General features: G+C 67.3%; 41 protein-coding genes and 1 pseudogene. 21 read left to right on the top strand and 21 right to left on the bottom strand.

The features are described 5' to 3' along the window. From D7V80_RS18880 to D7V80_RS18870, 5 genes are all read left to right on the top strand, one after another. A partial coding sequence (locus D7V80_RS18880) for a helix-turn-helix domain-containing protein (RefSeq protein ID WP_233585493.1) occupies nt 1-513 on the top strand: 513 nt, incomplete at its 5' end. Next, nucleotides 510-1,154, top strand: a complete 645-nt coding sequence (locus tag D7V80_RS18875; RefSeq protein ID WP_158616663.1) for an ImmA/IrrE family metallo-endopeptidase — start codon at nt 510-512, stop codon at nt 1,152-1,154. The genes D7V80_RS18880 and D7V80_RS18875, both read left to right, overlap by 4 nt. Nucleotides 1,155-1,487: 333 nt before the next feature. Beyond that, nucleotides 1,488-1,640, top strand: a complete 153-nt coding sequence (locus D7V80_RS42285) for a hypothetical protein (RefSeq protein ID WP_199738750.1) — start codon at nt 1,488-1,490, stop codon at nt 1,638-1,640. Between the two features lie 178 nt (nt 1,641-1,818). Beyond that, complete coding sequence (locus D7V80_RS41835; protein ID WP_158616662.1) at nt 1,819-2,628, top strand: hypothetical protein; 810 nt, start codon at nt 1,819-1,821, stop codon at nt 2,626-2,628. 11 nt (nt 2,629-2,639) lie between these two features. Then, a complete protein-coding gene (locus D7V80_RS18870; RefSeq protein WP_158616661.1) occupies nt 2,640-3,533 on the top strand; it encodes a serine/threonine-protein kinase in 894 nt (297 codons plus the stop codon). A 57-nt stretch (nt 3,534-3,590) separates the two neighbouring features. Here the strand turns inward: D7V80_RS18870 and D7V80_RS18865 are convergent, their stop codons facing one another. The 3 genes from D7V80_RS18865 to D7V80_RS18855 form a co-directional block, all read right to left on the bottom strand. Then, nucleotides 3,591-5,291: a protein kinase gene (locus D7V80_RS18865; protein ID WP_120589474.1), complete on the bottom strand. Its 1,701-nt coding sequence runs from the start codon at nt 5,289-5,291 to the stop codon at nt 3,591-3,593. A gap of 18 nt (nt 5,292-5,309) precedes the next feature. Beyond that, a complete protein-coding gene (locus D7V80_RS18860) occupies nt 5,310-6,173 on the bottom strand; it encodes a DUF2381 family protein (protein WP_255417648.1) in 864 nt (287 codons plus the stop codon). 99 nt (nt 6,174-6,272) lie between these two features. Then, nucleotides 6,273-6,497 carry a helix-turn-helix domain-containing protein gene (locus tag D7V80_RS18855; RefSeq protein ID WP_158616660.1) on the bottom strand — a complete coding sequence of 75 codons (225 nt, stop codon included), beginning with the start codon at nt 6,495-6,497 and terminating at the stop codon, nt 6,273-6,275. Nucleotides 6,498-6,690: 193 nt separating this feature from the next. Here D7V80_RS18855 and D7V80_RS42280 point away from each other — a divergent pair, with 193 nt between their 5' ends. Next, nucleotides 6,691-7,230 (top strand): hypothetical protein, encoded by a 540-nt coding sequence (locus D7V80_RS42280; RefSeq protein ID WP_199738749.1) that lies wholly within the window; start codon nt 6,691-6,693, stop codon nt 7,228-7,230. 478 nt (nt 7,231-7,708) lie between these two features. Here D7V80_RS42280 and D7V80_RS18845 read toward each other — a convergent pair whose 3' ends face one another. After that, nucleotides 7,709-8,758 carry a ParA family protein gene (locus D7V80_RS18845; RefSeq protein ID WP_120589471.1) on the bottom strand — a complete coding sequence of 350 codons (1,050 nt, stop codon included), beginning with the start codon at nt 8,756-8,758 and terminating at the stop codon, nt 7,709-7,711. Between the two features lie 843 nt (nt 8,759-9,601). Between D7V80_RS18845 and D7V80_RS18840 the strand changes: the two genes are divergently transcribed. The 3 genes from D7V80_RS18840 to dnaA all read left to right on the top strand — a co-directional run bounded on the left by D7V80_RS18840 (nt 9,602) and on the right by dnaA (nt 13,064). Further along, nucleotides 9,602-10,378 (top strand): DUF5953 family protein, encoded by a 777-nt coding sequence (locus D7V80_RS18840; RefSeq protein ID WP_120589470.1) that lies wholly within the window; start codon nt 9,602-9,604, stop codon nt 10,376-10,378. Nucleotides 10,379-10,474: 96 nt separating this feature from the next. Continuing rightward, a complete protein-coding gene (locus tag D7V80_RS18835) occupies nt 10,475-11,131 on the top strand; it encodes a hypothetical protein (RefSeq protein ID WP_120589469.1) in 657 nt (218 codons plus the stop codon). 574 nt (nt 11,132-11,705) lie between these two features. Further along, nucleotides 11,706-13,064 carry a chromosomal replication initiator protein DnaA gene (gene dnaA / locus D7V80_RS18830; RefSeq protein WP_120589468.1) on the top strand — a complete coding sequence of 453 codons (1,359 nt, stop codon included), beginning with the start codon at nt 11,706-11,708 and terminating at the stop codon, nt 13,062-13,064. Between the two features lie 6 nt (nt 13,065-13,070). Here the strand turns inward: dnaA and D7V80_RS18825 are convergent, their stop codons facing one another. After that, on the bottom strand, nt 13,071-13,511 hold the full coding sequence (locus tag D7V80_RS18825; protein WP_014392860.1) for a CBS domain-containing protein: 441 nt from the start codon (nt 13,509-13,511) through the stop codon (nt 13,071-13,073). Nucleotides 13,512-13,624: 113 nt separating this feature from the next. Here D7V80_RS18825 and D7V80_RS18820 point away from each other — a divergent pair, with 113 nt between their 5' ends. Beyond that, nucleotides 13,625-14,413 (top strand): hypothetical protein, encoded by a 789-nt coding sequence (locus D7V80_RS18820; RefSeq protein WP_147447139.1) that lies wholly within the window; start codon nt 13,625-13,627, stop codon nt 14,411-14,413. A gap of 268 nt (nt 14,414-14,681) precedes the next feature. Then, nucleotides 14,682-15,446 (top strand): hypothetical protein, encoded by a 765-nt coding sequence (locus D7V80_RS18815; RefSeq protein ID WP_147447138.1) that lies wholly within the window; start codon nt 14,682-14,684, stop codon nt 15,444-15,446. Nucleotides 15,447-15,455: 9 nt separating this feature from the next. On the opposite strand, the gene D7V80_RS18810 is transcribed toward D7V80_RS18815, so the two are convergent. Beyond that, entirely contained in the window at nt 15,456-16,280 is an 825-nt protein-coding gene (locus tag D7V80_RS18810) for a hypothetical protein (protein WP_120589465.1), read from the bottom strand. A gap of 132 nt (nt 16,281-16,412) precedes the next feature. Between D7V80_RS18810 and D7V80_RS18805 the strand changes: the two genes are divergently transcribed. Both D7V80_RS18805 and D7V80_RS18800 read left to right on the top strand, forming a co-directional pair. Continuing rightward, a complete protein-coding gene (locus D7V80_RS18805; RefSeq protein WP_120589464.1) occupies nt 16,413-17,819 on the top strand; it encodes a pitrilysin family protein in 1,407 nt (468 codons plus the stop codon). Between the two features lie 2 nt (nt 17,820-17,821). Further along, nucleotides 17,822-19,330, top strand: a complete 1,509-nt coding sequence (locus D7V80_RS18800) for a pitrilysin family protein (RefSeq protein ID WP_120589463.1) — start codon at nt 17,822-17,824, stop codon at nt 19,328-19,330. A 66-nt stretch (nt 19,331-19,396) separates the two neighbouring features. Here the strand turns inward: D7V80_RS18800 and D7V80_RS18795 are convergent, their stop codons facing one another. Then, a complete protein-coding gene (locus D7V80_RS18795) occupies nt 19,397-19,678 on the bottom strand; it encodes a hypothetical protein (RefSeq protein WP_120589462.1) in 282 nt (93 codons plus the stop codon). Between the two features lie 456 nt (nt 19,679-20,134). Here D7V80_RS18795 and thrA point away from each other — a divergent pair, with 456 nt between their 5' ends. Then, entirely contained in the window at nt 20,135-22,591 is a 2,457-nt protein-coding gene (thrA, locus tag D7V80_RS18790) for a bifunctional aspartate kinase/homoserine dehydrogenase I (protein ID WP_120589461.1), read from the top strand. Nucleotides 22,592-22,632: 41 nt separating this feature from the next. Here thrA and D7V80_RS18785 read toward each other — a convergent pair whose 3' ends face one another. Continuing rightward, nucleotides 22,633-23,115 (bottom strand): hypothetical protein, encoded by a 483-nt coding sequence (locus D7V80_RS18785; RefSeq protein WP_120589460.1) that lies wholly within the window; start codon nt 23,113-23,115, stop codon nt 22,633-22,635. Nucleotides 23,116-23,171: 56 nt separating this feature from the next. On the opposite strand from D7V80_RS18785, the gene D7V80_RS18780 reads away from it, so the two are divergent. From D7V80_RS18780 to D7V80_RS18760, 5 genes are all read left to right on the top strand, one after another. Then, the gene (locus tag D7V80_RS18780) at nt 23,172-23,822 is read left to right on the top strand and encodes a TIGR02269 family lipoprotein (RefSeq protein ID WP_120589459.1); all 651 of its coding nucleotides are present in this window, start codon (nt 23,172-23,174) and stop codon (nt 23,820-23,822) included. A gap of 29 nt (nt 23,823-23,851) precedes the next feature. Then, complete coding sequence (locus D7V80_RS18775) at nt 23,852-24,580, top strand: double-CXXCG motif protein (protein ID WP_120589458.1); 729 nt, start codon at nt 23,852-23,854, stop codon at nt 24,578-24,580. Nucleotides 24,581-24,816: 236 nt separating this feature from the next. Then, nucleotides 24,817-25,110, top strand: coding sequence for a hypothetical protein (locus tag D7V80_RS18770; RefSeq protein ID WP_120589457.1), 294 nt, complete (start codon nt 24,817-24,819; stop codon nt 25,108-25,110). A gap of 11 nt (nt 25,111-25,121) precedes the next feature. After that, nucleotides 25,122-25,766, top strand: a complete 645-nt coding sequence (locus tag D7V80_RS18765; protein ID WP_120589456.1) for a TIGR02269 family lipoprotein — start codon at nt 25,122-25,124, stop codon at nt 25,764-25,766. 6 nt (nt 25,767-25,772) lie between these two features. Then, nucleotides 25,773-26,498: a double-CXXCG motif protein gene (locus D7V80_RS18760; protein WP_120589455.1), complete on the top strand. Its 726-nt coding sequence runs from the start codon at nt 25,773-25,775 to the stop codon at nt 26,496-26,498. A gap of 5 nt (nt 26,499-26,503) precedes the next feature. On the opposite strand, the gene D7V80_RS18755 is transcribed toward D7V80_RS18760, so the two are convergent. The 5 genes from D7V80_RS18755 to D7V80_RS18735 all read right to left on the bottom strand — a co-directional run bounded on the left by D7V80_RS18755 (nt 26,504) and on the right by D7V80_RS18735 (nt 31,220). Further along, a complete protein-coding gene (locus tag D7V80_RS18755; protein WP_120589454.1) occupies nt 26,504-28,297 on the bottom strand; it encodes an alkaline phosphatase D family protein in 1,794 nt (597 codons plus the stop codon). 45 nt (nt 28,298-28,342) lie between these two features. Next, nucleotides 28,343-28,759 carry a VOC family protein gene (locus tag D7V80_RS18750; protein ID WP_121762563.1) on the bottom strand — a complete coding sequence of 139 codons (417 nt, stop codon included), beginning with the start codon at nt 28,757-28,759 and terminating at the stop codon, nt 28,343-28,345. Nucleotides 28,760-28,824: 65 nt separating this feature from the next. Then, entirely contained in the window at nt 28,825-29,682 is an 858-nt protein-coding gene (locus D7V80_RS18745) for a helix-turn-helix domain-containing protein (RefSeq protein WP_120589452.1), read from the bottom strand. Between the two features lie 11 nt (nt 29,683-29,693). Beyond that, a complete protein-coding gene (locus D7V80_RS18740) occupies nt 29,694-30,713 on the bottom strand; it encodes an alpha/beta fold hydrolase (RefSeq protein ID WP_120589451.1) in 1,020 nt (339 codons plus the stop codon). Nucleotides 30,714-30,782: 69 nt separating this feature from the next. Next, nucleotides 30,783-31,220, bottom strand: a complete 438-nt coding sequence (locus D7V80_RS18735) for an SRPBCC domain-containing protein (RefSeq protein WP_120589450.1) — start codon at nt 31,218-31,220, stop codon at nt 30,783-30,785. Between the two features lie 56 nt (nt 31,221-31,276). On the opposite strand from D7V80_RS18735, the gene D7V80_RS18730 reads away from it, so the two are divergent. After that, a complete protein-coding gene (locus D7V80_RS18730; protein WP_120589449.1) occupies nt 31,277-31,609 on the top strand; it encodes a helix-turn-helix transcriptional regulator in 333 nt (110 codons plus the stop codon). Nucleotides 31,610-31,616: 7 nt separating this feature from the next. Here the strand turns inward: D7V80_RS18730 and D7V80_RS18725 are convergent, their stop codons facing one another. The 8 genes from D7V80_RS18725 to D7V80_RS18690 all read right to left on the bottom strand — a co-directional run bounded on the left by D7V80_RS18725 (nt 31,617) and on the right by D7V80_RS18690 (nt 40,058). Next, the gene (locus D7V80_RS18725) at nt 31,617-32,897 is read right to left on the bottom strand and encodes an MFS transporter (RefSeq protein ID WP_120589448.1); all 1,281 of its coding nucleotides are present in this window, start codon (nt 32,895-32,897) and stop codon (nt 31,617-31,619) included. A 213-nt stretch (nt 32,898-33,110) separates the two neighbouring features. Beyond that, a complete protein-coding gene (locus D7V80_RS18720; RefSeq protein ID WP_120589447.1) occupies nt 33,111-34,796 on the bottom strand; it encodes a CapA family protein in 1,686 nt (561 codons plus the stop codon). Between the two features lie 111 nt (nt 34,797-34,907). Continuing rightward, nucleotides 34,908-35,414, bottom strand: a complete 507-nt coding sequence (locus D7V80_RS18715; RefSeq protein ID WP_120589446.1) for a DoxX family protein — start codon at nt 35,412-35,414, stop codon at nt 34,908-34,910. 114 nt (nt 35,415-35,528) lie between these two features. Beyond that, the gene (locus tag D7V80_RS18710; protein ID WP_199738748.1) at nt 35,529-36,311 is read right to left on the bottom strand and encodes a tRNA1(Val) (adenine(37)-N6)-methyltransferase; all 783 of its coding nucleotides are present in this window, start codon (nt 36,309-36,311) and stop codon (nt 35,529-35,531) included. Between the two features lie 2 nt (nt 36,312-36,313). Further along, entirely contained in the window at nt 36,314-37,267 is a 954-nt protein-coding gene (gene gshB, locus D7V80_RS18705) for a glutathione synthase (protein ID WP_120589444.1), read from the bottom strand. An 82-nt stretch (nt 37,268-37,349) separates the two neighbouring features. Beyond that, on the bottom strand, nt 37,350-39,017 hold the full coding sequence (locus tag D7V80_RS18700; protein ID WP_120589443.1) for a serine/threonine-protein kinase: 1,668 nt from the start codon (nt 39,015-39,017) through the stop codon (nt 37,350-37,352). A gap of 451 nt (nt 39,018-39,468) precedes the next feature. Continuing rightward, complete coding sequence (locus D7V80_RS18695) at nt 39,469-39,795, bottom strand: hypothetical protein (protein ID WP_014392885.1); 327 nt, start codon at nt 39,793-39,795, stop codon at nt 39,469-39,471. Nucleotides 39,796-39,803: 8 nt separating this feature from the next. Beyond that, entirely contained in the window at nt 39,804-40,058 is a 255-nt protein-coding gene (locus D7V80_RS18690) for a hypothetical protein (protein WP_233585491.1), read from the bottom strand. 223 nt (nt 40,059-40,281) lie between these two features. Here D7V80_RS18690 and D7V80_RS18685 point away from each other — a divergent pair. Beyond that, nucleotides 40,282-40,641, top strand: a pseudogene (locus D7V80_RS18685) (tenascin-X); the annotation flags it as partial.

Below are 40,641 nucleotides of genomic sequence, written 5' to 3'. Positions count from 1 at the left end.
GAGGAGGGGAAGGAAGGGGAGAAGGGGTATTGCAATGCACCCCTCGCTCTTGCTACAACAAAGGCCCCAATAATTCCTGGGAGGGGTTTTCGTCTGCTTGACAGCTCAGCCGCCCGGCTGATACTAGAGTGGACAGATAGGAGCCGCCTTATGGGCGAAACGTTCGGAGAGATGATGCGAACCCAGAGACTGAAGACGGGCAAGACCATGGGAGACCTCGCCCGCTATCTCGGCGTTTCCGTCACCTACGTCTCCGATGTGGAGCGGGGAACGAGAGCCCCGCTTACGCCGGAGAAGATTCTCAAGGTCGCGAATTATCTCGACGTGGATTCCAAGCCGCTGCTGGCTTCCGCCGCCCTTTCTCGAGGGGCCTTCGAGCTGAACGTCAACGTTGCGACGAGCGCGAAGGCCATGGAAGTGGGCGCACTGCTGATGAGGGGCTGGTCCGACTTGTCCGACGATGAATTGGGAGACATCCAGAAGATCATCCGTCGGAAGGAGAAGTCGAAGTGAAATTCAACAAGGGCGGCGGCGGGCACTGCGCGGATCGGGGCCAGTCGTACGGATCCATCGAGACGGCTGCGGAAGGCGTACGGGCGAAGATCTCCCCCAAACTGCCGCTGACTCAGGCACTTGCTGGGTGCCAGGTCTTCGAGCGGTTGGGTCTCTTCAAAGTCGTGGTGGACAAGAAGACGGTGGGACTTGATCCTGCAGTCTCCAAAGTTCCCGAGGGCGTCGAGGCGCTGTCGCTCTACTGGCGCGAGAAGAACGTCATCGTGGTGGCTCTTTCCGAGCAGACCTACGGGCGCCTCGAAGAGGACGACTACCGGGCGCGGTTCTCTGTGTACCACGAGGTGGGGCACGCAGTGCTTCACCCTGGAGAACTGCTTCGTCGCGCACTGATGTCGCACAACGCTGCTGCGTTCTACCGCGGGGAACCGCGCGAACACCCCTTGTTCATGGACACGGAGTGGCAGGCCAACAGCTTCGCTGGCGCGATGCTCATGCCAGCGAAGGGTCTTGCCGAGTTGGAGAGGCAGAAGGGGCGCCTCACCACCATCATGGTTCAGCGCGCGTTTCGAGTCTCGAGCGAGGCCGCACTCATCCGCCTCAAGATCTACAACTCAAGAAAAGACGAGCTGCTGGGTACTTGACAGGCGTGCAGGACTTATGGTAGGTTCGGCAGTTATCTAGGAGGAGCCCTACCAGGGCAGTCGTTGCCGTTGCTGTAAAGAGGAAAAGGCTGAGCCTCCAATGGTGGTGCAACACCATGGAGACTCAATGGAGTTAACCCGCGAGCTACTCACCGAAGTTCCTTGGACAGGAAGTAGTAAGTGCGAGTTGTCAGTTCTTTTATTTAGGTACACCCGGGGATCTCGCGTGTCAATAGACGCGTCGCTATCTCCGGTACCTAAGTAAAACTTCCTGCACCTTCAGGGACTTACGCATAAGTCGGTGAGTGGCCCGCTTGCAGAGGAGGAGTGCGAATGCACCCGACCCGCAAGCATGAGCCCGCGCCGCCGGGCTATCGGTACGTCTTCCGCCGCTGGAAGACGGACGAGAAGACCGGCCGGCGCGTCTATCCAAAGAAGGCCAAGGTCTTCCGGATGCTCGTGCCCATCAGCGACGCCAGGAAGTAGGCGTCGCGCACCGGCGCACTGACGCCACCCTACACTGCCCCACTCTTTGGTGGTGGCGCAGTCCTGCGTATTGCCCCCGCCGTGAATGTCTCCGGCGGGGGAGTCCTTCATTTCCACACCTTTACACGCGAGGCAGGCCTGCCATCGGCACCCGTCTGCCCGCTGGAGCACTCTCACAATGAAGTTCAACAACTCGAACATCCCCCCGGGCAAGAAGCTCATCTTCCGCTGGTCGCGCACCGACCCGAGCACGGGGCAGGTCATCTACGCGCGGCGTCGGCCCTTCCCGATTCTGGTGGACGACACGTCCTCCAATCCTCGCTTCCGCAAGCCGGTGGCGCCGTGGTCGATGACGGCCGGTAAGCCGCTGAAGCCGCAGCAGCCCCTGAAGCCGCTGACGCCCACCGGGCCGCTGAAACCGCAGCAGCCTTTGAAGCCGAAGCGCCTGAGCGTGCAGCCCACGTCGTTGTCCGTGATGAAGCCGGTGCAGGCCCAGCCGGCGACGCTCGCACCGGCGAACGTCCGGTACGAGCTGCGCCAGGACATCCAGGATGCTGCAGGCGCTCTCTCGGGCATGGTCCGGGCTGGTTCTCATCTGCCTGCCGACCAGGCCACGGCAATGAGCTTCGCCGAACTCCTCGGAGGTGCCTTGGGGGGCCTCGGAGGAGCTCGCGCCTCCAACATGCTCCTGAAGACCGACTCGCAGAGCCAGGCCCTCATCACCCACAGCTTCAGCGAGATGCACTTGCCGAAGTCGGACGAGATGGTCGGGCAGTGCCGTGAGCTGGCGAACGAACTCGGCCGGAAGGCGGAGCAGCACTCCGGTCCCGGAGGCGATCCGTGGGCTCAGGCCGCGCTTCTCCTCGGCCAGTTCTGCATGAACGCGGCAGCGGGCGCCATCAACGGGGCATCGGCTGGGTACCAGTCCAACCAGGTGCTGGCGAAGCCTACGGACGAACGCGTCGAACGCTTCATCAAGAGCTTCTAGGAGCCGGCGCCATGTCAACCAACTTTCCCAAGACCAACTTCGTCGCTCCGCGCCCGCAGCTCTCTTTTCTCCTCCCCGGCCAGTTCCGCTTCAACCCGGGTAGGAAGCTCGGGCAGGGTGGACTCGGCTATGTCGACGAGATCACCATCGTCGCAAGCAGCGCGAGTGACCTCCCCGTTGGAACCAAGCTTGCCCGCAAGCGTCTCAACGAGAATTTCAAAACCCGGCCGGAGGCCCGCGAACGCTTCGAGCGCGAGATTCGTGCTCTTGCGACGATGTCCCACCCCAACATCGTCACCGTCGAGGGGCAGAACGCGCCCGGTGGCGAACGCTGCTACATGATGCCGCTTTACCCCAATAACCTGCGAAACCATCTCGCGGCGCATCCGACGGGGTTCTCGTGGACGTCGGTGGCACTCTTCATCGCGAAAATCGCTGATGCCATGACGTACGCCCACGAGATGAGGTTCATCCATCGAGACCTCAAGCCCGAGAACATCCTCCTGACGCAAGAGAATGAGCCTGTCATTGCTGACTGGGGACTGGGGTACTTTATCCACAAGGAGTCGAAGGTCCTCCAGCATCTGACCCAGGGCTGCATGGGCACCGAGTACTACTGCTCCATGGAGCAGTGGAACACGGGGAAGTGCTCCCAGACCGGCGACATCTACTCGCTCGGCATGATGTTGGCCGAACTCATCAAGGGATACCAAGTCCCCATGGTAGTGCCGGGCCTCACCGGCACCGGCATCGCCGAGGACGTCGTGCTCGGCAGCACGCATGGCGCACGGATGCTCAACAACCTCATCAGGAAGATGACCCACATCTCCCCGGAGTCGCGGCCTCAGTCGATGGCGGACGTCGCACTGCAACTGCGAATGGCCGTTGCATTCGCCAACGCCTAGAAGGAACCCGAGCCCGAACCAACGTATTGGTTCGGGCTCGGCAGCAGCACATGCCGCTCATGGCCAGCGCCAAACTGGACCCGCCGGAAGCTCGCGCGGCAGGACTGCTGCTCCCGGCTTTGAACCAGGCTGCTTCGGAACACGCCCGTCCGGGCCACCAAGCACAATGCACACGGGATAGGCACTCCCATCAGGAAGGCGTGCCTCTGTGTAGCGAGCGATGACAGCCTCTTTGTCTCCCTCGTAAATCCCAGGCCCCGTCCAAAGCCGGCCGTACAACAGCGTGCCCTCCGGGAGTGCCGGATCCGCCCAGGAGTAGCCGACGATGCGTCCAACAACAGGGCCATCTCGATAGGTGCCGAGCTGGCTCTGATCTCCCGGCTGGTTGATGTCAATGACGGCCTTGAGTTCCTTACGAAGCTTGAGCCGCTGGAACATGGCCTGCGTGGCGGCGTCTGGACAACGAACGTCGGTCTCGGGCTGCGTGGGCACGCTCGGGCAGGCGAGTCCTGCGGTGGCGCACGCTAGCGCGGCAACGTGCCGGGCCAGGGGGAAACGACGAAGGGTCGAAAGGGTAGTGGTGGGCACGAGCGAACTTCCTTTCTCAGATGGGGGCGCGAGCATGCTGAGCGCCAGCCCCAGGGCCAGAAAAACCGCCAGTACGCCGCATACCACCCGCGCCACGACACGCCGCCTGTGGGACCGAACTGGTGCCGCCGCTACGGCGGGATTGTTGCCGTCCGGCTCGGACTCTTCCTCGTCCAGCGGTCCCTTCTCCGAATGCACCTCTTCACCTTCTGAGGTGTCCTCCTCGGTGGGCAACGGCTGCTCCAGGGAAACCTGCCACTCCGGCTTCCTCTTCTCCTTCGCTGCGTCCCACAGGGCCTGCAGGAGGGCTTCAGCGTCGGCGTACCTATCCTCGGGGCGCTTCGCGAGCAGTCGCATGGCGATGTCGCTCAGCGCTCGCGGCACACTCGGATTGAGGACGTGGGGGGCCGAAGGAACCTTCGTCGCGATGGCGAGGACGAGCTGGTCATAGGGCAACTTCGGGTCGAAGGCGTAGCCATCAGTGAGTGCCTCGAAAAGCAGCGTCCCCAAGGCGTAGAGGTCGCCCGCGGGGCCAGGTTCGAAGGCGGCTCCCTCTTCCCAAGAGTCCTCAGCCAGGAAGGCCAAGGACTCGGGAGGGAGGAGGTGCGGCGATGTTGGGGGCACGCCCACCGTCAGGGTGGCCATGCCCGGCTGCCGAGCCACGCCAAAATCGATGAGGACCGGCTGCCCATCCTCCTTGCGGATGAGGATGTTGGTCCCCTTCAAGTCCCGGTGCCACAACTGGCGCCGGTGCAGCCTGTCGACAAGCCGCACCACTTCGGTGAAGACCTCCAGCAACCGCGCGGCAGTGGGCTTCACCCGCCAGCACCACTCGGTGAAGGTCTCCCCCTCTACGTAGTCCGTCACGAAGTAGAGGTAGCCGGACGGTCCCAGCCAGTGATCCAGGGCATGAACCTTCAGCCCGGTGTCGTAGGCCATGTGGATGGCCGCCTCGCGCGAAACGCGGCCATCCGCATCTTCCTCATCCTGCTCCTGCTTGCCCGCCGGCCGTAATGCCACCTTCAGCGTGAAGGGCTGACCAGGGTGCTCCTCGCGCTCAACCTTGAAGAGGCGACCACCGCCACCACCGCCAAGAAGCTCGAGAATCCTCCAGGGGCCAACCTGATTACCGGGCGCAAGGTGGTCAGGATGAAGGGGGGATATCGTCATGGTTCGGTCCTTCCTCAGCTACCGGGCCGTTTGCAGCCACACGCCGCTGATGCGCAGCGACCGGCCACTCGTCGGATCCACCAATTCAAGGCGCAGTTCCTCCGCGGGCTGTTCTGCGGGCGCGCCGGTTTCCACGAGCACAAGACCCGCCTCACCCGGAGCGAGTAGGGGCTTCTCCATGCGTACGGACTTCACCTGGACAGGCTGGCCACGCGCGGTGAAGAGGCGAACAGCACCAGCGCTCCAGGCTCGTTGGCCTACGAGGTTGAGCACGCGGACAGCGACGACTGCCCACGTGTTCGTCCGATAGGTCACTCCACTCTCCAGTTTGAGCCCTCTGGCATCACCCGGAGGAGCGGCCGTGTCGAACCACCTCACGCTGATGGACGGATCCAGGAGTCCGGAGAGAATGAGCCCCGAAGGTCCACCTTCGCCGCACCTGCCTTGAAGCGCGGAGAGCTGCGCCTGTACCTGCGTCAATTCCTGCTGGAGCGCTTCAGCATTGCGTGCGCGGCGCAGAACCTCGACGGCCGCATCTACCTGCTCTCCGGCAGGGACGAGCACGAAGATGGCCTCCTGTGGAGCTGCCCCATCCGCGAAGCGGACGGTGAGGAGAAGCCGCTCGTCATCGGCCAAGTCCACCTTGGGCTTGAAGGTGACGGTGCGCTCCTCCACTACGAAGCGCTCGAAGTGGGTGTCTCGCCCTTGCACCACGACGCTCTTGGGCAGGAGCTGCGAGTCGAACGTGAGGGTGGTGAGAGTCCCCTTCGCCACCTGGACGGAGGCATCCACCGGACTCGCCAGTAGCGAGAGGGCGCGCTGCCGAAGCTGTCGAGGGGAAGGGGAGGGCTGAGCGGCGGCAGTTCCCGCCATCAACAGCACCAGCAGAAAGAGCCGGCATGAAAAGTAGGGCACGTCCGGAAGGACCTCCAAGAAAGCAGCCCAACCAGGCTGCTCCCCAGCTATCGCCCCGGCCGCCGCCTACCGTCCCTTCGCCACCCTGAACAACTCGACCGGATCCACCTCAAAGCCTTCGGCGATCCGCGCGATGGTGGTGAGGGTGAGGTTGACCTCTTCTCCCTCAACGCGCTGATAGACGCGCACCGTCATCCCGCAGCGGTGCGCGGCTTCCTCCTGGGTCCATTCCCTCTGCTGACGCAGACGACGTACGGCAGCCGCCAGCCGTTGCTGGAGGTCTCGGTACACGGGGGACTCGTACTGCGCCGCCCGCTCGGGGCGGCGTCTTCTTTCGGCCTGGCGCCGCACCATCTTGCGGCGGGACCGTAGGAGGGCCTACAACCACCCTACCACGTCACTAAAGACGTGTCTTGTATGTCGTGTCGCCGAGCACGGCTCGAAGGCCGTGGAACGAGGCGGCCTTTCGTTCCAGGAGAGTGTGATGGCGCTGGTGAAGTGCAGAGAGTGCGGCAACGACGTGGCGACTGCCGCGGCGACATGCCCCAAGTGCGGCGCGCCCGTCCGCCGGCAGTTCCTCACCACGCGGCACATCCTCCTCGCCTTCTGCGCCTTGGGCATGTGCTACGTCGGCTCCTGCGTCGTCCTCAACCTGAAGGACACGCCGAGGAAGCGGCCTCAATCCGCTGCGGTAGCAGGGGAACCCAAGCAGGTGGACATTGCCCCCTTGCTTCGGGAGTACGGCGCGAATGAACTCCGGGCGGATGCCAACTACCGGGGCCGCTTCATTCAGACGAGTGGCTACGTCGAGAACCTTGGCCGGGACGCGTTCGACTCCATCTACCTCGTCCTATCGTCCGCCCGTGGTTCAGAGCCGACCAACCTTCAGTGCCAAGTCGGCGATGGACAGTTGGAGCGGGTGGCCAAAATCGCCAAGGGCGCGCACATCACTGTTCGTGGCCGGGTAGATGGGCTAATTTTGCGCAGCGTCATGGTCAGCCACTGTGAATTCATCGACACGTAGCTTAGGTCCTATTTCGGCAGGAGCGAGTGGAACCAGGTGATGATGCCCAGCGCGAAGTGCTGCATCGACACGTAGGTGTCCGCCGCTTCTCCCAGCGCACCAGCAATCACTGAAGGCGGTTGAGCCAGGAGTGCGTCCGCTCGACAAACCATCGAAAAGAAAACTTTCGATGGCGAGGACGCAAGGGCTGCAGCTTCGGGCCTCGCCTGGACTCTCGCAGGGTGAAGCCATACGCCTAGGCCGTTCGCGCACAGGCCGGTAGGCGTATCCCAAGTCGATACACAGGTGCTGTCTACCTTCATCCCCAGGCACGCGCTGGGGGCACCCGCCAGCCGTTGTCCTTCTTCACTACCCTATGACCGCAATCTCCTACCCCTTCAACCCGGTAGGTGATTCGCTTTCATCCCTGCCCAAATAGGCTCATGGAAGATGGTGATACAGGATCCGCGCCCGCTGTTCCTTTGCGAATTGTGATAGCTTAGAGCAGCGAGACCAGCTTCCGGAGAGCGACCCTATAGCGATCAAGGGGCTCATCATTGACCTGGGTAGTAACCCCATGGACCGTGTGCGCCCCAAGAGTGATCTTCGATAGCGGAATGCCTTCGTGGGAGGCAACGACGGAGACGGAGTGCGCGTCGGGGATTTCTAAGAATAGAGCGGCTGGGTTGGCGAGGGAGAAGCTGCCAGGGATCTGGTTCCGCAGGTTACCCACGCGGTTCTGAATCTCCCCGTACATGGCACCAAACGCCTTTGAAGCCTTCTTGTCATACTGCGTGCTTCGGTTTAGCGGGATGAGATGGAGAGAGGGGATCGTAATTCCGTATCGCCTAGCCTGCGCGGCAAAGCTTGCCCCCTGGTACTGGGCAGGCACTCCAATGCCATAGAGAAGCTGGCCAATGTTGTCGATGGCTCGTGCAGAGGAGCCATCAGCGGTACAGGGAACAATGATTCGGTCCGCAGCAAGAAGGGCGATCTCCGTGTACGCGGAGAAGCTCGGGTTGCAGTCGATGAAAAAGACTGCGCTGGGCATCTGCGTGGAGATCGCACTTACCATGTCTAGGAGCCAGCGGTGAACGTTGGCCCAAGCGCTAGCGGGCAACGTCTGGCCAGCGATCTGGTTCATTGCCTGCGTCTGAACTTCGAGCGACGGATCCCCCGCCACCAGTCTCATGTTCCGCGGCAATCTCGTGTTGATCTGCGCGACGTCGACCAAGAAGGACGATTCTGTGCCGGTCCTCGTGTGGGGCTGAATCACCCGCTGGTCGAAGTAGCCGCCCACCGTCTGGCGCGGAGAATTCGCCAGGAGCCGTGAGAGCTGGGCGGACCCAGTTCCGTTGCCGCCCAGCAGAATTTCGCTGACGTTCGCCTGCGGGCACATGTCGATGACCACGACGATCTTGTCGGGGTGCTGTTCGGCATACTCGGCGGCCACAACGAAGGTGACGAAAGTTTTCCCGACGCCGCCTTTGTTATTCCACACGGCGTACCGGGGTAGTGATGCGCCGGTCCTGGGAGCGTTGTTGGTCATGGCGCGCTCTGTATCACACGGCACCGATTGAAACTACTTGTAGGCCTAAAGCGCACAACATTACTGCACCACAGTGCACCGGATTGAGTGTCACCCACCGAAGAGGGTGACGCTCACCACGCCAGGGCCGCCCTCTGCGCCATGTCCATGAGGCCGCGCAGAGCAGGGGGCGCGCTGCGGCTATGCCGCCCCAACTAGGACTCACCGTGCATTTTCAAAACAGGGGTCAGCCCTACAGTGCCCTGATGCCCAACGAGACCAAGAAGCCGTGTGAGCCCCCCCGCATCATCCGGGAAAATGCAGGGATGGCTGGGTGGACCGGAGACTACGTGTGCATGCAGTGCAAGGGGGTCTTCACTGCAAGCGAGAGGAGCGAAATCGAGGCTTCCCGCAGGGCGCCCGAAGCGCCCTGCTCGACCTAATGTAGGACACGCGCTGAACCAGGTGCCAGAACGGGGTGCTTCTGCTGCCTGCGGAGGTCCTGATTCATGCCGCTGGGCCCCCCTTGTAGCCACCCCTCCCACTTTCACCTCACGGCAGGAGACAAGTGCTCAACCTGCCGTAACTCTTGGGGGAAAGTGCCCGTTCGACCCCTCGGAAAAGTGGGTAAGGTCGAAAGGATCACCAGCGCCGACCGTGCAGCCCTGCGCCGGGTGGACCGGGCGATCATGTAGGAAAAGGGGGGACGGGGCAAGGAAGAGGGCCTGGATGAAGGACCCTGGGCCCGGCGCCGGGCCGGCCCGTTCCAGGTCCTTCGCTGTTGACCCACGAGTGGCTGGCCGGTTGAACGGACGTGGCCATGCGCCTCCCTGCCTGCATCCTGCTTTTGCTCCTCTCCTCGGCATGCGCTCCTACAACACTCCTGAAGGCCCGCACGACGCCTTCATTCTGAATGTCCATGCTCCGGCTCTGACGATGGACGACGGCCGTACGCTCGCTGTCGTTGAAGGCATGGAACGGGCGATGCCCGGCATGCGTCTGGCGTGGGAGATCTCCAAGGAAGGAAAGCCCGTCGCGCTATCCCAGCGAGACGCGTGGCTCGCGGCCTCAGCGGCACGAGGAGAGTTTCCGCTCATCTGCAACGGAGACGAGGACTACCCCGTGACGGTTTCCGGACTGCGCAGATCCGCCAGTTCGAGTCCGGGCAGACAACCTCAACTCCAGGTCCATGCAAAGCTGCCTCAGGACTCAGCCAGCATCGCGGTGGCAGCGGATGTGCTGGAGCACGTCGCGGAGGGTATCCGCGCCTATTGGGGGCTCCTGGCGCCGTCATCCGTGATGCAGGTCATCGCGGATCAAACAGGCCCGAAGCGACATGGACCTGAGAAGCCACCTCTGGGACTGCCCGCCCTCAAGCTCCCAGAAGCGATTTCCGCTCCAGAGATTCCACGCCACCTGGGTTGGCTGAACTACTGGTCGGCCGAGGCCGCGAAGATCCTCAGGTTCCCAGACCCTTCACGTGATGCCGAGTGGCTGTCACGCGCCCGGCGCACAGCCACTGGCGGGTGGGTGGTTCGGCTCACAGATGCTCCGCTCGACCCGGAAAACCGCTTGCACCTGACAGCACTCCTGCGGGCCTATGAGCGTTTTCCGGAGATCGGCGGACGCTCGGTGCCTTGACCGCCGCCCGGCGAGAGCTGATGCACAAGCAGGCGGCTTGATTACAACCCATCTAGTGTCTCAACAATACGGTGCGGTACAGAGGCGTAAGGACACATGTGGAATGACGTGGAGCTGAGAGACCTGCCGGCGTGCGCGGCTCGACTGCTGGAGGAGGTGCGCCAGGCGGACGGGTTCGCACTCGTCCGCGAGCAGGTGGCCGAGGCCGAGGCGATTGACGAAGCGCTCATCGCCGAGATGACGGTAGGGCTGGTGAAGAGCTTCGGGATGTACCGCCAGCCTCGCTACCTGCATCCGGAGGCCTATGCCTGGGAGGAGCGGGACGGCGTGCGCACGGCGCGCATCCGGCCGCTGTCCGCCCTGCTCCTCTACTGGGCGGGCGGGGACGTGAGCCCCTACGTGCCGCAGATGGTGTGGGGACAGGGGCTCGTCGACTACCACTACGAGGAGACGGCGACGGAGAACGTGTTGGAGTTCGGCGCGACGAACTTCGACACCTCTGGCGGCTTCGAGCTGGGCTCGCTCGGGGAGACGCTGGTGGAGCTGGCCGAGGACGACGCGCTTCGCGAGCTGGCGGTGTTCGAGCCGCTCAAGAAGCTGCTGCTGGTGCGCACCCTCCAATGCGCGCACGCGGCCGTGCTCCAGGCCGTGAAGTCAGACGCCTTCCGCGAGCTGCCTCGCGCGGAGTCGTTCCGATTCTTCGCCACGCCGGGACACGACGAGCCGACCTGCCTGCTGAGACACGAGCACTGAGCCGCGGCCTACGGAGAGCGCATGGATGCGCTCAACCTCCGCGTGGAAGTCGAACTGGAAGCCGCCCGGCACACGGAGGACCTGGGCCTCCAGGTGGGTCCCCTTCGTGAAGGGAATGCCCCGGAGCCTCAACGCTTCCTCCAGTTCCGGCCTCGTCGTCGCCGGGTCCAGGAACCAGCCCGAGAACTCGTAAGACGCGGGCTCCCCCGGTGGCTCGTACCGGCGGAGCACGAACGTCCAACCCTCCCCCGTCGTCGCGAACACGGTCCTGCGCTCGGTGATGGCCATGCGCTCATGTCCCCAGGTCGCGGTGGGACCCGGACGTCCACCCGATGACACGCTGACATGCCACGGTGGATCCGTTCAGGTGGCTCCATGGACCACCTTCGCAACCCACCGGAATGGCTCGCGCCGGTGGCGGAAAAACGGATCCACCGGGAGTGATCATCCCCACCCGCCAGGGGGTCCCGCTGATCCGTGCTACAGGCCGGTTCCTTGATCAGCCGGAGAGCGGGTGTTAGCACCGCCGAACGCCCGCGGGTTCCCTCCTTCCGCGCCGTTTCTGAGCCTCCAAGTGAACGCCCTCGCCCAAGCCCCTTCGCCTTCGCTTCCCAGTGCCGGCGTCATCTGGACCCGCACGCTGGAAGCCATCCGTCAGGAGGGGCTGCACTACGCCCTCACCTGGCTGGAGCGGATGCGCCCCATGGAGGTGCGCGAGAACGCCCTGGTCCTGGGCGTGCCGGACCGCTTCTTCCGTGACTGGGTGGATGACCACTACCGTTCCATGCTGGAGACGCACATCGCCCGGCTGGAGCCGTCCCTGGGCCGCGTCGCCTATGAGGTCGTCGTCGGCCCTCCGCCGTCGTCCGCGGACCTGCCGCCCACGCCTACCGTCAAGGTGAACTCGATGCGGCCCGCGCGGCTCAACCCGCGCTTCACCTTCGACACCTACGTCGTCGCGGACAGCAACCAGCTCCCCGCCGCCGCCGCGCAGGCCGTGGCCCACCGTCCGGGCCACAACTACAACCCGCTCTACATCTACGGCGGCACCGGCCTGGGCAAGACGCACCTGCTCCAGGCGGTGGGCAATCACATCTGGGAGAAGGACCCCACCCAGCGCATCGTCTACCTCTCCAGCGAGCAGTTCACGAACGAGTACGTGGAGAGCGTGCGCGAGCACCGCATGACGGACTTCCGCCGGAAGTTCCGTGAAGAGTGCGACGTGCTGCTCATCGACGACATCCAGTTCCTGGGCAAGCGCGAGGAGACGCAGAAGGAGTTCTTCTACACCTTCGAGACGCTCTTCGGCCTCAACAAGGCCATCGTGCTCACCAGCGACATGGTGCCCGCGGAAGTGCCCGGCATGGAGGACCGCCTGCGCAGCCGCTTCGCCATGGGCCTGATGGCGGACATCCGCGAGCCCACCTACGAGACGCGCGTCGCCATCCTCCAGAAGAAGGCGGAGCAGGAGGGCCTCAACCTGCCGGACCCCGTGGCGCACTTCATCGCGAAGCACGTGCAGAAGAACGTGCGCGAGCTGGAAGGCGCGCTCGTGAAGCTGTCCGCGATGCACAGCCTCACGAAGCAGCCGGTGACGGAGGAGTTCGCGTCCCAGGTGCTGCGCGACATCCTTCCCGCGCAGCGCACCGTGGACGTGGAGGCCATCCAGCGCGAGGTCGCCCGCTTCTACAAGGTGACGGTCGAAGCGCTGAAGGAGGACCGGCGCCACAAGGCGCTCGCGCACGCGCGCCAGGTGGCCATGTACCTGAGCCGCAAGCTGACGAAGAGCTCCTTCCCGGAGATCGCCTCGCGCTTCAACAAGGACCACTCCACCGTCATCTCCGCCGTGCGCAAGGTCGAAGGCCTGCGGGAGACGGACGCGGCCGTGCACCGCGACCTGTCGGAGCTGGAGACGAAGCTCGGCGGCATGTAGCCCGCATCAGGGCTGTGCCGGTTGTGACGGGGCGGAGACCTCCTCCAGCGTCCTGCCGCTCTCCTGGTCGCTGAGCTCCGCCGAGACGTCTCCCAGCGAGAGGATGCCCACCAGCCGCTTGGCCCGGTTCAACACCAGGATGCGGCGGATCTGCGAAGCCCTCATCTTCTGGGCCGCCTGGGTCAGGTCGTCGTCGTCGTAGACGAACTCCACGCCCCGGGTCATCGCCTGGGCCACCTGGGTGCGCTCGGCGTCCAGTCCCTGCGCCACCGCGCGGATGACGATGTCCCGGTCCGTGACGATGCCCACCAGCTGGTCGCCGTCACACACGGGGATGGGGCCCACGTTCAGCAGGCGCATCTTCTCCGCGGCCATCCTCAGGGAATCAGACGGACGGACGACCTCCACGTCGGATGTCATTACGTCGCTCACTCGTTGCGTTGCCATGGCGTCTCTCCTATGGGGTTCCTCCTCAGCGTGGGCACCGGCCTGTCCGCTGGCATGCGCCGCCATCGCGGGTGTCTGTCCATTTCCCCGGGCGCCGGGCATGCTTCGGCTTCGTGGCCCCTTCGCTCAAGTCTTACGCTTCCAGCCTTGCCGCCGTGCTGTGCCTGTCCGCGTGCGGCGAGGAGCCGAACGGCTACTCGTTGCGGTTCAGCCTCCACTCGAACCGCGTGCGCGCGGCGCGCGAACCCATGCCGCCTCCCGAGTACGCCTTCGAGTCCTCGGACGGCCTCACCTTCCATGTGGACAGTGTGCTCGTCAGGCTGTCCGACCTCCGTCTGGAATTGCCACCGGGCATCCGGTGCGCCAACCAGCAAGGCCTGCTGTCTCCACGGATGACCTGCGAGGACGCGACGGAGAATCAGCCGGGCCGGCTGGCCATGGCGGGCCCGTTCGAATGGGACTTGCGGCAGGGGTTGCCCGTCAAGGCAGGAGGACTGCGCATCCCCCGGGGCGTCTATTCCCGTATCGAGGCCAGGCTGGAACCCGGGACGCCCACCCAGCCCACCTTCAGGTCCCGCTCGAGCTTCAGCTGGCGGAACATGGCCTCCGTGCTGGAAGCGGACTTCCAGTCCGACGCGGTCCTCCGCTTCGAGCCCCAGGGAGGAGAAGGCTCGCTCGACTTCGCCTCGGCGGAGGATGGCTCCGTCCTCCTGGGCTGGCTGCTCGTGGACCGCTGGCTCGATGAGGTGCCCGTGGCGGGCTGTCTGGAGTCCGGAGACCTGACCCTTCCGGGCCACAGCCTGTCGCTGGAGACGGGCCAGGGGGCCTGCGCGGGCGCCGTGGAGCGGATGCGAGGCAACGTCGAAGCCAGCGCGGTGATGGGGCTGTCCCCGCGGTCCTGAAGTGTTTGTCCCCAGGACGTCCGGGGAGGGGATGGCTGTTCTCCTTTCCCCTCCTGAGGCATGCTGGGGGCCTCGCGGGTCCTTCGGGGCTCGCGCATCGGGACGCCCGGCCGGAGGCGCTCCCCCTCACGCAGCGCTTCCGACATGCCCTCCATCCCCTGGTTGCGTACCTCCGGCCTTGCTGTCGCCGTGCTGTGTCTGTCTGCCTGCGACAGCGACCCGGACACCACCAAGCTGCACCTCGCTTCCTACCGGTGAACCCATGCCCATGACCTCACGTTGGCTGTGTCTGTCTTTGATGTCCCTGGGGCTGTCCGGCTGTGACACCGGCACCCAGACCCGGCTCATCTTCTCGCTGAACGCGAACCTGCTGGGCGCGTCTTCCCTGGCGGTTCCGGCCTCCAGCGTCCGGGCCATGACGTCCCCGCCCACGCCTCCCGACATCACGTCCGGCGACGGCATGCGCTTCCATCTGGAGGACGCCAGCGTCCGGGTGTCCGACATCCGTCTGGAATTGGCCGGGGGGCTCGGCTGCGACGACGTGCGCGACCAGCTCCCGAAGGGCACCGGGTGCGTGCAGCCCGAAGGTTCCCCGGCCACGGTCACGCTCGCGGGTCCGTTCGGCATCAACCTGCCGTCCGGAAAGATCTCCGAAGAGTTCGTGCTGGAGATCCCTCCCGGCACCTACCGGCGGATCGACTTCGTGTTGGGGGAGAACGGCTTCACGGCCCAGACCCTCCACGCCGGGGATGCATCCTGGGGCATGGACCTGGACCTGCCGGAAGGCACGGCCATGTCCGTCGAGGCCGCCTCGGACCTCAGGCTGGAGGAGGGCGGTTCCCTGCGCGTGATGTTCGACCAGGAGCGCTGGCTGAAGGGGCCGCCGCTGTCCGCCTGCTACCAGAACGGGGACTGGCCCCGGCCGGGCCCCAAGCGGAGCCTGGACGAGGTGGGCGGCGAGTGCCAGGGCGCCGGGGACCAGGTGCGCGACGCCATCCGCACCCAGCTCAAGCTGCAGACCCGTTCCTTCTGACCACCGCGGTCAGAAGTGGATCCGGTCGGTCAGCAACAGCATCAGGACGCCCCCCCACAGCAGCGGACTGACCAGCCCCAGGACCAGGCCCAGCAGGGCCTGGTCCCGGCGGCCGATGGGCGGCGTGGCCTTCAGGTCCACGCGGTTCAGCGCCACCACGCCGCAAATCACGGCCACGGGCGCGAGCAGGGGCAGGAACAGCGCGCTGAAGCCGAACCGCGCGGCCTGACGCGCCATCGGGTTGTTGAAGCGCTCGTTCCAGAGCAGCTTCAGCGCCCCGGACGGCACCGGCAGCCGGAAGAAGAGCTGGTTGCGCACGTCGCGGTGGATGCGCAGCGCGAAGATCAGTCCAAGGCTGACGCACAGGGCGTAGAGAAAGCGCCCATCCCGGTGCAGGAAATCCGCCGCCACGGCCATCACCAGCGGCGTGACCAGCATGGCGTGCCGCGCCCAGCGCTGGCCCAGGAAGAAGGCCACGCCCACCGGAATGGGCAACATCAGCAGGAACGTGAAGAGCGACTCCTTCGTCGCGCGCACTCCCCACTCCGCCAGGGCGGCGGCGGTGGCCACGCAGAGCAGCAGCGTCATGCCCGCCACCACCCACGCCCATCCATCGCGCTTGCCCCAATAGCGCTGGCGCAGGGCCTCCAGGTAGTTCACTTCCGGGCGCACCGAGCAGGCCTGGCAGTACAGCCGCACCCCCAGCCCCGGCACGGACGTGGCGCAGTCCGCGCAGATGAAGCTTCCGCAGCGGAAACAGGTGCCGCCCGCAGCAGGCAGGTCCGGATGGACGGCGCAGCGGCCCTGCTGGGAGAGGGGCACCTCCAGGCTCATGGCCGCAGTGTCGCACGGCGAGCAACACCCGGCACCCCCGGGCCCACCCCGTCTCCTTCCGGCTTACAGGCTCCAGGGCGCGTGCTAAGCGCGCGAAAGAACGTCCTGAACCGTGGAGGAACCTTGTCCCGATTGAAGGCCCTCGCCGCAGCGGCCCTGTTCGTGGGGCTTCCGGCGCTCGCGCAGACCCCCGAGGCGAAGCCGCTGGAGCCCGGCCGCGAAAACCTGGCCATCCCGTATGAGAAGTACACGCTGCCCAACGGCATGGAGGTCATCCTCTCCGTGGACCGCAAGCTGCCCGTGGTGGCCGTCAACGTCTGGTACCACGTGGGCGCCTACGACGAGACGCCGGGCCGCACCGGGTTCGCGCACCTCTTCGAGCACATGATGTTCCAGGGCTCCAAGCACGTGCCGGACGACGTGCACATCGGCCTCTTGGAGCAGGCGGGCGCCACGGACCTGAACGGCACCACCAGCTTCGACCGCACCAACTACTACGAGACCGTGCCCAGCAACCTGCTGGAGACGGCGCTGTGGTTGGAGAGCGACCGCATGGGCTTCCTGCTGGACTCGCTCACGGAGAAGAGCCTCCAGACGCAGAAGGAGGTCGTGAAGAACGAGCGCCGCCAGGGCGTGGAGACGGCGCCCTACGGCGAGGCGCAGGAGAAGGCGTGGCAGGCGCTGTTTCCCGCGCCGCACCCGTACTCCGGCAACGTGATTGGGTCCATGAAGGACCTGGACGCGGCCACGGTGGATGACGTGAAGGCGTTCTTCCGCAAGTGGTACGCGCCCGCCAACGCGACGCTCGCCATCGTGGGCGACTTCGACCCCGCGAAGGCCAAGGCGCTGGTGGAGAAGTACTTCGCCACGCTGCCCTCGGGGCCCAAGCCCCAGCGTCCGGACGTGAAGCCCGTGAAGGTCACGCGCGAGACGGTCATCCGCCACGACGAGAAGGTGGCCACGCTGCCCCTGCTCACCATGTCCTGGCTCACCGCCCCGTACCTGAAGCCCGGAGACGCGACGGCGGACGTACTGGCCACCGCGCTGGGCACGGGCCGCGCGAGCCGCCTGTTCCGCCGGCTGGTGCTGGACAAGCAACTGGCGCAGACCGTGGAGGCCGTGCAGCAGAGCCAGGGTGCGCAGTCCGTCTTCTCCATCGAGGCGGTGGCCCGGCCCGGCGTCACCACGGACCAGTTGAAGAAGGAGATCGACGCGGTGCTGGACGAGGTCCGCAAGGACGGCGTCACGCAGGAGGAGATCGTCCGCGCGCGCACCCGCTATGACACGCGCCAGCTGGCGGGTCTGCAGGCGGTGGGCGGCAGCGGCAGCAAGTCCGACACGCTCCAGAGCTACAACCAGTTCGTGGGCGAGCCCAGCTACGTCGCGCAGGACCTGGCGCGCTACCAGGAGGTCACCCCCGAAGCGGTGAAGCAGTTCGCCAACGACGTGCTGCGCCCCGACGCGCGCGTCGTGCTCCACGCGGTGCCGTCCGCCGGCAAGGCCGCGCCGTCTTCCGCTCCGGGCAAGGAGGCCCGCTAGTCATGCACCGCCGAATCCTCACTGCCCTCCTCACGCTGTCCGTCGCCGGCTGCGCCACCACCAGGCCCGCGGAGACGCCGGCTGAAACGGCGCCGGCCGCGCAGCCGCAAACCCAGACACCCGCTCCGGACGCGGAGGCGTTCCGCGAGCAGCAGCCCAAGCCCGGCAAGCCGCCGGAGCTGGTGCTGCCCACCTTCGAGCAGGCGAAGCTGGACAACGGCCTCACCGTCATCGTCAGCACGCGCAAGGAATTGCCGCTGGTGTTCGTGGGCATCGCCTTCGCCGCGGGCGTGTCGCAGGAGCCCGCCGCGAAGCTGGGCATCGCGGACCTGTCCTACCGGATGCTGCTGGAGGGCGCGGGCAAGCGCGACACGGTGGCGCTGGACAACGCGTTCGCGGACCTGGGCGTGTCGCCCGCGCTGTCGGTGGACCCGGACGGCGCCTTCGTGGGCGCGCGCGTGCTCACGACCAACGTGGACGCGGCGATGAGCCTGCTGTCGGACGTCGTCCTGCGGCCCACCTTCGACGCGAAGGCCTTCGAGCGCCGCAAGAAGCAGCAGCTGGGTGAGCTGGTGCGCCGCATGGGCGACCCGAACTTCCTGGCGCAGCAGGCCTACTACCAGGCCGTGTTCGGCGCGGACCACCCGTATGGCCATACGTCCGGCGGTACGCCGAAGACGGTGGAGTCGCTCACGCTGGCGGACGCGAAGAACTTCTACACGAAGAACACGGGCCCTCGCGCCGCCGCGCTCATCATGACTGGCGACGTGACGCTCCAGCAGGCGGTGGAGTGGGGGAAGAAGTACTTCGGCGGGTGGAAGGGCGGGGCCGTGGCGCCCAAGCCGCCGCCCGCGCCGCCCGCGCCGCCGCGTCAGCAGGTGCGCGTGGTGCCCAAGCCGGGCCTGGAGCAGACGGTGGTGCTGGTGGGCCGTCCCGGCCTCGCCGCTGGCCACCCGGACGAGTACCCGCTGGAGCTGGCGACCACGGTGTTCGGCGGCTTCTTCGGCAGCCGGCTCAACATGAACATCCGCGAGGACAAGGGCTACAGCTACGGCGCCAACGCGCACCTGGGCACGCGCCTGGGCGTGGGACCGCTCACCGCGTACGCGGCCGTGCGGCAGGACGTGACGGGCCCGGCGCTCAACGAGTTCATCAAGGAGCTGGCCGGCATCAAGTCCAACCCCATCACGGAGAAGGAGCTGGCCGCCGCGCGCGAAGGCCTCATCCGCGCGTTCCCGGGCGCCTTCGAGACGGTGGAGGGCCTGGGCGGCAGCGCCGCGCAGCTCTACTTCCACCGCCGGCCGATGGATGAGTTCAAGCGCACCGTGGAGGGACTGGAGAACGCCAGCGCCGCGGAGGTGCAGCGCGTGGCCGAGTCCTACCTGGACCCCGCCAACATGCAGGTGGTGCTCGTGGGCGACCCGCTGGTCATCCAGGAGCAGGTGACGCCGCTCAACCTGGGCAAGCTCACGCTGGTGGAGACGCCGGCGTCGGAGCCTGCTTCCAAGTAACGGAGCGCTTCACTTCGAGGTGTTGAAGCCGGGGTCCCGACGTGGGTGTCGGGGCCCCGGTCTTTTTCATTCCCGGGTGGGCTCGTTCTCTTCCTGGCGGGCTTCGGCCTTGAGGCGCCCGCGCTCCTCGCGCTCCTCGTCATCGACGTCGTCGAGGACGCTCTGGGGGTTGTTGCGGGGCCCGCCGACGGGGCCGTCGCTGTCGAGGGCGAACTTCTGCTCCTCGGTGGAGTGCTTGGCGTCGTCCGCGTACAGGGGCTTGGTGTCGTCCGCCTCCAGCCCCCGCTCCACGCGGTCCTTGGCGAAGCCGGGCTTGTGGGCGGTGTCGCTCTTCTTGCGGGTGGCCATGGGTTGCTCCGGAAGGTGGTGGGACAGCTCACACACGCTCAATGTCGGCAGCCCTGGCCGCGAGCACCACGGTGGGGACCGTGGAGCGGGGGGCTGGTTGCCTGCCCCCTGACCTCGGCGCGCGGAAGCGGCTAGGATGGGGACTCCATGGTCAGACGCAGCGGGAACAACCAGCGGCACGAGGGGACGACGTCCTCCGTGGGCGCGCGCGTTTGGACCGTGCTGACCGAGACTTGCACTCGCACCGGCCTGACTCCTCGCGGAGCGCGGACCGCCTGACTTCCGAAGCGGACCTCCTGAAGGTCCCTCTTCCGAACCCGGCCCCGCGCTCCTCCCGAGCGCGGGGCTTTTGCGTTGCCCCACCTGCCAGTCGCCAACCCCGAGGACCCGTATGACGCCGCTTCCGATGTGCCGCCCCAGCCACCGAGTCCCGACGTTCCGAGAGGAGGCCGTGTCATGCGCGTGATGAAATTCGGTGGCACCAGTGTCGGAGATGCGGAGCGGATGCGCGGCGTGGTGGCGCTGGTGGAGGAGGCGCGCAAGGCCGAGCGGGTGATGGTGGTGGCGTCCGCGGTGTCGGGCATCACGAACCTGTTGGTGGAGGCGGCGAAGGTGGCGCAGGAGGGCGAGTCCGTGCAGGAGGCCTGCGCCCGGTTCGATGACACGCACTCCGCCATCGCGAAGGCGCTGAGCGTGGACCTGAAGCCCGCGCAGACGCGTCCGCTGGCGGAGGGGTTGGTGTCGCTGGGCGTCGAGCTGCGCGGGCTGTTGCAGGGCGTGGGGTTGCTGCGGGAGTGCTCGCCGTCGGTGCTGGCGCACCTGTCGGGGCTGGGGGAGCGGGCGTCGTGCTTGCTGCTCGCGGCGATGCTGGAGGCTCGGGGGCTTTCGCCCGTGAGCCTGGACCCGAGGCAGGTGCTGGTGTGCTCGGGAGACCCGCTGCAGGCGACGCCCCGGGTGGAGGAGATCCGCGCGCGGTTCGCGACGCTGCGTGAGGGCGGGCCGGGGCTGATGTTGATGCCGGGCTTCTTCGGTGGGGATGCGCGCGGCAAGACGATGTCGCTGGGGCGGGGAGGGTCGGACTACTCGGCGGCGCTGGCGGCGTCGGCGCTGGATGCGCGGATGTTGGAGATCTGGACGGACGTGGACGGCATCTTCAGCGCGGACCCGAGGCTGGTGCCGGAGGCGTTCACGCTGGAGGAGGTGAGCTTCGAGGAGGCGATGGAGCTGGCCTACTTCGGCGCGAAGGTGCTGCATCCGAAGACGATTGCCCCTGCGCGAGAGCTGGGCATCCCGGTGCGGGTGTGCAACAGCTTCCGTCCGGAGCATCCGGGCACGCGGGTGACGGCCACGGCGCCGGCTTCACGGCACCCGGTGCGGGGGTTGTCTTTCCTGCCGGACATCGCGCTCATCAACATCGCGGGCGCGGGGTTGAAGGGCGTGCCGGGCACGGCCGCGCGCGTCTTCGAGGCGATGGCGCTGGCGTCCATCTCCGTGGTGTTGATTACGCAGGGCTCCAGCGAGTCCTCCATCAGCTTCTGCGTGGGGGAGACGGAGGCCACGCGGGCGGTGCTGGCGCTGGAGGACGAGTTCGAGGTGGAGCGCGAGGCGGGGAAGGTGGACCCCATCGAGCACCAGCCGGGGCTCGCGGTGTTGAGCATCGTGGGAGACGGGATGCGGCACCGGGTGGGCGTGGCGGGGACGTTCTTCAGCGCGCTGGCGGACGTGGATTGCAGCATCGCGGCCATCGCGCAGGGGTCGAGCGAGCGGAGCATCTCCGCGGTGATTTCGAGGGAGGACGGGCCGCGTGCCATGGCACACGTGCACCGCAAGGCCTTTGGCACCACGGAGGTGGTGGAGCTGCTGGTGGCGGGCGTGGGCACGGTGGGCGGGGAGCTGCTGCGGCAGATTCATCAGCAGGCGCCAAAGCTGCGGGCACACGGGTTGGATTTGCGCGTGTGTGCCATTGCGAATAGCAGACACAGCCTGGTGGCGCCGGAGGGCGTGGCGCTGGACGGATGGAAGGCGCGGCTGGATGCGAGCGAGTCGGGTTTCACGCTGGATACGTTCCAAGCGTGGGCGAAGGCGAGGCGGCCGGGCCGGCCCATCTTCGTGGACTGCACGAGCAGCGAGGACGTGGCGCTGGGGTATCCGGCGCTGATGGCGTCCGGGCTGCACGTGGTGACGGCGAACAAGAAGGCCAATGCGGGGCGGCAGGAGCACTGGAAGGCGCTGCGGGAGACGGCGGTGCGGCACCAGCGGAAGTTCCTCTACGAGACGAACGTAGGCGCGGGGCTGCCGGTCATCGACACGTTGAAGAACATGCTGCGCACGGGAGACACGGTGCACCGGGTGGAGGGCATCCTGTCGGGCTCGCTGTCGTTCATCCTGGGGTTGACGGAGGCCGGGGTGCCGCTGTCGAAGGCCGTGGGAACGGCGATGGAGAAGGGCTTCACGGAGCCGGATCCGCGCGACGACCTGGAGGGCACGGACGTGGCGCGCAAGGTGCTCATCCTCGCGCGCGAGTTGGGGCGGTCGCTGGAGCTGGAGGAGGTGGCGCTGGCGTCGCTGTTGCCGGAGGAGTTCGACGCGAAGGGCCCGCTGCCGGAGTTCCTGGCGCGGCTGCCGCAGGCGGATGAGATCTTCCAGAGGCGGGTGGACGCGCACCGGAAGGAAGGAAAGGTGCTGCGCTACGTGGGCAGCGTGGGACCGGAGGGGATGAGCGTGGGTCTGGTGCCGGTACCGCTGGAGCATCCGCTGGCGGCGGTGAAAGGCGGCGAGAACGCGCTGAGCTTCCTGTCGGAGCGGTACAGCCCCACGCCGCTGGTGATTCGAGGCTACGGCGCGGGCGCCGCGGTGACGGCGGCGGGAGTGCTCGCGGATGTGTTGCGATTGGTGGAGGGGCCTTTGCCCTGAGCTTGGATGGCGGCGTGCGTGTCCAGCACGCCGCTTTTGTTTCACTCCCGGATGTCTTCGGCGGCTCGTGTGACCAGGACTTCTTGGAGCATCCCAGGAAGTCGAACGAGGCCGTGGTGCGTGAAGACACGGTGATTCTCGTTGGGCGTATAGCCTTCGGGAGTGATTCGTCCGGATTCGACGGTGAAGTAGCCGATGATGTCCTCGGGAGGCACACGCTCCTCACCGGGAGGCAGCCGTTGATCCGAGATGTAAAGCCACCCCTTGCCGATGCGTTGTGCCTCGGCCTGGGCGCCTGGATCGGCTGGCGCGCACTCGCGGACGACCTGGTGGAGCAGTGCCACGAAGGCTGGGTTCACCTCGAAGCCATCGGGCCCTCCGTGAGGGTCATGCAGCGTCCCCGCGACTGCGTGGAGGGGGAGTCCTCCCGCCAGGAATCGCTCTGGCGGCAGCACGGAGATGACCCTCGAAGTCACCCGCTGCTCCTTGCTCTTCTTCCCGAACAGCGTCTTCCAGAAACCCATTGGCTGATGCTACCACCGTGGCGGGGACGCCCTGGTTCATGAGTAGGCTTTCCTTCATGAGGAAAAGCCTGACGTCCTGTGTGCTGTTGCTTTGGATAGCGGCGTGCGCGTCCAGCACGCCGCTCCAGCAGCGGTGGGATGAAGCTGAAGCGGAGTGCGGCGACGCGAGCAGCGACGCCTGTGTGACCCTGGTCTGTGGGGACACGGAGTGCGGCTTCTTCCGGTGCGAGGATGTGCCTGGGGAGGTGGTGCTCGCACGCGGACTGCCACCCCGTCCGCCACCCGTGGCCGTGGCTCCCGCGCCGGGAAGCGGGCCCCGGCGCAACTGGGGCGCCAGCATGGGCCTGCCGGGCGACCCGGAACCCGTGATGGTGTTCCCCTGGTATGGGAACCCCAAGCCCGTGCCTCCTCTGCGGCGATTGCCGGCGGGGAAATTCGAGAAGCACCACATCTTCCCGCAGGCTCGGGACCTTGCTGCGTGGTTCAAGCTCAAGGGGATCAACATCCATCAGTACACGATCCCCATTCCCGTGCATGTCCACCGGCGTATCCACAGCAATGGTCCCAAGGGAGGCTTGTGGAACAAGGCCTGGCGCGAGTTCAGGAATACGAATGGGGGCGCTCCCGCAGAGGAGATCTTCAAGCATGCTGGGGAGCTGATCTACCGATTCCAACTCCTGGGTGGTCCCATCCAGCAGTACAACTGAGCCTTCACCCATCTGAGGCCTGACGGTCCATGCCCTCCTTCTTCTGGCTCCGTGACGACGAAGCAGCCACATCCCGTTACAGCGGAGACTTCGATGCCACGCACAAATGGTTCCTGCCCGGCATCAAGGATTGTCCTGGATGCGGCGTGACCTCGGCTGGATGGGGACGTCAGTACCCCGCCGTGGACCTTTCACTCATCCCCGAGCATCGGGAATTCGAGGAGCCTCGAGCCGAGCCGTTCCACGAGTTCGTCCGTCTCCGGGAACTGGTGCGCCCACTGGTGCCACCGGATGCATCGCTTCCTCCTGGAACAAGCTTCGGTCCACTCACAGGCACTGCGTCCGGTCAGTTCGGGCCGTTCACCTGGCAGGGGACCTCGCTGATGCTCATCCGCCGCGACGCACTCGACGGTCTCCAGGCATCGGGCATCCGTGGACTGCTGGGCTGCAAGACGGAGCTGCGGTTCCGGCAGAAGACGCCTCCGGACATCCTCGAGCTCCAGATCGAACCGCGCGGCCTCCTGCACCGCGACTGCCTTCCTCCGGACCTGGCGCCGCCCTGTCCCACCTGCGGACATCAGTACTTTCGTCGTCCGGACGACCCCATCCTCGACGGTGCTTCGTTGCCCACCGACAGGGACCTGTTCCGCTTGGACAACTTCAGCACCATGATCATCGGCACGGACCGCTTCAAGGACGCGGTGGAGCAGGGCGGATGGACCGGCATCTCCTTCCGCGAACTGCCCGTGCGTTCCTGAAATCCTACGCTGTCCTTCGTGAAGACAGCCTCTGGGGAAAGCGCTCCTCGACGCCGGGAAGGAACAGCGACTGACCGGCACGTGCGGCTTCCACGGCCCGACGGAAGTGGAGGTCGCCGTAGCGGTCGAGCACCGAGGGGTCGAAGTACTCCGTACTGGCCGAAGAGACAGTCCTCCATGAGGACAGAGCCCTCGACGAAGCTCCGGGCTCCGTTGCCGAATGACAGCGTTCGGGCGTGGAGATCTCCGCGGACGATGACGAGCCCGGGAACGTAGTCGTCGGTCCAGAGATGAAGATGGTCCGCTGTCTTGAGCGAGCCGTTGATCTGGATGACATAGGGACCGTCACCCGTGTCGATGCCTCCAGGGACCTCCACGCCTGTGTCGATGCTCCGGATGATGCAGGGATTGAGTCCCTTGAAGGCGCGGAGTTCCGCGTCCCACCGGGGATCGCGAAAGGCTTCGAGGGTCGTTGCGTTGCCCAGGTCTTCAAGTCTGACGTTGGTCACAGGGACGCTGGACATGAGTAGGTTTTTCCGCCATGCGAAAGATGCTGATGTTCCTGGCGCTGTGGATGGCAGCGTGCGCGTCCAGCACGCCGCTCCAGCAGCGCTGGGATGAAGCCGAGGCGGAGTGCGGTGACGCCAGCGCGGACGCCTGTGTGACCCTGGTCTGTGGGGACACGGCGTGCGGCTTCTTCCGGTGCGAGGACGTGCCCGGGGAGGTGGTGCTCACACGCGGACTACCACCCCGTCCGCCACCCGTGGCCGTGGCTCCCGCGCCGGGAAGCGGACCCCGGCGCAACTGGGGCGCCAGCATGGGCCTGCCGGGCGACCCGGAACCCGTGATGGTGTTCCCCTGGCACGGGACACCCAAGCCCGTGCCTCCTCAGCGGCGGCTGCCGGCGGGCAAATTCGAGAAGCACCACATCTTCCCGCAGGCCCCGGACCTCGCCGCGTGGTTCAAGGAGCGAGGCGTCGACATCCACCAGTACACGATCCCCATCCCCGTGCATGTCCACCGACGTATCCACAGCGATGCTCCCAAGGGGGGCTTGTGGAACAAGGCCTGGCGTGAGTTCAAACAGAAGAACGACGGCGCCCAGCCTGCGGAGATCTTCAAACACGCTGGGGAACTCATCTACCGTTTCCAACTTCTTGGCGGTCCCATCGAGAAGTACAACTGACCGCTCATGACCCGATTTTTCGACCTTCGCCACGACGAGACCGTCAACTTTCGCCGCAATGGTCTCGTCGAGGCCGCTCATAAATGGGGGCTGCCAGGCCTGAAGAACTGCCCGGGGTGTGGAGCCACCTGGGGCACCTCCGCTCAGGCCTATCCAGGCGTCGACTTGTCCGAAATGCCAGAGCTGGCGGAGTTCGAAGAGCCCCGAGCAGAGCCCTTCTCCGAGTTCGTTCGTCTCCGGGAGTTGGTGCGTCCCCTGACTCCTCCCAACGCAAGGCTTCCACCTGCCACCCACTTCGGCCCGCTGGTGGGCCGCGCCTCCGGTCAGTTCGAAGGCTTCGCCGGACTTGAGAGCAGCCTGATCGTCTTGCGACGTGACACGCTCGAAGCCCTCCAGTCGGCAGGCGTGCGTGGGCTTCAAGGCTGTCGGACCGAGCTGCATTTCCGGCAGAAGGAACCTCCGGACGTCCTCGAACTTCAGCTGGAGCCCAGAGGCCTGCTGCATCCGGATTGTTTCCCGCCGGATCTGGCGCCGCCGTGTGCCACCTGCGGGCGCCTGGGCCTCCGTCTTCCGGACGATCCCATCCTGGATGGTGCTTCGTTGCCCACGGACACGGACCTGTTCCGAGTCGGCAACTACAGCACCGTCCTCATCGGCACGGACCGCTTCAAGGACGCGGTGGAGCAGGGCGGATGGACCGGCATCTCCTTCCGTGAGCTCCCGGTCCGCTGAGCCCCTCAGCCCACGGCGGGGAAGGGCGGGGGCTCCACCACCACCTCCATGGGCAGGTTCTCCTTCTCCGCGATCCACTTCACCCACAGCTTCGGACGCGCGGTCGTGTCGCGGTGCTTGGGCCGCTCCAGCCGGATGGACAGCCAGTTGCGGTCCCGCAGGTACAGCTCCTTGCCCACCGGCAACAGCTCCGTCTGCAGGAACCCTGGCAGGTCCTCTCGGGAATCCTCCGACAACGCCAGCATCCCCTTGAACGCGAGCCACCCCGGCGGCGGATGCACGATGGGCGAGGACGTCGCCTGTTCGATGAACACCTCACCCACCGTGCCCAACGCGGGCACCAGGTGGTCCGGATTGCGTGAACGCACGCGCGCCCTCGCTCCGACGTGCACGTCCCCGGACAACACCGTCACCGCGCAGTAGGACTTCCTCGCCAGCGAGAACAGGTTCATCAACAACCGCGTGCGCTCGCCCCGGTGCACCGAGGACTCCCACTGGTCCAACAGGTCGTCGCGCAGCTCGACGCCCCCTCCGCTCATCCGCTCCATTGCCGGACCGAACCGCAGGTGCACCAGCGGCACCGACGACACCACCAGCACGTGCCTCGCCTTCTTGCCGTTCTCCGGTCGCTGGCGGTGCTCTTCTCGCCACGCGTCGAAGGCGTCCCACTGTGAGCGGCTCATCACCGTGAACTCGGTTTGCGGATGCGCGTCCCCGGTGTCCAACACCCGGCTGGTCCGGCCGCTCCGCAAATCCAGCAACACCACGTCCAGGTCGCAGTCCGCCGTGGAGAAACAGAACGTCTGGAAATAGTGCTGCGCGGGCTTCACCACGCCCCGGTCGTCCGGCTCGCGTGCCTTCGCCGGCTGCTCCAGCCAACCCCGCTGGAAGGCTTCGAACGCCCGCGCCGCCGCGCTGTAGAGGGCCCGGTACCAGGGCGCCTGCTGGAGGTCCTCGTGCGAGCCCCACCCGTCGAAGATGTCGTGGTCGTCCCACATGAACAGCCCCGGCACCCGCCGCAGCATCGGCGCGATGCCCTGGCTCCCGCCCCACCGCTCCCGGTAGAGCCAGACGTATTCCGCGAACAGCTTCTCCGAGAGCCCGTCTGGCACCGGCAGCTTCAACCGCTCCGACCGGGGCAGCTTCATGAACGCGTTCAACACATCCAGCGTGTTGTGCAGCGAGTCCGCGTAGAGCTGATCCCCACCCCCGAGCAGCAGCTGGAAGCCCGGCGTCTTCGCTGGATCCGCCGGGTCCCTCTGATGCTGTTGCAGCATCCGATCCCACAGCGCGAAGGGCTGCGCCAGGTTGCTCCAATCACTCGCACGGCTGGCGCCGTTGCAGGAGAAGAACGCGATGTTCGGCGACACGCCCTTCGCGGGGACGACCACGTCGGACACCACCAGCGGCTCCGGCGGGATGACCTTCGAGGACCACGGCCGGTTGTCTCGCGGCGTCGGACGCTCGAAGGTCACCGGCACGCCGGGCGTGTCTGGCGATTCGAAGTGATAGGACAGCCGCTGCGCCACGTCCGTGCGCGGCAGGACCACCTCCCAACGCCACACCACGCCCCGGGTGTCCTTGGGCAGGGCGGTGAGGTCCGCGGCGGGCTTCGCCTCGTCGAAGACAGCGACCCGCTTGCCCTTCGCGTCCCGGAAGCACAGCCTCAACGCCGGAGGCTTCTTCGCCGACGTGCTGTCCAGGAACACGTTGACGAAGAAGCTCCACACGTCGTGGGACTTCGGGTCCGGCGTGGCTTGCGCCCGGGCGTACAGGATGGGTCCCAGCAAGAGCTTCATGGGGAAAGCCTTGCATGGACACCCACTCGCGTCGACGAAGGCGCCTCACCCCTTCGGCGGAGGCACCGCGAGCGGCTGGTACGTGCCGAAGCTCCAGACGTTCCCCTCGGGGTCCAGCGCGCTGAAGTCCCGCGAGCCGTAGTCCGTGTCGTGCAGCTCCATCGCGATGCTCGCGCCCGCGGCCTTCGCTCGCGCGTACAGCGCATCCGGGTCCGTCACCACCACGTAGATGCCCTGGTTCTTCAGGGGCACGTCCTTCGACGCGGCCATCTTCAGCCGGCCGCCCTCCGCGCCGCCGAACATCACGAGCCCATGGCCCAGCGTCAGCTCCGCGTGGGCGATGGCGCCGTCAGGCTTGCGGTAGACGACCCGCTCCTCGCAACCGAAGGCCTGCTTCAGGAAGCGCAGGGCGGATTCGGGGTCGGCGTAGTGGAGGAAGGGATAGAGGCTGGGCAGGGACATGGTGTGATTTCCTTTCACCATGCATCCTGCCCATCCGCCCGCGGACCTTCTTGGACGGATTTTACCTACGCGCCGGATTCGAACCCGCCCGCGTCCGGAAGCGCACGGCGCAGGAGGGCGGACGGCGGCCCTCCGGTGAACTGGCGGAAGTCCCGGTTCAAGTGCGCCTGATCGAAGTAGCCCAGCTCCAGTGCCAGCTCCGCCCAGCGCACCGGACCTCCGGACTTGATGCGCTCCACTGCCCGGTCGAAGCGCAACAGGCGCGCGAGCCTTCGCGGAGGCAGCCCCACCTGCTCATGGAACTGGTGGATGAGGTGCTTGTGGCTGTGGCCCAGCTCGCTCGCCAGCGTGGCGATGTCCACCTGGCCTCCCGTCCGCTGGATGCGCTCCACCGCCCACTTCACGCCCGCATCCACTGGCGGCCCCCGCTCCGCGCGCTTCAGCAGGAACGCGTCCGCGATGGCGAAGCGCGCCGCCCAGTCCCGCGCCTCCGCCAGGGACTCCACCAGCCGCCGCGCCTCGCCGCCCCAGAGGTCCTCCAGGCCCGTCACCCGATGGGCCAGCTCGTGCATGGGCAGGCCGAAGAGGCGCCGGGCCCCCAGCGGCGTGAGGTTCACCTGGAGCCCGTGGGACTCGCCGTTGTGCTCGGTGGTGCTCCAGCGCTCATCCAGGCCCGCGACGAAGCCGGAGCGATGCCGCGTCACCCCGCCCGCGTCATCCAGGTGCTTCAGCAGCGGACCGAACTCCAGGATGAGCACCACCTGCACGCCGGGCAGCTCCTGCCGGCGCATGGGCTGGGGCATGGCCTCGCGAAAGCCGCAGTAGTCCCGGATGAGCGGCGCCAACCCCGGGGGCGGCGTGGCCAGCGCCATCTCCCAGCCGCCCCGCTCGGACGCGTGGCGCACCACGCGGATGCGATGCATGCGGCGGGAGACTACTTCGAAACCTTCCGCAGGAAGTCCAGCAGGGCCGAGTGCCACTTCTCCGGCGACTCGAAGTGGGGGATGTGGCCCACGTTCGGGAGCTCCACCAGCGTGGCGCCCGGGATGGCCGCGGCGGTCTTCTTCCCCAGCGCCGGGTACTGCCCCAGCTTCGGCAGGAGCGCGGGCGGCACGCTGCCCTTGCCCACCACCGTGCGGTCCTCCTGACCAATCACCACCAGCGTGGGCACCTTCACGAACGGGAACTCGTGCACCACCGGCTGCTCGTAGATCATCGTCTGCGTGGCCGCGGACACCCAGGCCAGGCGCGGGTACTCACCGCTGAGCGTCTGGCGGTAGAGGACCTGGACGTATTCGTCGTACTCGGGCTTCCACTTCACGTAGTAGCCGCGCTGGTACTTGCGCAGGCCTTCCTCCGTGGCCTTGAGGTTCTCCTGGTAGAGGTCCTCGGTGGACTTCCAGGGGACGGACTCGCGGTAGTCCTCCAGGCCAATGGGGTTCTCCAGCACCAGCTGCGTCGTCACCTCCGGGTACATCAGCGCGAAGCGCGTCGCGAGCATGCCGCCCATGCTGTGGCCCACCACCGCGGCCTGCTTCACGCCCACCGTGTCCAGCACCTGCTTCGTCAGCGACGCCAGCGTGTGGAAGCTGTACGCGATGGCCGGCTTGGACGACTTGCCGAAGCCAATCTGATCCGGCACCACCACGCGGTAGCCCGCGCCAGTGAGGACGCGAATGGTGTCCTTCCAGTACGCGCCGAAGAAGTTCTTGCCGTGCAGCAGCACCACCGTGCGTCCGTTGGCGTTGCCCGTGGGCTTCACGTCCATGTACGCCATGCGCAGGTCCTGGCCCTCCAGCTTGACGGGCAGGAACTGCACGGGGGCGGGGTAGGGGTAGCCCTCCATGCCCAGACCCAGCGCCTCCGGGGCGCGCTTGGGCTCCTGCGCGTTCGCGGCGGGCGCGGAGAGCAGCAGGGCGGACAGGAGCAGGGCGGGGACGCGGACGGACGGCATGGGGCTCCTTCGGCGACGGGACGCGAGGGAACGGCAGTCTGTCCGGGACATTCCCCCGCGGCGCGGATTTCAGAACGCCCCGCCCTCCCGAAGGTTGATTCCGTACTCCAGGTAGCCCTTGAGGCAGAGCATCATGTGCATCCAGCCGCCCGCATTGCCGTAGGACGCCGTGATGCCCTTCTCATCCGGCCTCCAGCCGGACTCGCTGATCTTCACCATCGTGTTGCTTGCGTCCAACGGCACGAAGTTCATCTCCACGCGCGTGTTGTAGCCGTCGTCCGTGGGCCACTCGAAGACGATGCGCTCGTTGGGAGTCACTTCGCGCGCGATGACGTCGAACTCGCCCGGCGCCTCCGCGAAGCTCCACTTCACCGTGGTGCCCGCCGCCAGCGGACCGCTGCTCGTCTTCACGAAGTAGCCGCTCAGCTTCGCGGGGTTCACCACCGCCTCGAACACCTGCGCCACCGGCTTGCGGATCTTCAACTGCACCTGGAACTTCGGCTCCATGGGGCACCCCTGTCCGTGAACTGGTCCTGCCCGCAAATAGGTTATATAAATATAACATGTCAAGGAGTGACGATCGGGACGACCTCATCTTCAAGGCGCTGGCGGACTCGCGCCGGCGGGCCATCCTGGACCTGTTGAAGGACGCGCCCCGGACGACCGGGGAGCTGTGCGAGCACTTCGAGAAGACCCTGGACCGCTGCACCGTGATGCAGCACCTCAAGGTCCTGGAGAAGGCGGAGCTGGTGCTGTCCCACAAGGAGGGGCGCACGCGGTGGAACCACCTCAACGCGGCGCCCATTCAGGACATCCACGCGCGGTGGATCAGCTCCTACGCGACCCACGCGGTGAAGCTGCTGACGAAGCTGAAGCGGGACCTGGAGGAGGACTGACGGTGCGTCAGTGCGCGCTGTCGGAGAACGGCCGCACTTCGGCCTGGGCCGGGGCCAGAGGCTCGTTCTCGAAGCGCGCGGGCTTGAGCAGGCGCGTGGTGAGCACCAGCGCGAGGAAGATGGCGCTGCACCCGATGGTCACGAAGCGCAGGTGCATGCGGTCCGCCAGCGCGCCCTGGAACCAGACGCCCAGCGAATAACCCGCGCCCAGCACCATGCTGTAGAGGCTGCCCATGCGAGCCTGGAGCTCCCGCGGCACGCGGTTCTGGCAGGCCGCGCTCAGGCTGCTCATCAGGATGAGGTAGTTGGCGCCGAGGAAGAAGATGCACACCGCCGCCACCTGGAGCGTGGGCGCCAGCCAGTACACGCCCGACAGCAACGCGATGGTCGTCGCCGAGTAGCCGCGCAGCTTGCGCTGCCCGAAGAGCTCCGCGAGCGTGCCCACGCACAAGGCCGCCGTCACCGCGCCCGCGCCCTGGCATGTCACCAAGAGCGACGTAGCCGCCGCGCCCTGGCCCAGCTCACGGATGGCGAACACCGGCACCAGGCCGATGAAGGGCGCCACCAGCGCGGCCACGAAGAAGGTGGCCGCCAGCACCAGCGAGATGTCCTCGTCGTCGCGCGCCACGGTGATGCCGCGGCGGATGCCGTCCCAGAGCGGCTCTCGCTTCACGGACGGGTCCCGCGCGGGCGGCACCACGCGCCACAGCGCCACCAGCACCGCGAAGAAGGACAGCGTGTTCGCGAGCAGCGCCCACGCGGGCCCGCCCGCCTGCAACACCAACGCGGCCAGCGTGGGCCCCATGATGCGGCCCAGGTTGAACTGCGCGGAGTTGAGGCTGGTGGACAGGTGCAGGTCTTCCGGCGGCACCAGCTCCGCCAAGAGCGCGGAGAAGGCCGGATAGGTGAGCGTGCTCACGCACCCGTTGAGGAACGAGATGACGCCGATGACGGACACCGACAGCTGCCCGCGGAACGCCAGCACCGTCAGCACGGCCGCGAGCGCCGCCTGGAGCAGCGCGCCCACCGCCGCGTAAGCGCGCCGGTCGAAGCGGTCCGCCAGCGCGCCGCCCACCGGCGCCAGCACCACCGCGGGCAGGAAGGACAGCGCGACGATGGCGCCCGTCCACTCCGCGCGGCCCGTGGTCTGCGTGACGTACACGCCCATCGCCACCGTCTCCATCCAGGTGCCGATGTTGGAGATGAGCGCGCCCACCCACACCGCGAAATAGCCGGGGTATTCGAAGGGGCGCAGCGAAGTCAGTCGTGGGAGTCGATGGGCAGGCACGTCGATGACTGTCTTAGCGCACGCCGCCCACGCACGCCTTGCACGGCGCGGCACGCTTGGAGGCGCAATGAAGCGCACGGCAGCCCAGGCAGCAGCCCGGCTTCAACAAAGCGCGCATTCCCTGACGGTGATGCGCGATGCGTGACACACAAAACACCCACGGAGGTGCTGCGCCCGTGGGTGCGGGTGCGGCGTTGTCGTGAAGGCTCGGCGCTACGGCGCGGTGCTGGAGGCCGTGACGGGCGACTTGCGCGGAGAGAGGCGGCCGTCGTCCGCGATGCGGGCGCCCGTGTCGGGGAAGTCCTCGGTGGTGAGCTTGCGCACCAGCGAGACGACGTTGGCGGCCGGGTCCGGCTGGGCGATGCCTTCACCGACCTGCTTCGTGGGGAGGATGCGGCCGTTGGAGAAGCCGCCACGGCTGTCCAGCTCCACCTCGAGAATCATGCCCAGGCCCTGCGGACCCTTGAGGTTGAAGCGGCCGTAGGTGGCGAAGTTGCCCATGGAGTAGGCGATGAGGCGGCCCTGGTAGAACTCCATGGCGCGCGCGACGTGCGGGCCGTGACCGAGCACCAGGTGCGCGCCCGCGTCCACCACGGCGTGGGTGAAGACACGCAGGTCGCCGCGGTCCTCGCCGAAGAACATCTCCCTGCCGGCCGGCACATGCAGGGCCTTGCCGCCCTCCGCGCCGCCGTGGAAGGAGACGATGACGATGTCGTGCGTGGCGGCGGTCTGCTTCACCAGCGCGGTGGCGGTGGGCAGGTTGTTGAGGTGGTTGCAGCCCGCGGACGTGTGGAAGGCCACCAGGCCGATCTTCAGGCCGTTGCGCTCCACGGTGGCCACGCTGCCCGGCGGACCGCTCCAGGCGATGCCCAGCGCGTCCAGGGTGGACTCGGTGGCGCGGCGGCACTCCTCGCCGAAGTCGCCGGAGTGGTTGTTCGCGGTGGAGACCACGTCCACGCCGGCTTCCTTCAGGTATTCGCCGAAGGACGTGGGGGAGCGGAACGCGTAGCAGTTCGCGGGCGAGCGGCACTTGGTGGTCTTGCCGGTGTCGCAGAGCGGCCCTTCCAGGTTCACGAAGGTGAGGTCCGCGTCCTCCAGCAGGGGGCGCACGGCCGCGATGACGCTGCCGCCGCCCTCGGGGGGCATGTAACCCTCTGGCACGGTGGTGCCGAGCATCAGGTCACCGGCGGCGCGGATGCGCAGCTTCGCGCCCGGCGGCGGGGGAGGGCGGGGCGTGCTGTCCACGGGCTGCGCGAGCTTCGCCTGGAGCGCGGCCTGGTTGCGGGCCTGCGTGAGCGCGCCCTCCAGGTCCGGCTGGTTGGGATTGAGCGCGCGCACCTGCGTCCACTGCGTGAGGGAGTCCGCCCAGCGGCCTTCGACGGAGTACGCCCAGCCGAGCTCCCAGCGGCAGTCGGCGCGGGACGGCGCGGCCTGCACGCACGCGGACAGCTCCGCGATGGCGGTGCGCGAGTCCTTGGACTGGAGGGCGGCCACGCCCCGGGCGTAGTGCTCGTCCGGGTTGCCCACGGTGGCGAGGCCGGACGCGCCGGCCTTGCCGTGCATCACGAGGGCCGCGGCGCGCAGGGCACCGACGCTGGCCTCCACGGCGATGCGGCCCGCTTCGGAGAGGGATTCTGTCTGGCTTTGCGCGGCGCCCGTGGCCGGCACCGTGTCCGTCGCGGGCGTGGCAGGGGAGGGGTCCTGGGCGACGGCCGTCACGGACGCGAGGCCCGCGGCTTCCAACCTCCCGGTGCTTGCGTCCCGGATGACGGAGCGCACGGAGGCCATGCCCGCCGCGGTGAGGCGCGCGGTGCTGGAGGACTCGGCTGTGGAGAAGTTGGGGACAGACGCGGCGGGCGCGGCGAGCGCCAGCATCAGCAGGACGGACGGGGGGGCCATGGCCCGCGCATCTTACGGGATGAAGCGGGGGCAGGGGCGCCACCCACGGGCCCGGTTCGGTAGCAGACGGGCAGGCGACACCCCCACACCCCCTGAAGGCCCTGGTTCCGGTTACCCGAGCGCGTCGAGCAGCATCGAGCCCCGGCGCTGACGCGGCAGCAACCGGAAGTGCCTCAGCTCCCTGCGCTTCACCCGCTGCTCCAGCGCGCCGTGCAGGGACAGCCGTCCGGGCCCTCGCATCAGCGTCCCGAGCGCGATGGCGATGAGCGCCAGGTTGAACTCGTAGCCGCCCTTGGTCATGTCGAAGCCGTTCTTCCTGTGCACCTTCGCGATGGCCATCGCCTGCGTGACGATGACGGACACCGCCGTGAAGCGCGTCGCGATGCCCAGGATGGAGCTCACCCCGGCCACCAGCTCCGTGATGCCCGTGGCCAGCAGCCACGGCTTGCCGGGCTTGATGCCCAGCTGCTCGAACATGCCCACTTGCTGCTCCATGCCTTCCTTCTTCAGCTTCGCCAGGCCGTGATGGATCATCGTCGCGCCCAGCGACAGGCGCGGAGGCAGCAACGCGGCCGACTTCAGCAGCGACGGTTGTTCGTTGAGCATCGTCACGTTCATGGGGCTCTCCTCGTCGGACGCGGACGTCCGGTGGGTGAAGTGCCCTTTACGTTGTGACCCATCCGCTCATCCGGCCCCGACGCTCGCAGGGCCCGACGCTCAGCGGCCGGGCACTCAACCCCCGTTCCGCTCCGCCAGCGGCACGTCCATCAGCGCCGCCACCTCCGCGCTGTAGCCGCCGGGTCCCTCGCCATGGACGATGAGCGGCGCACGCACCGACAGGCCCCGGTCCTGATCCCGCAGCGCCTGCACCAGGAAGCGCGTGGCGGGCGCATCCACCCGCGCATGCACGGCTCTCAGCACCCGGGGGAACAACCGCGCGCCCGCGAGCACCCCCAGCACCTCCACCAGCCGCGCCGCTGGATACACCAGGCTCACGCCCCCACCGGGCCGCAGGGCATGCCGCGCCGCCGCGACCACGGACGGCGCATCGCACGCCACCTCCGACTTGGACACGGCCCGCTCCGCGTCCGGGCTCACCACGCCCGCTTCGGCCCGGCGGAACGGCGGGTTGGACACCACCTGTCCATAGACCCCTGGCGTGAACAACGACCGTGCCTGCCGCAGGTCCCCGAGCACCGGCCGCACCCGGCCCTCGCACCCGTTGAGCGCCACCGCGCGCGTCAGCCGACCGTGCACCGCGGGCTGGAGCTCCAGCGCATCCACCGGGCCCGCGACGCCGAACTGCTTCACCAGCAGCAGCGACACCACGCCGCTGCCCGCGCCCAGCTCCAGCACGGGCCCGGGCAGGTCTTGCCCTTCCGTGGCCGCGAAGTGCGCCAGCAGCACCGCGTCCAACGTGAAGCGGTAGCCCGTGCGGCGCTGGAACACGCGCACGTCCGCGGTGCCAATGGAGTCCAGCGTCTCGCCGTCCTCCAGCCTGACGGGCTGCTCCACGGTCAGCGCGCGCCGTGCATCCGCTCGGCGACGTCCAGCACGCGCGCCTCGCAGGAGACGCCGTCCAGGTGGCTGGCCTCCACCAGACCCGTGGGGCTGGTGACGTTCACCTCCGTGAGGTAGTCGCCCAGCACGTCGATGCCCACCAGCGTCAGCCCCTTCTCCTGGAGCGACGGCTTGAGGCGCTTGCAGATGAGCAGGTCACGCTCGGTGATCTCCGCCTTCATCGGCGTGCCGCCCGCGGCCATGTTGCCCCGGTGGTCCGCGTCCGACGGCACGCGCAGCACCGCGCCCACCGGGTCTCCGTCCACCAGGATGATGCGCTTGTCGCCCAGGCGGCTCTCCGGCACGTACGCCTGCGCGAGGATGGGTTCCTTCCCGCCCTGCGTGAGCAGCTCCACCATGGAGCGCGCGTTGCGGTCCCCCGGCGCGAGGAACAGGATGCCCTTGCCGCCGAACCCGTCGATGGGCTTCAGGATGGTGCCCTGCGGGTTCTTCGCCGCGAACTCCAGCACCACGGACAGCTCACGCGTGACGCGCGTCTCCGGCATCAGGTCCGGGAAGTTCAGCGTGAAGAGCTTCTCGTTCGCGTCGCGGATGCCGGACGGGTTGTTGATGAAGATGGGAGAACGGTCCGGACACAGCTCCACCAGCTGCGTGGCGTGCAGATAGTCCGCGTCCACCGGCGGGTCCTTGCGCAGGAAGACCACATCCAGCTTCGACAGCGGCCGCACGTCCTCGCTCAGCACGTCGAAGTGGTGGCCCACCTCACGCCGCACCTTCACCCGGCGCATGCGCGCCTCCGAGCACCGGCCGTTGAAGCGCAACCACCCCTGTTCGAAGTAGTAGACGTCGTGCCCCCGCCGCTGTGCCTCCAGCATCAGCGAGAACGTCGTGTCGTGGTCCACCCGCACGCTCTCGAGCGGGTCCATCAGGAAGCCAAGGGAGAGGGCCATGTGAGGGCGGAAGATAGCGGACGCCCTCCGCCCGTGCCGCTCCTTCGAGCGTGTCTTCGTCCAAGCCGGAACGGACGGGGCTCTAGCGGCCCGGCAGCTCCTTCAGCTTGAGGTTGAGGCGCACGGGCTTGCCCGCCTCCACCGGCACGGCGAGCACGCGGCGCTTCTTGTCCTCGCCCACCAGAACCAGCTCCGCCTGTCCCACCGGCAGGGAGTGCTTCACCAGCGGCGCGCGGCCCAGGGACTTGTTCTTGAAGAAGATCTCCGCGGGCTCATCCAGGAAGAGCGTCACCTCGCCCTTGCTCTTGCGGCCGCGGCTGCCCCGGTTGGCGGTGGCATCGTCCCGGTCGTTGTCCCGGTCCTTCGCAACTGCCCGGTCGCGGTCCTTGGTGTCCTTGGTGTCCTTGGTGTCCTTGTCACCGCGGTCCCTGGTGTCCTTGTCCTTGTCTGGTTCCGCGACGTCCAGGTCCTCGCCGGGCACGGGGGCGTTGGGCGGCCGGATGGGGACCATGGCGCCCAGGCCCATGGGCGGGGGAGGGGGCGCCTTCTCCTCGGCCTCCAGCAGCTGGGTGAGCCGGAACGCGCCGTAGGCCAGGCCCAGGAACAGCGACAAGGACAGGAGCGCCCACACCCCTCCCAGCTTCGAGCGCTTCACCGGAGGCGCGGTCTCGTCGCTGCCGGGCGCCTCCGCGCGCAGCTTCGCGATCTCCGCCTTCTTGCGCGCCTCCACGACACTGAGCGCGGTGGCCTTGCGCTCGGGCAGGTAGGGGCCGTCATCCTTCTGGAGCGCCCGCTTCGCCGACGCCAGCACCTGGCTGCTCGTCGTGACGTCCGCGCTCTCCAGCAGGGACCGCGTGGCCGCCATGCGCTCCGCGAACAGGCTCTTCATGAGCGCGGCGCGCTGGTCCGCGTCCATCAGCTTGCCGCCGGCCGCCTTCTCGATGGCGCGCGCCATGTCCCGCCCGGACGGGTAGCGGCGGTCCACGTTGCGCTCCAGCGCGCGCATCACCACGCGGGAGATGTCCTCGGAGATGTGCGGCAGCAGCACGGACGGCCACGGGATGGCGTCCTCGAGGATCTTCACCATCTCGTCGCGCTCGGTCTTGCCCGCGAAGAGCCGCTCGCCGGTGATGAGCTCGTGCATCACCACGCCCACGGAGAACAGGTCGCTGCGGCCATCCAGCGGATCGCCGCGCACCTGCTCCGGGGACATGTACCCGGTGGTGCCCTTCACCGTGCCCACGCTGGTGCGCTCCAGGCTGTTCTTCGCCTTGGCGATGCCGAAGTCGAGCAGCTTCACGGTGCCGTCGTAGGTCACCATGATGTTCTTCTGCGCCACGTCGCGGTGGATGACGGGGCTCGCCTCGCCGCCGGGGGACGTGAAGGTGTGCGCGTAGTGCAGCGCCAGGCACACGTCGCGGGCCACGGACAGGGTGAAGGCCAGCGGCACCGGCTGGCGCTTCTTCAGGCACGCGCTCGTGACCTGGTTCAGGTTCTGCCCGCCAATGAACTCCATGGCCAGGTAGAGCCCGTCGTCCTCCTCCCCCAGGTCGAACACCTGCGCGATGTTCGGGTGGTTGAAGGCCGCGGTGATGCGCGCCTCGTCCAGGAACATGCGGACGAACTGATCATTGGAGCGCGCGTCCGGGAGGATGCGCTTGAGGACCACGTACTTGCGGAAGCCGCCCGGGCCCGACGTGTAGCCCAGGAACAGCTCCGCCATGCCGCCCACGGTCAGCTGCGTGAGCACCTCGTACTTCCCGATGCGCTCGCCCCGATGGAAGTCGATGAGCTCATCCTCCAGCGCCTTGGGAAAAGGGCGCCCGCGTCGTATGAAAGCCGGGCCGGACCATAACAGGGCTGTTGCATCCGGGGCCCTTCCTTGCCGGGGTCATGCCCCCCAGGTCCCTGTGGATCACCTGTGGATGGTGTGGATGGACCTGTGGACAACCGGGGGCTCGGAAGCCCCCTTGTGGATGCCCGGGGGAAACCGGCAATTTGCCCACATGTAGCAGATCGCCGATTCGTGAATGAATCCGCGAGCTTGCTGACTTGTCCCCAACTCGGCTTCCCCTACCTCTTCTACCAGTTGATCAACACTCCAATTAGACTGGTGAAAAGAAGCAGGGCCCGTGCACAAGTCGGAAACCGACAGGCATCCACGGACGGCGAACGCAGGCGGGACAAGACGGGACACGCTGCTACAGGAGCGTGGCGCGAAGCCGCTCCAAGAGCCCGGGCAGTTCCTGGAGCAGCTGCCGGTCCAGGTCCTCCAGCGCGGCGCGGTGCATGACCAGGTCCTCGGGCTCCCGGTCCGCGGCCATCATGCGCTGCAGGCCCCGCAGGCGCTGGTTGCGCTGGACCAGGCGGGCCAGGGTGTCGTCCAGCTCCTCGGCGAGCGCCGAGTCCAGGTGCAGCTCCTGGCCCACCAGCTCCCTCAGCTGCTCCACGCGGTAGGTGAGCTCCCAGCTCTCCTCGTAGCCCGCGCGCCGGGGCAGCATCTGCCCATACGTCCACCGCTCGTTCACCAAGGTCCTCAGTGCGGCCGGGGCCGGGTGAGGCCCGTCAGGGACAGCCGGGTACGCATGGGGTCCAGCTCCACGTGCATCCGGCAGTCCGCCACGTCCAGGCGCAGGGTGTAGGGAGGACAGGGCGTGTGCCCCGAGTGGTTCTCGGAAGCCTGGGTGCCCATGCGGAACAACTCGGCCAGCACCGCCCGCCGGACCTCCGCCGACAGGCCGTCCACGGTGGATTGCACACCCCGGGCGATGAGCACCGTGAATGCCTGCAATCCTTGAGAATCGTGCGGCGGGCCGGCCAGGGTCATCCCCGCGCCCGTTGCCAGAACCGTACCCTGCGACAGGCCTGTCGTTCCGGGGGGTTGGAAGTGCTCGAAACCCTTGGGACTGAAAAAAATTCAGGCACGGAAATGCCCAATCCGGAAACCCCGACGGGTGGGATGCCGTGGGACAGGGGAATGGAGAGGGGTGTAAAGGCAGGGCGAGGAGGGCACGATGGCGCGCACGCGGACGGTGGGCAGTGGGGGCCTGACGATGGCCCTGGCAATGGCCCTGGCGGCCCTGGTGGCCTTCGGAAGCGCCTGCCGGGAGGAACCCCCGCTGACAGGCGCCCGGAGCCTCCTACGGGTCTCCCAGGAGGCCCTGACGTTCCCGGCCAGCTACCCCCAGGTGGAGCGGGTGGTGGAGCTCCGGGTGGTGAACGCGGGCCGGACGACGCTGGACGTGGAGTGGACGGCGCTGGCCGCCCCCTTCTCCGCGTCCGGGCTGCCCACACGGATGGCGCCGGGCGAGGTCCCGGTCCGGCTGTCCTACCGGCCGGAGGCCACGGGCGTGCTGACGGCCACGCTGGTGGGC

The organism is Corallococcus sp. CA054B, assembly GCF_003611625.1.
Classification (GTDB): domain Bacteria; phylum Myxococcota; class Myxococcia; order Myxococcales; family Myxococcaceae; genus Corallococcus; species Corallococcus coralloides.
Note: the sequence above shows the minus strand (reverse complement) of the source record. Positions and strands in the feature narration are given on the sequence as shown.

What these genes read in the sequence shown, in the direction of transcription:
- D7V80_RS42285 (WP_199738750.1), top strand. Translation starts at nt 1,488, where the DNA reads ATGCACCCGACCCGCAAGCATGAGCCCGCGCCGCCGGGCTATCGGTAC.
- D7V80_RS41835 (WP_158616662.1), top strand. Translation starts at nt 1,819, where the DNA reads ATGAAGTTCAACAACTCGAACATCCCCCCGGGCAAGAAGCTCATCTTC.
- D7V80_RS18870 (WP_158616661.1), top strand. Translation starts at nt 2,640, where the DNA reads ATGTCAACCAACTTTCCCAAGACCAACTTCGTCGCTCCGCGCCCGCAG.
- D7V80_RS18865 (WP_120589474.1), bottom strand. Translation starts at nt 5,291, where the DNA reads ATGACGATATCCCCCCTTCATCCTGACCACCTTGCGCCCGGTAATCAG.
- D7V80_RS42280 (WP_199738749.1), top strand. Translation starts at nt 6,691, where the DNA reads ATGGCGCTGGTGAAGTGCAGAGAGTGCGGCAACGACGTGGCGACTGCC.
- D7V80_RS18845 (WP_120589471.1), bottom strand. Translation starts at nt 8,758, where the DNA reads ATGACCAACAACGCTCCCAGGACCGGCGCATCACTACCCCGGTACGCC.
- D7V80_RS18840 (WP_120589470.1), top strand. Translation starts at nt 9,602, where the DNA reads ATGCGCTCCTACAACACTCCTGAAGGCCCGCACGACGCCTTCATTCTG.
- D7V80_RS18835 (WP_120589469.1), top strand. Translation starts at nt 10,475, where the DNA reads ATGTGGAATGACGTGGAGCTGAGAGACCTGCCGGCGTGCGCGGCTCGA.
- D7V80_RS18825 (WP_014392860.1), bottom strand. Translation starts at nt 13,511, where the DNA reads ATGGCAACGCAACGAGTGAGCGACGTAATGACATCCGACGTGGAGGTC.
- D7V80_RS18815 (WP_147447138.1), top strand. Translation starts at nt 14,682, where the DNA reads ATGACCTCACGTTGGCTGTGTCTGTCTTTGATGTCCCTGGGGCTGTCC.
- D7V80_RS18810 (WP_120589465.1), bottom strand. Translation starts at nt 16,280, where the DNA reads ATGAGCCTGGAGGTGCCCCTCTCCCAGCAGGGCCGCTGCGCCGTCCAT.
- D7V80_RS18800 (WP_120589463.1), top strand. Translation starts at nt 17,822, where the DNA reads ATGCACCGCCGAATCCTCACTGCCCTCCTCACGCTGTCCGTCGCCGGC.
- D7V80_RS18795 (WP_120589462.1), bottom strand. Translation starts at nt 19,678, where the DNA reads ATGGCCACCCGCAAGAAGAGCGACACCGCCCACAAGCCCGGCTTCGCC.
- thrA (WP_120589461.1), top strand. Translation starts at nt 20,135, where the DNA reads ATGCGCGTGATGAAATTCGGTGGCACCAGTGTCGGAGATGCGGAGCGG.
- D7V80_RS18785 (WP_120589460.1), bottom strand. Translation starts at nt 23,115, where the DNA reads ATGGGTTTCTGGAAGACGCTGTTCGGGAAGAAGAGCAAGGAGCAGCGG.
- D7V80_RS18780 (WP_120589459.1), top strand. Translation starts at nt 23,172, where the DNA reads ATGAGGAAAAGCCTGACGTCCTGTGTGCTGTTGCTTTGGATAGCGGCG.
- D7V80_RS18775 (WP_120589458.1), top strand. Translation starts at nt 23,852, where the DNA reads ATGCCCTCCTTCTTCTGGCTCCGTGACGACGAAGCAGCCACATCCCGT.
- D7V80_RS18765 (WP_120589456.1), top strand. Translation starts at nt 25,122, where the DNA reads ATGCGAAAGATGCTGATGTTCCTGGCGCTGTGGATGGCAGCGTGCGCG.
- D7V80_RS18760 (WP_120589455.1), top strand. Translation starts at nt 25,773, where the DNA reads ATGACCCGATTTTTCGACCTTCGCCACGACGAGACCGTCAACTTTCGC.
- D7V80_RS18755 (WP_120589454.1), bottom strand. Translation starts at nt 28,297, where the DNA reads ATGAAGCTCTTGCTGGGACCCATCCTGTACGCCCGGGCGCAAGCCACG.
- D7V80_RS18750 (WP_121762563.1), bottom strand. Translation starts at nt 28,759, where the DNA reads ATGTCCCTGCCCAGCCTCTATCCCTTCCTCCACTACGCCGACCCCGAA.
- D7V80_RS18745 (WP_120589452.1), bottom strand. Translation starts at nt 29,682, where the DNA reads ATGCATCGCATCCGCGTGGTGCGCCACGCGTCCGAGCGGGGCGGCTGG.
- D7V80_RS18740 (WP_120589451.1), bottom strand. Translation starts at nt 30,713, where the DNA reads ATGCCGTCCGTCCGCGTCCCCGCCCTGCTCCTGTCCGCCCTGCTGCTC.
- D7V80_RS18735 (WP_120589450.1), bottom strand. Translation starts at nt 31,220, where the DNA reads ATGGAGCCGAAGTTCCAGGTGCAGTTGAAGATCCGCAAGCCGGTGGCG.
- D7V80_RS18730 (WP_120589449.1), top strand. Translation starts at nt 31,277, where the DNA reads ATGTCAAGGAGTGACGATCGGGACGACCTCATCTTCAAGGCGCTGGCG.
- D7V80_RS18720 (WP_120589447.1), bottom strand. Translation starts at nt 34,796, where the DNA reads ATGGCCCCCCCGTCCGTCCTGCTGATGCTGGCGCTCGCCGCGCCCGCC.
- D7V80_RS18715 (WP_120589446.1), bottom strand. Translation starts at nt 35,414, where the DNA reads ATGAACGTGACGATGCTCAACGAACAACCGTCGCTGCTGAAGTCGGCC.
- gshB (WP_120589444.1), bottom strand. Translation starts at nt 37,267, where the DNA reads ATGGCCCTCTCCCTTGGCTTCCTGATGGACCCGCTCGAGAGCGTGCGG.